This window comes from Actinoplanes sp. NPDC049668 (assembly GCF_044465445.1).
GTDB lineage: Bacteria > Actinomycetota > Actinomycetes > Mycobacteriales > Micromonosporaceae > Actinoplanes.
Genome location: NZ_JBITLR010000002.1, coordinates 826,127 through 883,797, shown reverse-complemented (window position 1 = coordinate 883,797; position 57,671 = coordinate 826,127). Strand labels below are relative to the sequence as shown.

Sequence of the window (57,671 nt, the reverse complement as noted above, 5' to 3'; positions counted from 1 at the left end):
GGCCTGCCTCGACCGCTTTAGAAAGATTTATCGTTAAAAACGGTGATTGGCCAGATTGCCGGAAACATGACAACGTTCATATGAATTTCCTGGGAACGTTGACATAGACGTAACCGTTCATCTTTGATTGCCGATGTCTCGGCTTTTCGGCCTGATGTTCACTTCTTGCGGACGGGCGTCACTGCTCTTGCGGTGACGTCTACCCCGGCGCGGTGCGGATCTCCCCGGCATCCCCGCGCCTTCCCCCACATCCCCGAAGGAAGCCTCATGGGCACAAGATCCAGGCGCCTGCTCACGGGCGCCGCAGCCGTGTTACTCGGACTGGGCGCGGCGGTCGGAATCGCGGACAGCGCCGCCGCCGCGTCCCCGGCCTCGTCCAGCATCGCGGTCCTGATGAAGTCCTACGACGCCGGCACCGGCCGGATCGGCGGCGGCTGGTGGACCGGCGCGGTCGCGCTGAGCACGGTCATGACCTACCGCCAGGCGACCGGCGACACCCAGTACGACTACGCCATCTCGGAGGCCTTCGCCAAGAACACCGACTTCACCAACGAGTACATCGACGACACCGGGTGGTGGGCGCTGGTCTGGCTGCAGGCCTACGACATCACCGGCAACCGGAACTACCTCAGCATGGCCGAGACCACCACCAGGTACATGCACGACTACTGGGACACGACGTGCGGCGGCGGCGTCTACTGGCGGACCGACAAGCAGTACAAGGCGTCGATCGCCAACGAGCTGTTTCTGGCGGCGACGGCCGGGCTGCACAACCGGATCCCCGGCGACACCACCTACCTCGGCTGGGCGAACGCCGAGTGGAACTGGCTGAGAGGCACCGGCCTGATCGGCGCCGACCTGGTCCGCGACGGGCTCAACGTGGGCAACTGCTCGTTCAACAACGCCACCTACACCTACAACCAGGGCGTCGTCCTGCAAGGACTGGTCGAGCTGTCGCGGGCCACCGGCGACACCGGCCTGCTCACCACGGCCCGCTCGATCGCGACGGCGGCGACCCGGCACTTCAACCGCACCGGCGTGCTCTTCGAGGGCTGCGATCCGAACTGCACCGGCGACGGCCAGTCGTTCAAGGGCATCTTCGCCCGCTACCTGCGCGCGCTGGCCACCGCGGCCCGCACCACCGAGTACGACGGGTTCCTCAACACCACCGCCGACTCCATCCTGGCCAACAACACCGACGGCGCGGGACAGCAGGGCAACTCCTTCGTCGGCCCGTTCGCGCTGTGGACCTACAACACCCAGGCCAGCGCCGCGGCCGCCCTGGTCGCGGCGATCGGCGCCACCGGCGCCGGTGTACTGCGCGGGCAGGAGTCGGGCCGATGCGCCGATGTGCCCGGCGCCGGCCGCGCCAACGGCACGGTGGTCACGCTCTGGGACTGCAACGGCGGCCTCAACCAGCACTGGGTGGCGACCGGCGGTCTCCTGCGCGTGTACGGGATCAAGTGCCTCGACGTGAACGCCGGTGGCACGGCCGACGGCACGTCCGTACTGATCTATGACTGCCACGGCGGCACGAACCAGCAATGGACGGTGAACGCCGACGGCACGGTCGTCGGGGTGGCCTCGGGCAAGTGCCTCGACGCCACCGGGCACGGCACGGCAAACGGCACCGCGCTGGCGATCTGGACCTGCAACGGCGGCGCCAACCAGAAATGGTCCCGCAGCTGACCTCGGAAGGACGAAGCAATGAGAACAGTCGCGTTTCGCAGAACCGCCGCGTGGATAGCCGCCGCGGCGATCGGCTCGGCCGCCCTGACGCCAGTGATGGATCATTCCCGAGCCGCCGCCGCCCCGCCCGGGGCCAAGGACGTCACGGCCACCCTCTTCCAGTGGAACTTCGCCTCGATCGCGAGTGCGTGCACCACCACCCTGGGCCCCTCCGGCTACGGCTATGTGGAGACCTCGCCGCCGCAGGAGCACATCCAGGGGCCGCAGTGGTGGACCTCGTACCAGCCGGTGAGTTACCGGGTCATCGGCCGGCTCGGCGACGTCAACTCCTTCAGGAGCATGGTGAACACCTGCCACGCCGCCGGCGTCAGGGTGATCGTGGACGCGGTCATCAATCACATGACGATGGGTTCCGGCGTCGGGTCGGGCGGTACCGCCTACACCAAATACAACTACCCCGGCCTTTACCAGGACCAGGACTTCCATTCGTGCCGTGCGAACATCACCAACTGGGCCGACCGGAACAACGTGCAGCAGTGCGAGCTCGTCGGCCTGGCCGATCTCAACACCGGCAGTGACTACGTGCGCTCGGCGATCGCCGGCTACCTGAACAGCCTGATCGCGCTGGGCGTCGACGGCTTCAGGATCGACGCGGCCGAGTTGATGGCCGCCTCCGACCTGGCGGCCGTCAAGTCACGGCTCAGCAACCCCGGCATCTTCTGGGTGCAGGAGGTCGCCGGCGGCGCGGGCCACGTCGTGCAGGCGAGCGAGTACCTCGGCACCGGCGACGCGGACATCTTCCAGGGCGCCTACGACCTCAAGCGGATCTTCACCGCGGAGCGGCTGGCCTACCTGCAGAACTGGGGCACCGCGTGGGGCGCCGGCTACCTGGCCGGCGACAGATCCCGCACCTTCGTCGACAACTGGGACACCGAGCGCAACGGAAGCACCCTCAACTACACCTGGGGGTCCACCTACACCCTGGCCAACGTCTTCCTGCTCGCCTGGCCGTACGGGTCGCCGAACGTCTTCTCGGGTTACGAGTTCTCCTCCTTCGATCAGGGGCCGCCCAACGCCGGCGTGGTGAACGCCTGTTACACGCAGGGCTGGAAGTGCCAGCACGCCTGGCCGGAGATCGCGGGAATGGTGGGCTTCCGCAACGCCGTCCGGGGCACCGCCGTGACCAACTGGTGGAGCAACGGCAACAACGCCATCGCCTTCGGCCGGGCTAACCGGGGCTACGTCGTCATCAACCACGAGGGTGCCGCCATCACGCAGACGTTCGGCACCGGGCTGGCGGCCGGGTCGTACTGCGACGTGCAGCATCGCGGCACCAGGTACACCGTCGGCAGCGACGGCCGCTTCACCGCGACGGTCGCCGCCGGCAACGCCCTCGCCCTCTACGTCGGCGCGACCTGCTGATCTGTCGGCTCGGCACGGCTCGTGACCTCCGATCTCCAGAGGTCTCGAGCCGTGGATCGCCCCGTCATCGGATGAATTGGAAGATTCTGCCGTTCGCGGCCAGGGGCAGCGGTGCGCCGGTGAAGCGGTGAACTCCCACGGAGAACAACACGCCGGCTGGTGCGGTGAAGGCCTCTTCGGTGAAGCCTGCGTCGGCGAACCAGGTTCGAATCGTCGGAGTCAGGTCGGGCGCCCGCCGTGTCCTGGTCCAGATCACCGTGGCGCCGGCGGCGCAGAGCCGCGGCAGCGCGTGGATGGTGGCGCGGGCGTCGGCGTTGCCGATATTGCCGAGGACTCCTGCCATGATCACCAAGTCGGCGGGCACCGCATTCGAGTATGAGGCAAGGTCACCGGCGTCGGCCTCCAGGACGGTGACCTTGCCGAGGTCCTCGACGACCACTCTGGCGCGGGCCACGGCGACGTTACGCGGGTCGTACTCGATCAGCGTCGCGCTGACTCGTCCCGCGTCCCGGCGCGAGGACAGCACGGTCAGAATGTCGTGGCCTTGACCGGCGCACATGCTCACCACGGACAGAGGTTCGCCCGACCGCTCGTCAAGCCACTCGGCGATGTGCTGCTGGACCAGCCCCAGCCGTTGGGCCAGCGGCGAGCCGGAATCGGTGTAGGGGATGTGCCAGGCGTACCAGTCCTTGCCGTCGTGCATGGAGCTGAGCCTGCCATTCGGCGAGGTTGCCCGCCGCCCGGACCGGACCGGCGGGCAACCATCCCCGGAAGGCGAACCTCAGGAGGCGTAGAGATGGACCTCCGCGAGCTGTGCCGCGTTCCAGCCGGTGTTGGCGCTGATGACGAGCCGGAACCAGCGGACGGTGGCCGGGGCGAACGTGACGGTCGCTGTGTTGTGGGCGTTGACCGCGTCCAGGAGCACCGGGGTGGGCGGCAGCAGGGTCTCGAACGTGCTGCCGTCCGTGCTGCCCTGGAGCTCGATCGTCTCGGTGCGCGAGCCCCAGGCCGGGTTGTCCGGGAGCTGGAGCACCGCCCGGCCGACGCTGACCGCGCTCTCGATGTCGATGGTGGCGGCGGCCGGGAAGACGCCCGGCTTGGCCTCCCAGAACGTGTCGGCGTTGCCGTCGGTCAGCGAGTTCGGGTTCCAGCCGTCGATGATGCTGGTGACCGTCACCGGCCGGCCCTCGGCGAAGTCGCCCGTGGCGGACAGGCCGTCGCCGGTCAGCGCGACCAGTTGCTGCGAGGCGCTTGCCGCCCCGGTGACGGTCAAGGTGCCCGGTCGTGAGCCGGCCCGGGTGGGCGCGAAGGTGATGCTCGCCGTGCACGAGGCGCGCGGGGCCAGGCGGGCCGGGCAGGTCGTCGTGCGGGTGTAGTCGCCGGTGACGGTGACCGACCGGATGGTCACCGGCCTGCGCGTCGGGTTGACGATCCTCACGATCCTCGGCTCCCCGGTGCTGCCGGCCGTGACCTGCCCGAAGTCGACGGACGCCGGGTCGAGCAGCAGCGGTCCGGGCGGCGGGAAGCCGCAGCTCGCGTCCTGCCAGCCGAAATTGCCCGGTCCCTGGGTGATGGTGAAGCCGGAGCCGGAGCCGCAGTCGTAGGTGCCGCCGGCGCCGAGGCCGGCCGCGCGCACCCTGGTGAAGGTGGCGCTGCCGGGCGACTCCAGTTGCACGGCGAACGTGCCGGCGCCGGCTATGTCGACGTTCGTCAGCGACAACCCGGTGATGCTCAGGCCATGGGTCTGCACGGCCTCGTAGGCGCTGTCGATCAGGTTCGTGTCGGAGACGGCGATCGCGCCGGTGATCGGCGAGTCGGCCGCCCAGAACCAGAGCGCGCCGAGCCCGGTCTTCCAGAACTGATCCAGGACGCCGGCCCGGATCGCCGTGTTCCTGGAGATCGTCGTCGTCCCGGCCAGCGGCACCGAGTTGAACCGGTTGCCGACGTGCAGGCCGCCGCCCTGGGTCACCGTGTCGGCCACCACGTTTCGGGTGACGGTGTTGTCCCGGCCGCCGTAGATCGCGATGTTGTTCGCCAGGATCGGGCTGATCACGGTGTTGTCGCGGAACGCGTTGCCGGCGTCGGCGTCGGTGTCCGACCACATCGCCAGCCCGTCGTCGCCGGTGTTGCGGACGAAGCTGTTCTCCACCACGGAGTCGACGACACCCCGGTGGAAGTTCACGCCGTCCGCGGTCTGGTCGAGGATCCGCAGGCGGCTCAGGGTGAGGCCGCGCATCGGCCCGTCCAGCCAGGCGCCGACCTTGGAGTGCTGGATCCACAGGTCCGACACGGTCGACGAGTTCAGCGCGCCGCCGATGCCGTTGACCTGCGCGTTGTCGTTCCGCTCGGTGACCTCGCCGAGGATCGCGAAGTGCGACAGGACGACGCCGGAGCTGCCGCCGTCCGCCGGCGCCCTGCCGTAGACGCCGACGTTGTCGCCGGTCAGCACGGAGTACCACTGGCCGGCGCCGGTCATCGTCACCTTGTCGACGATGAGGTGCCGGCTGACCTTGAACGTGCCTTCCGGAATCCACACCGGACGGCCCGCCGCGGACGCCGCGGCGATCGCGGCGTCGAAGGCGTCCGAGGAGTCGGCGGCGCCGGTCGGGTCGGCGCCGTAGGCGGTCACCGGCAGCGAGCCGGCCGGCCGGGCCCGCGGCGGCGCAACGGTCTCGAAGTCCGCCAGGTCGATGACGTACCAGGCGGCGGCGTCGGCCGCGCCGACCTGGAGCCGGACGCGGGATCCGGCCGGCAGGGTCCGGCCGAGCCGCACCCGGGCCTCGTCGAAGAAGTGATGCGGGGTGCCCTGCGCGGGGACGTTGGTGAACGGATAGGAGCCGTAGTACCAGCCGTACCGCGACGTGGTCGCCAGCGAGGCCAGCCGGCGGCCGCCGGAGTAGACGCCGAGCGTGGAGTCCGCGCCCCTGCCGTCCGCGCTGTCCGGCACCGAGTACCGCACGGTGACGGCGTCGGCCGGCTTGGCCAGGGTGAACTCGACGTACTCGTGCTTGGCGGCGAGCCTGACCGCGCGCCGGCCGGAGGCCTCGGCGGCGATCGTCGTGTACGTGTGGTCGGAGAGCACCGGGCTGCCGTTGGTGGCGGCGTTCTCGGCCTCGTATTCGGTGAAACCGACGGTGGCGCCCCGGCCGGCGGTCGCGGGTGCGGGTAGCCCGGCGACCGTCGCCGGCGTGGGCGGGGGCGCGGCGTTCGCCGGGGCGGCCAGGCAGAGGCCGGCGGCACATAACGCGAGTGACGTGGACAGGGCAGTACCGCGGGACGTTTTCATCGACTGCCTTTCCGAGAATGGGGAAGGTCAGCTCGCCCGTTGACTGGGAACGCATGAAATCGCCGAAGAATGAGCTCGGCATCGGGTGACATCGCAGCGGCGGATAAGCACGTTGCGGCACGGCAAGGAGCGAGCGGATTCAACGTAGACCGTCCGAGAGGACGGTGCAAGAGTTAGTTTATCGGTATAGCAGGCGGCGGCCCGACGGAGCCGCGTTCGATGAGCGTGACGCCCAGCACGCGTCGCTCGGACCGCACCGTCGGCCACTGCGCGAGCTGGGCCAGCAGGACCTCGACCGCCGCGCGGGCCTTGCCCGGGATGTCCTGGTGCAGCGTGGTGATCTCGGGAGTGACGTGCCGGGCGACCTCCAGGTCGTCGAACCCGATGATCGACATCTGGTCCGGCACCGGGCATCCGGCCCGCACGAAGCCCTTGAGCAGGCCCGCGGCGATGATGTCCGCGGTGGCGAAGACCGCCGTCGGCCGCTGGGGCGCCGCCAGCACCTGCCGCGCCGCGTCGACGGCCGCGTCGAAGCTCGCGTTGCACCGCACCACGTGCTCCGGCCGCAGCTCCAGCCCGGCCTCCGCCAGCGCCTGCGCGAAGCCGGCGTGCCGCTCGCGGACGACGCCGGGCTCGTCGAACGCCGGGCCGACGAAGCCGATCCGGCGGTGCCCGGCCTCGACCAGGCGGCGGCCGGCGAGGCGCCCGCCGAGCCGGTCCTCGATGCCGACGTTGCTGATCTGCGGCGAGGTGCCGTGGTTGTCGATGAAGACCATCGGCGCCTCGTAGGCCCGGTGCAGCGCGGCGACCTCGTCCGCCCGGGTGCCCAGGAAGATCGCCCCGTCGACGTTCCAGGAGCGCAGGCTGTTGGCGGTGGACTCCACGCTGTTCACCGAGTGCGCCATCAGGTAGAGGCCGGCCTCGGTGACGTGCGCCTCGACCTCGCCGAGGAACAGCGAGTCGTGCGGGTTCATCAGGGGTTCGATCCCGCCGGTGTCGCGTCCGGGGAAGGCGAGGGCGACGAGGTTCGAGCGCCGCGCGCTCAGTGACCGGGCCGTGGCGTTGCGCACGTAGCCGAGCCGGCCGACGACCTCCATCACCCGGGCGATGGTGGCGGGGGAGACCCGGTCCCGGTGCCCGTTGAGCACGTTGGAGACCGTCATCTTCGAGACCCCCGCCTCGCGGGCGACGTCCTGGAGCGTCGGCATCTCTCGTCCTTCCTGCGCCCGGGCGGCGGCGGCCCTCTCAGACATCGAACACCATCTTGACGTCGGCCTGCGACCGGGCTAGCGTGCCCGAGTATACCGGTAAACCTTAATCGCAATTCGAATGCCCATCGGGCAATTCCTGCGGAGGTTCCATGAAGACCACGCGCACATTGACAGCCGTCCTGGCGGCGAGCGTCCTTATGTTGGCAGCCTGCTCCGGTGACTCCTCCGACGGCGACGGGGTGAAGGACACCACGCCGGACAAGGGGCTGCCGGTCGTCGGCGTGAATCTGAAGTACGACCCGAACACCTTGGTCAACGACGGGAAACCGATCCATCTCGACTGGTGGGCCTGGGGGAACATCCCGCAGATGCAGGCGTTCGCCGACGCGTACCAAAAGATCCACCCGAACGTCGACATCACGCTGGTCAACCAGCCGTGGGAGGACTACTGGACGAAGCTGCCGCTGCAGCTACAGGGCACGAAGGGGCCCGCGATCTTCAACGTCCACAACAGCGAGCACGACAACATCATCAAGTACATGGCGCCGTACGACGTGCCCGTCGAGGCGCTGGCGGCGGATTACACCAACGCCAAGTCGCACGTGATCGACGGGAAGGTCCACTACATCGATCTGGGCCTGATGAGCGGGGCCATCTACTACAACAAGGACATGTGGTCCAAGGCGGGCCTGACCGACGCCGACATCCCGGAGACCTGGGACCAGTTCAGCGCGGTGGCGAAGAAGCTCACCGTGCGCGAGGGCGCGAAGCTCAAGCAGGCGGGATTCAACTTCAACGCCTCGTTCAGCGCCTTCCAGTCCGGCATGGCCTATCAGCTCGGTCAGAACATGTTCGCCGCCGACGGCAAGACGCCGACCGTCGACAATCCCGCGAACCTGCAGGTCATCCAGCGCTTCCTGCAGCTGTACGCGGACGGCAGCGGCTCGAAGGACTTCGGCACCGAGGCCACCACCAGCTTCGGGCAGGGGCAGACCGCCATGGTCTACGCCTGGGGCTGGTACGAGGGCACCCTGCGGTCCGACTTCCCGAAGATCAAGTTCGGGGTCTTCCGCACCCCGGTGCCCACCGCCGGCACGACGCCGTACGCCTTCGACCGCTACAACGGCGAGTCGACCCTGGGCATCAACCGGAACGCCCCGGCCGACCAGCAGGCCGCCGCGCAGGACTTCCTGAAGTTCTACCTCACCGACAAGGCCGGCATGAAGGCGCTCGCCCTGAGCTACGGCGTCTTCCCGGCGTACAAGCCGCTGGCCGGCGACGCCGACATCGAGGCCGACCCCGCGCTGCGGGCCTACGGCGACATCAACCGCTACATCTGGCCGGGGACCATCCCGTCCACGTTCGAGGACAACTTCACCAAGATGTGGCAGGACATCCTCTACAACAAGGTCGATCCGGCCAAGGCGCTCACCGCGGCGCAGCAGAAGATCACCACCGATCTGGCGGGCAAGGACTTCCAGTCCGCCGAGCGGCTGTACCCCGCGTACGTGCCCGGGCCCTGATGGCCACCACCGTCGAATCCGCGCCGCCGCCGCTCCGCTCCGCGCCGGGGCGGCGGCGCGGAACCCCGGTCACCCGCGGGGAGCGCCCGCTGCGCCTGGTCGTCGTCACCACGATCATCGTGGCGATCCTCGCCCTGGTGGCCTGGCCGATCGTGGCCGCGCTGCTGGGCAGCCTGCACGACTGGAACCCGCTCAACGGCACCTACGAATGGGTCGGCACGGCGAACTACCGGCGGCTGTTCGACGATCCGGTGTTCTGGACCTCGTCGGCCAACACCGTCGTCTTCATGGTGGGCGCGATCCTCGGCCGGGTAGTCCTCGGCATGGCGCTCGCCTACGCGATCTACTCGCGGCTGACCCGCACCAAGACCCTGTTCCGCACCCTCTACTACCTGCCGACGGTGACGCCGCTGGTCGCGGTGGCGTACGTCTGGCGGCTGATGTACCACCCGCAGTTCGGCGCGGTGAACTCGATCCTCGGGCTCGACGTCAACTGGCTCTACGACAGCCGCTTCGCGCTGCTCGCCGTCATGGTGATGACGATCTGGAAGGACTTCGGGTTCGCGGTGATCCTCTACCTCGCCGGGCTGTACTCGCTGCGCACGGACGTGCTGCAGGCGGCGGAGGTGGACGGCGCCGGCGCCTGGGCGCGGTTCCGCCGGGTGATCTGGCCGATGCTGCGCCCGACGACCCTGCTGGTCGTCGTAACCTCGATGATCGGGTACCTGCAGGCCTTCGTGCAGGTCCTGGTCCTGACCGACGGCGGCCCGGGCGACTCGACCAGCCTGATCTCGTACCTGATCTATCAGCAGGCGTTCGAGAGGTACGACTTCGGCTACGCGTCGGCCGCCGCGTTCGTGCTCTTCGTCGGCACCGCCGTGCTGACCCTGCTGCTGTTCCGGGCACAGAGCGGCCCGCTGCGCGGAAAGGCCCGCTGATGCAACGCCGGATCGCCGCCCTCTGCCTGCACGGTGCCCTGCTGGCCGTCGCGGCCGTAACGATCTTTCCGTTCGTGTGGATGCTGCTGTCCAGCTTCAAGAGCGCCGACGAGATCTCCGCGGTCGATCAGCACCTGCTGCCGCACGTCTGGACGCTGGAGAACTACCGGTCGATCCAGGAGAACTTCGACGCGGTGCGGCTGCTCGGCAACTCGCTGATGCTCTCGATAGTGATCACCGCGATCGCCGTGTACACCAGCCTGCTCGGCGGGTACGTCTTCGCCAAGTACCGCTTCCGGGGCCGCGGCGCGCTGTTCGCGGTGGTCCTGGCGACCATGATGATCCCCTGGGCCGTCGTCCTGATCCCGCGCTACACGATGTTCACCGGCGCCGGACTGCAGGACAGCTACGCGTCGATCGTCATCCCGGCGGCGATCAGCTCCTTCGGCATCTTCATGATGCGCCAGAGCATGGACAACGTGCCGGACGAGATCCTCGAGGCCGCCCGGATCGACGGCGCCTCCGAGCTGTACATCTTCCACCGCATCGTGGCCCCGATGAGCGTCAACGCGATCTCGGCGCTGGCCATCTTCCAGTTCCTCTGGGTCTGGGAGGACTACCTGTGGCCGTACCTCATGCTCAGCACCCCGTCCAAGCAGGTGCTCGCGGTGGGCCTGACCACGTTCAGCGGGCAGTACAGCACCGACTACGGCGGCCTGTTCGCGGCGACGACGGTGTCGATCGTCCCCGTCGTCATCGTCTACGTGATCTTCCAGAAGCGCTTCATCGCCGGGGCGGCCAGCGCCGCCGTCAAGGGCTGAAACCCACCGTCAAAGGAAGGCCAGGCGTGTCCGACGCTCAGTATTTCCGCACCTTCACCCGTGTCGACGCAGTGGAGGTGAGCGCACAGGGGCTGTCGGCCCGGCTGCACGGCGAGCGGCTCAGCGTCGACGTCGTCCGCCCGGATGTCGTGCGGTTCGCGATCAGCCGGGGCGGTGTCTTCGAGGAGCAGCCGTCACACGCGGTGTGCGTGGACCCGTTGGCCGCGGAGGTGCCGTTCACGGTGGAGGAGTCGGACGGCGGGAACGTCGTGCGGCTGCGGACCTCGCGGCTGGTGGTCACCCTGGGCCTGGCCCCGTTCCGGCTGGACGTGCACCGCCCGGACGGCTCGCCGGTCGCGGTCGGCGCGGACGACGCCGGGGCGTACGCGACGTTGAACGACGCGTTCGTGATCCGCCGCCGGTGCCGCGGCGCCGACGCGATCTACGGCCTGGGTGAGAAGACCGGCCGGCTGAACCGGCGCGGGCGCGATTTCGCGCTGTGGAACGTCGACGTCCTGGACCCGCGCGCCTCGGGCGAGTTCGCCGCCGTGCGGGCGGAGGCGGATCCGCGGGCGGACCCGAGGGGTACGGAGTTCGATCCGTACTACGTCTCCATTCCGTTCTTCTATCACCTGGACGCCGCCTCGGGGGCGACGGCCGGCTCGTTCGTCGACAATCCCTACCGGTCCCACTACGACTTCTCCGTGCCGGGGGAGTACTCGATCCGGTTCGACGGCGGCCAGTACGTGGAGTACGTCTTCGCCGGTCCCCGGATGCCGGACATCCTGGCCGCGTACACGTGGCTGACCGGAAGGATCGCGGTCCCGCCGGTGTGGTCGCTGGGATATCAGCAGTGCCGGTGGTTCGCGTACACCCAGGCCGACGTCGAGGCGCTGGCCCGCCGGCACCGCCGGGAGGAGATCCCCTGCGACGGCCTGTGGCTCGACATCGAGCACATGGACGGCTATCGGGTGTTCACCTGGGACCCGGAGCGGTTCCCCGACCCGGCGGCGATGCTGTGCCGGCTGGCGGACGCGGGGTACCGGCTGGTGACGATCGTGGATCCGGGCGTCAAGCACGAACCCGGGTACCGGGTGTTCGACGAGGCGGAGAAGGCCGACCTGCTGTGCCGTACCGAAGGGGGCGGGGTGTTCCTGGGCCAGGTCTGGCCCGGCGACACGGCGTTCCCCGACTTCACGCTTCCGGAGACCCGGACATGGTGGGGCCGGCTGAACGCCGAGCACGTGCGCTCCGGGGTGTCCGGGATCTGGAACGACATGAACGAGCCGGCCACGGGGGCGGTCGACCCGCGGGCCATGCGGTTCGATCGCGGCCGGCACTCACACGAGCGGTTCCACAACCAGTACGCGCTGCTGATGGCGATGGCGACCGTGGAGGGCATGCGCGCGGAGCACCCGGACCGGCGCCCGTTCGTGCTGTCGCGGGCCGGGTCGGCGGGGATCCAGCGGTACGCCGCGAACTGGATGGGCGACAACGTGTCCCGCTGGGATCACCTGGCGATGAGCATGCCGATGGCCGCGGGCCTCGGGCTGAGCGGGCAGGCGTTCGTCGGGGCCGACGTCGGCGGGTTCATGGGCGACGCGAACGCCGAACTGTTCCTGCGCTGGATGCAGTACGGGGTGCTGACGCCGTTCTGCCGCAACCACTCGGCGATCATGCATGTCGACCAGTACGCCTGGTCCTTCGGACCGCTGGTGGCGAACCTGGTCGGCGAGGCGGTCCGGCTGCGCTACCGGCTGATCCCGTACCTGTACGCGGCGTTCGTGGAGGCGAGCCGGACGGGCGCGCCGGTGCAGCGGCCCCTGGTCTTCGACCATCAGGACGACCCGCTGGCCCGGGACGTGGACGACGAGTATCTGTTCGGCCCGGACCTGCTGGTCGCGCCGGTCATGGCCGCGGGGACGACCGAGCGGCGGGTGTACCTGCCGGCGGGCACCTGGGTCGACTGGTACGACGGGACGGTCCTGACCGGGCCGGGCTTCGTGACCGCGGCGACACCGATGGACCGGATCCCGCTGTACGCCCGGGGCGGCGCGGTGATCCCGATGTGGCCGCACGCGCCCGAGCACGCCGACGGGTACCAGCCCCGCGCCACGGAGCTGCACGTGGTGGTGCCGGCCGGCGACGGCACCCACGAATCGCTGCTGGTCGAGGACGACGGCGTCACCACCGCCGCCGAGGACGGCGCGTTGCTGCGTACCGTCTTCACCCTGACCCGCGCCGGGCGCACGGTGACCGTGGCGGCGCGCACCAGCGGCGACGGCTATCCCGAGTTCGTCCGCGAGGAATTCGTCCTGGTGATCCGCGGCGCGCACCCGCGCGAGGTCCGGGTCGACGGCGCCGACCACCCGGTGACCGGCGCGCGCGTGCGGTTCGGCAACGACGGCGGTGACTTCGACGCGAGCTTCACCCTCTGATCGCTGTACAGATTGCCCAACGTTCACCGCCACGAACCGGCATCCCTGCGCATACTGCTCGCTCCCGACTGGGCGTGTTGTGCACCATGGCCTCGTTCCTCAAAGCTGGTCACCGCAGCCGTGACAGGCTCACCGGGGGCGACGATCGGAGGTTCGGATGGCGCACTACCAGCGGGCCGGCAGCATCCCGGCCAAACGGCACACCCAGCATCGCGATCCCGGCGGCAGGCTCTACTACGAGGAGCTGATGGGCGAGGAGGGCTTCTCCTCCGACTCGTCGCTGCTCTACCACCGGCATGTGCCCTCGGCCGTCGTCGACGCGCGCGCCTGGGACCTGCCCGACCTGGCGACCGTGCCGAACCAGCCGCTGCTGCCCCGGCACCTGCGGCTGCACGAGCTCTTCGCCGACCAGGACTGGAAGGCGCGGGACGCGGTACGCGACCGGCGGCTGGTCCTGGGCAACGCCGACGTCCGGATCGCCTACGTCGTGGCCGGCGAGGCCTCGCCGCTGTACCGCAACGCCACCGGCGACGAGTGCGTCTACGTCGAGTCCGGCGGCGGCACCGTTGAGACGATCTTCGGTGACCTCGAGGTGGGCTTCGGCGACTACGTGATCATTCCGCGGGCGACCACCCACCGCTGGGTGCCGGCCGGCAACGAGCCGCTGCGCCTGTACGTCATCGAGGCCAACAGCCACATCGCCCCGCCCAAGCGGTACCTGTCGCGCTACGGCCAGTTCCTGGAGCACTCGCCGTACTGCGAGCGCGACCTGCGCGTACCGGGCGAGCCGCGCACGGTGGACGCGCAGGACGTCGAGGTGTTCATCAAGCACCGCGGCGACGGCCCGGCCGGGCTCGCCGGCACCGTGCACGTGCTGCCCGAGCACCCCTTCGACGTGGTCGGCTGGGACGGCTGCCTGTACCCGTACGCGTTCAACGTCGCCGACTTCGAGCCGATCACCGGCCGGGTGCACCAGCCGCCGCCGGTGCACCAGGTCTTCGAGGGCACCAACTTCGTCATCTGCAACTTCGTGCCGCGCAAGGTCGACTACCACCCCCTGGCCGTGCCGGTGCCCTACTACCACTCCAACGTGGACAGCGACGAGGTCATGTTCTACGTCGGCGGCGACTACGAGGCCCGCAAGGGCTCCGGGATCAACGTCGGCTCGATCTCGCTGCACCCCGGCGGCCACTCGCACGGCCCGCAGCCGAGCGCCATCGAGGCCAGCCTCGGCGCGGAACGCTTCGACGAGCTCGCCGTCATGGTCGACACCTTCCGGCCGCTCGGCCTCGGCGAGGCCGGCCGGGCCTGCGACGACGGCAAGTACGCCTGGACCTGGGCGGGGCGGGGGCCGAGCCGGTGACCGCGACCCGGACCGCGCCGGCCCGGCTGTTCCTCGGCCTGCTCGACGACGCCGCCATCTTCCCGCCCGGCAACGTGCCCGTGCCGGACGCCGTGCCGGCACACCAGCAGCGCCGGTCGACGCCGCTGGCGCCGCTGCTCGGGCCGTTCGTCTGCTCGCTGCCGCGCTGGGCGGAGCTGACGGCGGCGCTGCCGGCCGGTACCACGCTGCCGGTCTCGCTCACCCTCCCCGGCGGCACCGAGGACGTGCCCGCCGCGATGGCGCTGGCGCGCGCGGAGCCCCGGGTGATCCTGGCGGCGCTCGAAGTGCCGGCGACCGCCGGCGCGCTCGACGACCTGGTGTACACCCTCGACCGGCAGGTGCCGCCCGAGGTGCACACCTACGTCGAGCTGCCCTGGGCCGACGTCACGGCGGCCACCGTCGCCACGCTCTCCGGCGCCGGCCTGCGCCTGAAGATCCGCACCGGCGGTGTGGTCGCGACGTCGTTCCCCGACGAGCGGGAGCTGGCCGGCGTTCTCGAGGCGGCCGTGGGTGGCGGGCTCGCGTACAAGCTCACCGCCGGCCTGCACGACCCGATCCGGCACCGGGATCCCGCCACCGGCTTCGAACACCACGGATACCTCAACGTGCTCCTCGCGACCGCCCGCGCCCTGTCGGGCGGCGATGTCGCCGCCGCGCTGGGCGACCAGGACGGCGCGCGGGTGGCGGACGCGGTCGCCGCGATCGACGACCCGCTGGCCGAGCGGGTACGCCACCACTTCGTCAGCTTCGGCACGTGCAGCATCACCGAGCCGGTCGACGGCCTGCTGCACCACGGACTTCTCCCGGAGGACCCGCGTTGACCACCGTTCCGGCGGACCACCCGTTCGGCATCGCCACCCTGCCCTACGGGGTCTTCAGCACGGCGTCCGATCCGGCCCCCAGGGTGGGAGTCGCGATCGGCGACTTGATCCTGGACCTGGCGGCGGCCGCGCGGGCGCTGGCGCCGCAACTCGCACCCGCGGTGGCGGGACCGTCGCTGGACACCCTGCTGGCCGCCGGGCCGCGGACCTGGTCGCAGGTGCGCGCCCAGGTGACCACCTGGCTCACCGACGCCGACCACGGCGACCGGCTCGCACCGCACCTGGTGCCCGCGCGGGACGCCGTCATGCACCTGCCGTTCACGGTCGCCGACTACGTCGACTTCTACGCCTCCGAGCAGCACGCGACCAACCTCGGCCGGATGTTCCGCCCCGGACAGGACCCGCTCACCCCGAACTGGAAGCACCTCCCGATCGGCTACCACGGCCGCGCCGGCACCGTCGTCGGCTCCGGCACCGACGTCGTGCGCCCCCGCGGCCAGCGCCGCGGCGCCGACGGCGAGATCACCTTCGGCCCGTCGGCGCGCCTGGACATCGAGGCCGAGCTGGGCTTCGTCGTCGGCACCCCGTCCCGGCTGGGCGAGCCCGTCGACCTCGCCCGGTTCGACGAGCACGTCTTCGGGGTCTGCCTGGTCAACGACTGGTCCGCCCGCGACATCCAGGCCTGGGAGTACGTTCCCCTCGGCCCGTTCCTCGGCAAGTCCTTCGCCACCAGCGTCTCGCCCTGGATCGTGCCGCTGGCCGCGCTCGGACCGGCCCGGGTGGCGCCGCCGGAGCGCACCGTGCCCCTGCTGCCGTACCTCGACGACGCGGCGACGCCGCCGTGCGGCCTGGACGTGCGGCTCGAGGTGCGGCTCAACGGCCACGTCGTCTCCCGCCCGAGGTTCGACGGCATGTACTGGACCGGCGCGCAGATGCTGGCGCACCTGACCGCCAACGGCGCGTCGCTGCGCACCGGCGACCTCTACGCCTCCGGCACGATCAGCGGCGAACGCCCCGACCAGCGGGGCTCGCTCATCGAGCTGTCGTGGGGCGGCACGGAGCCGCTGCGGCTGCCGGACGGGACCACCCGGACCTTCCTCGAGGACGGCGACGAGGTCGTGATCAGCGCGAGCGCGCCCGGCGCGGACGGCGCCGTCATCGGCTTCGGCGAGGTCCGCGGCCGCATCCTGCCGGCGAACCAGGCGCCTCGTTAGGTCAGTTTCGGAACGCCCACGGCGGCCGGTGCGCCGCGGTGTCGATGGGTGCGCAGGTCGAACAGCGCGTACGCCGCCACCAGTGCCAGGCAGGCCCCCGGTACGAGGTAGGCGACGGCCGCACCGAACGCGTCCATGACCCGGCCGTGCACGAGCGGCATCAAGGCGCCGCCGAGGATCGCCATCACCAGGCCCGCGGCGCCGAACTTGGTGTCCTCGCCGAGCCCCTGCAACGCCACCCCGTAGATCGTGGGGAACATCAGCGACAGCGACAGCGAGATGCCCACCACCGCGATGAGGCCGATCATGTTGGGCGAGAGCACGGCGACGAGCGCCAGGATCACACCCAGCGCGCCCATCGTGAACAGCAGCAGGGTGGGCCGGAAGATGCCGAGCAGGTACGTCATGACGAACCGCGTGATCAGGAACAGGATGAGGCTCGCCTGCAGGTACCACCCGGAGTGTGCGGTGGGCACGCCCACCACGTCCTGTGCGTACTGGATGGTGAACGTCCAGGTGCAGACCTGCGCCGCGACGTTGAAGAACTGGGCGGCCACGCCGTACCGGTAGTGGCGGTTGTGCCAGAGCCGCCCGAGCACGCCGCGCTGCACCTCCATCTCGAACTGGTTCTGCTCGGCGGGCGTCTCCATCCGCCGGAATGCGATGACCAGCCAGATGATCAGCAGCACGGCGGCGATGCCGAGGTACGGGCCGAGCACCAGCGACAGGTCGCGCTCCTGCGCGCTGCGCAGTTGGTCGGCGGTCATCGCCGCCTTGTCGGGCTCGGGGGTGATGTTGGGCAGGATGACGACCGCGCCGAGCAGGACGCCGATGTTCGCACCCACGGGGTTGAAGGCCTGTGCCAGGTTGAGCCGCTGGGTGGCGCTCGGCTCCGGCCCCATCGCGATCACGAACGGGTTGGCCGAGGTCTCCAGGATCGACAGCCCGGCGGCGAGTACGAACAGCGCGAGCAGGAAGAGGCCGTACGCGAGCACCTGGCTTGCCGGGTAGAACAGCGCCCCGCCCACGGTGGCGAGCCCGAGTCCGGTCAGCACGCCGGCCTTGTATCCGAAGCGCCTGTTGATCAGGGCCGCCGGGATGGCCAGGGAGAAGTAGGCGCCGTAATAGGCGAACTGGACCAGCGCCGACTGGAAGTTCGACATCGTGAAGATGTGCCGGAAGACGCCGACGAGCACGTCGGTCAGGTTCGCGGCCGACCCCCACGCGGCGAAGCAGAGAATGAGCAGGACGAACGACACGCGGAATCCGGGAAACACCAGTCTGGCCCGGGTCGGCTGTTCGTTCTCCAGCGGCTGTGCCTGGACGATCAGGTCCCGTGGCATCCGAATCGCCCCTTCCGGTTCCTCTGGTATGCAGAATTCCCGGCGCAGCCGTACATTAACCACAAATCGGTGGAGGAAACGCTATTGCCGCTTCACGTGGTTCGCGTACGCGTCGAGTACCAGCCCGTGGAAGTGGTGCACGCCGTGCTCGGACAGTCCCGAGCCCTCCGGGTCGTACACGATGCGGCCCTGATCGAAGGCGGGCGTCGCCATCCCGCGCTGCACGCTCTCCACGATCGCGATGTCCTGCGGCTGCAGGACATCGTCGATGTACCGGACCGCCTCGGCCTCGGCGTCCTCGAGCCGGTCGGTCTCGAAGAAGAAGTCCCAGGTCTCCAAGGTCCGGTCCGGGCCGGCGGGAATGACCTGGAAGACCATGAAGTTGCCGCGTCCCGGATAGCGCAGCAGGCACGTGTTCGGCCACAGCCACCACACGGCGTGCTTGGTGACCGACGCGGCCGACACGTCGTACGCGGGGTTCTCCCGCCTGCCCGCGTCGGCGAAGTGGCTGGACCAGATCCCGTGCGTGCGTACCTCGTAGGTGTCCATGTCGACCAGCGCGACGAACTCCCGGTGCGCGATGTGGCAGTGGTAGCACTCCAGGAAGTTGTCGATGACGTTCTTCCAGTTGGACCGGACGTCGTAGGTCAGCCGCCGGGCGAACGTGAGGTCCGCGACGTCGGGCGCCCAGAACGCGATCTCGGCGGCCAGGTCGGGTGCCTGCGCCGCCAGCGGCGCCGCGGCCGGGTCGAGGTTGACGTAGACGAACCCGCCGAACTCCTCCACCTGAACCTGGTCCAGGCGGATCTCCGTCTTGTCGAAGGTCGGCATATCGGTGCGCCGGGCGCCGCGCAGCGAGCCGTCGAGGTCGTACACCCAGGCGTGGTACGGGCAGACGATGGTGCCGGTGGTCCCCGAGCCGGACAGCAGCTCGTGTGCCCGGTGCTTGCAGACGTTGTAGAAGCCGCGCAGCCGCCCGGCCCGGTCCCGCACCAGCGCGACCGGCATGCCCGCCACCGTCGCCGAGACGTAGCTGCCCGGTGCCCGCAGCCGCTCGACGTGGCAGACCCATTGCCAGGTCCGGCCGATGACCGCCCGCAGATCCAGATCCCACCACTTCGGATCCGTGTACGCCGCCGCGCGCAGCGACATCGACCGCGCCGGATCCGCGTCGTACCCGGCGGCGATGTCCCGCACGTCCCGCTCGTTCGCCGCCGCCATGCCCGAACGCTATCCACCGCCGGCCGGCTGTTCAAACGGCTGACGTCGCTGTCCGATTCTGCGAGACTCGGTCACCACGACAGGGGGTTGGAGATGTCCGACGAGTTCGCCGCCGCGGTCGCCGGCGTCGCCGCGCTCGGCGAACCCGTGCGCCGCTCCCTGTACCGCTACGTCGTCGCGCAGGACCGGCCGGTCGGCCGGGAGGACGCGGCCGCCGGCGTCGGGGTGGCGCACCACGTCGCGAAGTTCCACCTCGACAAGCTGGCCGCCGACGGGCTGCTCGACGTCGAGTACCGCCGGCCCCCCGGCCGCTCCGGGCCCGGCGCCGGCCGCCCCACCAAGCTGTACCGCCGCGGCGCCCGCGAGATCACGGTCAGCCTGCCCGAGCGCCGCTACGACCTGGCCGGCCAGGTGATGGCCGAGGCGCTGACCATCGCCGCCCGCGACGCGCTGCCCGTCGCCGACGCCGTCCGCGTCGCGGCCCGGGCGGCCGGGCGGCGACTGGCCGACGCGGCCGAGCCGGGCGCGGATCCGCCGCAGCGTGTGGTCGGCGACCTGCTGGCCCGGTACGGCTACGAGCCGCGGGTCACCGAGGACGGCGTGGCCCTGGCGAACTGCCCGTTCCACCACCTCGCGCAGACGCACACCGAACTGGTCTGCGGCATCAACCTCGACCTCATCGACGGCGTCCTCGACCGACTCTGCCCCGGCCGCCTGTCGGCCCGCCTCGACCCGGGACCCGACCACTGCTGCGTCGCCATCGGCACGACGCCCTGAGATCGCCGTCAGCCAGGACGGATGTTCTGGTTGAGGTGGAACAGGTTCGTCGGGTCGTAGCGGGTCTTGATCGCCGCGAGTCGTTCGTAGGTGTCCTTCGGGTAGGCGGCGCGGACGCGGTCCTCGCCGCCCTCGCCGGTGAAGTTCACGTACGTCGCGGCGTCCGGGCCGAGGGTCTCGGTCGCCGCGCGCGCCCAGTCCCTCGCGGCGGGGAAGCCGTCCGCGTCCGTCGAGCGGGCCACCACGTTCAGGATGAAGTCGCGGTCCCGGGTGGCGAACGCGCTCGCGTCGGCCGGTACCCGGCCCATCGCGCCGCCGAGGTGGTGCACGTGCAGCTCGGAGACGGGGTTCGGCACGTTCGCGTAGGAGCCGAGGAGCGCGCCGGTCGTCGCGTCGTCGAGGTCGGTGAAGAACGCCGAGCGGAAGTAGTTCCACATGCCGCGCGGCCAGAGCGGGTCGAGGATGGTCTGCATCGCGGTGTAGGGCATCGGGGCGAACAGGTCGACCACGACGGGGGCCAGCTCCCGGAACGGGCGGGTCGCGGCGTCGCCGTCCTCGGGGCGGCCCGACCAGAGCCCGGCCACGGCGACGATCGGCTTGCCGTGCACCTCCGCGGGCAGGAACGGCGCCGGCGGGGCGGTGGTCAGGTTGACCACCGTGGTGAGCTCGTCCGGCGCACCGGAGGTGGCCGCGCGGAAGCCGCGCAGCACCTGTTCCGCGTCCTCGCCGCGGTAGAAGACGAGGCCGGCGAAGACGGTCGGGCCGACCTCGTGCAGGCGGAACTCGAACGAGGTGACCACGCCGAAGTTGCCGCCGCCGCCGCGTAGTGCCCACAGCAGGTCGGGGTGCTCGTCCTCGCTGGCGTGCAGGTACCGGCCGTCCGCGGTCACGACGTCCGCGCCGACGAGGTTGTCGCAGGTCAGGCCGCAGCGGCGGACCAGCCAGCCGACGCCGCCGCCGAGGGTGAAGCCCGCGATGCCGGTGCTGGACACCAGGCCGCCGGTCACCGCCAGGCCGAACGCCTGGGTCTCCGCGTCGACGTCGCCCCACAGGCAGCCGCCCTGCGCGGTGACGGTGCGCCGGCCGGGGTCGACGCGGATGCCGTTCATCGGGGCCAGATCCAGCACCAGGCCGTCGTCGACCGTCGAGAAGCCGGGGATGCTGTGCCCGCCGCCGCGGACCGCGAGCGGCAGGCCCTCGTCGCGGGCGAACTCGACCGCCTTGAGGACGTCCGCGACGCCGTGGCAGCGGACGATGAGGGCGGGCCGGCGGTCGTGTGCGCCGTTCCAGATCGACCGCGCCTCGTCGTAGCCCGGGTCGTCCGGGCTGATCAGCTCGCCGCGTAGGGCCTGCGCCAGTGCCGTGGTCATGGTGACTCCTTCGCCACCTCCACGCTATGCGCCCGCGGCGCCGGAAATCCGCGCTTTGCGCAGGCTCAGGTGCGCGCCGCCCTGGGCAGCCGCGGTGTCAGGTCGGCCGGGTCGGCCGGCCTGCCGATCAGGTAGCCCTGGCCGTACTGGCAGCCGAGGCGGAACAGCTCGTCGAGCTGCTCCTGGTGCTCGATGCCCTCGGCGATGGTCTGCAGGTGCAGCGCGTTGCCGAGGTTGACCACGGCGGCGGCCAGCTCCCGGCCGCGCGGCGTGTCGAGCCGCCGGGTGAAGGACTGGTCGATCTTCAGTACGTCGATCGGGAGCTGCTCCAGGTAGGTCAGCGACGAGTATCCGGTGCCGAAGTCGTCCAGCGCGATCTTCACGCCGAGCGCCCGGAGCGCGTCGATCACCGCCACCGAGGCGGCGATGTCCTGGACCAGGAGGGTCTCGGTGAGCTCCAGGGTCAGCGTCCGCGGCGGCAGGCCGGTGTCCTCGAGGACCTGCTGCACCTGGGCCACCAGGCCGGGGTGTTCGAGCTGCCGCGCGGACAGGTTCACGCTCAGGTGCAGCAGTTCGAGGCCGGGCAGCCGCTGCCACTGCGCGGCCTGCCGGCAGGCCTGCCGCAGCACCGTGGCGCCGATGGGCACGATCAGGCCGGTCTCCTCGGCCAGCGGGATGAACCGGCCCGGTTCGAGCAGGCCCTTGGCCGGATGCTGCCAGCGCACCAGGGCCTCGACGCCGGACAGCTGCCCGGAGCTCAGTTCGATGATGGGCTGGTAGTACACGATCATCTCGTCCTGGGCGAGGGCCGTGTGCAGCTCGTTCTCCGCCTCCAGCCGGGCCAGCGCGGCGGCGTGCATGCCCACCTCGTACAGCTCGTATCCGTGGCTGCCGCGCCGCTTGGCGCGGTACATCGCGGTGTCGGCGTTGCGCAGCAGGTCGCTGGGGCCGGTCACCTCGGCGTCGGACAGGGCGACCCCGATCGACGTGCGGATGCGTACCTCGTGGCCGCGTACCTTGCAGGGCTCGCGCAGCGCTTCGATGATCCGTTCGGCCACCCGGACGGCCGCCGCGGCGTCCTGGTTGTCCTCCACGACGACGGCGAACTCGTCGCCGCCGAGGCGGCCGAACAGTTCGGACGCGCGCAGGCAGGTGCGCAGGCGCTCGGCGACCACGATCAGCACGTCGTCGCCGGCCTCGTGGCCCAGCGAGTCGTTGATCTGCTTGAAGCCGTCCAGGTCCAGCAGGAGCAGCGCCGCCGGCCGGCCGGTGCGCTTGGTGCGCTGCAGCGCCCGGGTCAGGCTGGCCTGGATGAGCGTGCGGTTGGGCAGGCCGGTCAGCGAGTCCTGGTACGCCAGGTCGGTGAGCTCCTCGGTCAGCGCGGCGCTGGACAGGCGCAGCGCCGTCTGGCCGGCGAGGGTGGTCAGGGCCGCGCGCGCCGAGTCGGAGATGGGCCGTTCGCAGTGCACGGCGAGCATGCCCAGCATCTGACCGTGCACGGTCAGCGGCAGCGACAGCGCGGTCGCGGTGCTGTGCCGGGCCGCCGACTCGGCGCCGGCGTCGGCGACGGTCTCCAGCGCCCCGCCGGGGCGCAGCAGCGCGACCGACGCCCGTACCGGACCCTTCCCGGCCAGCAGCTCGACGGCGACCTGCGCGGCAACGGAGTGGATCTCCGCCCGGCCGGTGGCCGCCTGCAGCCGGCCGCTGGCGGCGGTGAGCAGCCGTTCCTGGCGGATCGTGCGGTCCTGCCGGGCGAGGCTGATGGCGAAGAGGTGGCTGACCATCGCCAGGCTCGCGGCGCCGACCATCACGCCGAGCGCCTGCGGTACCGCCTGCGTCATCCCGAGGGCCAGGGCGGTGCCGCCCGCCAGCACCAGGTACCCGCCGGTGCGGGTGATGACCAGCCACCAGGCGCCGTACAGGGAACGGAAGCCGAGGGCGAAGAAGAAGATGGAGTAGACGCCGTTGAGGTCGAGCGCCGTCACGAGCAGCGGGATGAGGAGCAGCTCCACCGGCTCACCGGCGAGGGGGAAGGCGCCACGCCGCTCACCACGGATCCACCAGGCGCAGGCCCCGGCCAGGGCGGCGATGGTGAGGAGCCGGAGCGGCACCGGCGCCGGCGTGGTGGCCACCTGCAACCCCGCCAGCGCGGCCAGCGCCAGCGTCACCAGCAGCAACGCCCGACTCACCGGGCGCAGCGATCCCTGGTCCCGGGGGAAGAAGAACCGTCGCGGGTTCATGCACCCCATATCGACCCGGAAGCGCGGCGACTGAGCGGCGGGGCCGGGGTCGTACGCTCGGAGCCGTACCCGGCCCCGACGAAAGCCGACCAGCGTTGAGCGCAAAAGACCGGCGCGGCGAGACCTCGCCCCGAATCCGGGACGTCGCCGCCGCCGCGGGCGTCTCGTACCAGACCGTGTCCCGGGTCATCAACGATTCGCCGAACGTGCGGGCCGAGACCCGGCAGCTGGTCGTCGACGTGATGGAGCGGCTGCGCTACCGGCCGAACCGGGCGGCCCGCGCCCTGGGCCTGGGCCGGGCCCGGGCGGTCACCGTGGTCACCTCGAACACGACCCTCTACGGGTACGCGAGTGTCCTGCAGGGCATCGAGGAGGCGGGGCGCCTGCTCGGCCTGGCGGTGGGCGTACGCGTGGTCGAGTCGGAGTCGGCGGCCGACGTGCGCCACGCCGTCGACTACGTGAGCGACCCGACCGCCGGCGGCGTCGTGGTCGTCGCGTTCGATCCGGCGGGCGCGGGCGTGCTGCGCATGCTGCCGCCGGAGGTGCCGGTGGTGGCGGCGACCGAGGCCGGCGGCCTGCCCGGCGCCGGCTGCCGGATGATCTTCCTGGACGAGCGGCAGGCCGCCGCGGCCGCGACCCGGCACCTGCTCGGGCTGGGCCACCGCACGGTGCACCACGTGGCGATTCCGTCCGAGGTGCCGGCCGGCGCCCGGCAGGCCGGCTGGCGTGACGCGCTCGACGCCGCGGGCCGGCCGGCGCCCGAGGTGGTCGCGGCCGGGTGGGACTCGCGCTCGGCGTACCTGGCCGGGCGGCGGCTGGCCGCGGACCCGGAGGTGACCGCGATCCTCTGCGGCAACGACGACACGGCGCTGGCCGTGCGCCGCGCGCTCTACGAGGCCGGCCGGGACGTGCCGGGCGACGTGAGCATCGTCGGCTTCGACGACGTGCCGGGCGCGGCGTACTGGACGCCGGCGCTGACCACGGTGCGGATGGACTTCGCGGCGCTGGGCCGGCAGTGCGTGTCGGTGCTGGCCGGCGGGCCCGAGGTCGACCTCGAGCCGCCCCGGCTGGTGATCCGGGAGTCGACCGCAACGCCCAGGTAACGAAACCGTAACGGGCCCTTCCCTGCTCAAATGTGACCGGTCACACTCATGCGTGAGAATGTGACCGGTCACATCTCGGCAGGGAAGAGGGAGGGCCATGAGATCGAGGACAGTAGCCATGATCGGCGTCATCGCGCTGGCGGCCACGACGATCGCCACCCCGGCGCGCGCGGCGGCGTCGCAGCTCACCGTCGACCTGGCGGCGAGCACGGGAGCCCTGCGCTACGGCGCGACCGGCTTCCTGTACGGGCTGGGCGACGAGGGCATACCCAACGAGACCATGCTGGCCGCGCTCAGGCCGCAGGTGACCGCGCAGAAGGCACCCGACGGCCTGCAGCACCCCAACGGCGACGCGCTGCGGATCGCCCCGATGTTCAAGCGCGCCGGCGGCCGCGACATCCAGATCTACCTGCAGGACGTCTACAAGCAGTGGCCGTACGAGAACCTCGGGATCGCCGACTACCTGGCCAAGGTGGACACGATCGCCCGCAAGGTGGTCGCCGAGGAGTACCGCGGCTCCTACGTCTACGTGCCGTTCAACGAGCCCGACCTCATCTGGTACTCGGGCAACCTCGCCGGCCTGCTCGCCGACTGGCGCACGGTGTTCCGGCGGATCCGCTCGATCGACCCGGGCGCCCGGATCGCCGGGCCGAACTTCGCCTCCTACCGCTCGGCCGACCTGCGCGCCTTCCTCACCTTCGCCCGCGACAACGGCGTGCTCCCGGACGTGATGACCTGGCACGAACTCGGCAACGACTTCTTCACCAGCTGGCAGAGCCACTACAACGACTACCGCGCGATCGAGGCCGGCCTCGGCCTGAGCGCGCGGCCGATCACCATCAACGAGTACGGCCGGTCGTCCGGCGACCTCGGCGTGCCCGGCAACCTCGTGCAGTTCGTCGCGAAGTTCGAGGCCAGCAAGGTGGACGGCTGCCTCGCGTACTGGACCACCGCGGGCGGGCTCAACGACCTGGTCACCCGCAACAACCAGGCGACCGGCGGCTGGTGGCTCTACAAGTGGTACGGCGAGCTGACCGGCAACACGGTCGCCGTGACACCGCCCAGCGCCGGGGGCTCGCTGCAGGGCCTCGCCGCGCTCGACGCCGCCAAGAAGCAGGCCCGGGTGATCTTCGGCGGCAACAACCCCGGTACCGGAACGTACGACACGAACGTCGTGGTCAAGGGCGTCCCGTCGTACCTCGGCACGACCGTGCACGCGACCGTCTGGGGCGTGGACACCTCCGGCCTCAACCCGTCGGCCGGGCCGTACGTGGTCAAGGAGGGCGACTTCGCGGTGGGCGGCGGGCAGGCCACGATCCCGCTCACCGGCCTCAAGGGACAGTCCGCCTACCAGGTCATCGTGACCCCGAACGGCGACGTGGCGCCGGCCCGTCGCTACGAGGCCGAGTACGCCGCGATCGCCGGCACCGCGCGGATCGCCGGTACCTACTTCGTCGAGGGCTACGGCGCGAGCGGCACGGCGAGCACCCGGTTCGTCGTCTCGGTGCCCTCCGACGGCTACTACAACCTGGGCCTGCGCTACTCGGCCGGGCCGTACACCGGCGCGCCGGCCGACCGGTCGATCCGCGTACGGCTGAACGGCGCCGACCTGACCACCGTCGCCCTGACCGGCACCGCCGACTGGAACACCTGGAACACCGCCACCACGAAGGTCTTCCTGCCGGCCGGGATCAGCCGGGTCGAGTACAACGCGTACGCGAGCGACGACCGGGACGCGGTCAACCTGGACTACCTGGACGTCGCGGCGGCCACCGGCGTGGTCACCGCGTACGAGGCGGAGGGGGCGGCCAACACGCTCGGCGGGACCGCCGTGGTGACCGCCGACGCGGCCGCCTCGGGCGGCCGGTACGTCGGCTGGCTGGGCGCCGGCGGCGCGAACACGCTGCGCTTCAACGGCGTGACCGTGCCGAGCGCGGGCCGCTACCGCCTGGTGGTCGGCTACGCGAACGGCGAGCTCGGCGACGGCGCGACCAACTACAACAGCAACATCGTCGACCGGTACGCCGAGATCAGCGCCAACGGCGGCGCGGCGAAGAAGGTCTACTTCCGCAACACGCTCGGCTGGTCCACCTACCGGACCACGGTGGTCGACGTCGACCTGGCCGCGGGCGCCAACACCATCACGTTCGGCAACGCCTCCACCGGCTACGCGCCGAACATCGACCGCGTCCAGCTCGCCGCGCCGGTCGGCTGAGGGATGAGGGTCACCTGGGGGCATCGCGCGCTCCGGATCGTCATCGAGGCGCCGGACGACGGGCCCGCGGTCCTCGGCGAATCGACCACGCAACCGCTGGTCGAGGTGCTCGCCGCCGGCTACGGCCGGGCGCACGTCTCGCAGCGCTTCGCCGGCACCGAGATCGGCCGGGGCATGCGGTGGCGCGGCAGCGAGCAGCGGCGCGACGGCCGCTGGCACGAGCTGCGCGTCGACCAGCGCGACGAGCGGAGCGGGCTGGCCGCCCGGGTGACCCTGCGCTCGGCGGACGGCGTCGCCGCCTGCCAGGCGCGGACCACCGTGACCAACGAGGGCGCCGAGCCGATCCTGCTGCTCGGCGTCACCTCGCTCGCCCTCGGCCTGTCCGGCCGTGTCGCGGGCCTCGACCTGCTGTCGGGGCGCGGCGAATGGCTCGGCGAGGGCCGCTGGACCCGGCGCCCACTGCGCGACGGGCTCGTACCCGACCTGGGCCTGCCGCTGCACGCCCAGCACGGGCGCGGCCGGTACGCCCAGGTCAGCACCGGCACCTGGTCGACCGGCACGTACCTGCCGGTCGGCGGGCTCATCGACCGCGACGGCGGCGGGGCCTGGCTGTGGCAGGTCGAGCACAACGGGCCGTGGAGGTGGGAGACCGGCGAGCGGCTCGACGGTGCCTACGTCGCGCTGCTCGGCCCGACCGACCTGGACCACCAGTGGCAGCGGCGGCTCGAGCCGGGCGAGTCGTTCACCACCGTGCCCGTCTCGCTCGCGCTGGCCGGCGGCCGTCTGGAGGACGCGGTCGCCCAGCTCACCGCGCACCGGCGGGCGCTGGCCCGGCCGCACCCCGACCGGGCCGCGCTGCCGGTGGTCTTCAACGACTACATGAACACGCTGATGGGCGACCCCACCACAGCCAAGCTGCTGCCGCTCATCGACGCGGCGGCCGCGGCCGGCGCCGAGGTGTTCTGCGTGGACGCCGGCTGGTACGACAACGACACCACCTGGTGGGACAGCGTCGGCGAGTGGCAGCCGTCGCAGACCCGCTTCCCGGGCGGCATCGAGGAGGTCATCGCCCGGATCCGCGACCGGGGGATGACCGCCGGCCTCTGGCTCGAGCCCGAGGTGATCGGGGTGCGCAGCCCGATGCAGGACAAGCTGCCCGCCGAGGCGTTCCTGCAACGCGGCGGGGTCCGGCTGGTCGAGCACGGCCGGTACCACCTCGACCTGCGGCACCCGGCCGCGGTCGCGCACCTAGACGAGGTGGTCGACCGGCTCGTCGAGCAGCTCGGCGTCGGGTACCTGAAGCTCGACTACAACATCGACCCGGGCGCGGGCACCGACCTGTTCGCGGACAGCGCCGGTGCCGGGCTGCTCGGGCACAACCGGGCGCACCTCGACTGGCTCGACGCTCTGCACGCCCGGCACCCCGCGCTGATCCTGGAGAACTGCGCCTCCGGCGGGATGCGGGCCGACTACGCGCTGCTCAGCCGGATGCAGCTGCAGTCGACGAGCGACCAGCAGGACTGGCGGCGCTACCCGCCGATCGCGGTTTCCGCGCCGCTCTCGGTGCTGCCCGAGCAGGCCGCGAGCTGGGCATATCCGCAACCCACCATGGGCGAGGAGCAGATCGCGTACGCGATGGTCACCGGGCTTGCCGGCCGGCTCTACCTGTCGGGGCGCCTCGACGCGATGAGCGAGGCGCAGCGGCGGTCCGTGCGTGACGGCGTCGCGGCGTACCGGATGATCCGCACCGACCTCGCGGCGACGGCACCCGGCTGGCCGCTCGGTCTGCCCGGCTGGGACGACACCTGGCTGGCGCTCGCGCTGCGCGCGCCGGCCGTCACCTACCTCGCGCTGTGGCGGCGGCCCGGCGCACCGCCGAGCGTCACGCTCCCGCTGGCCGGCCCCGTCGTGGCCGACGTGCTCTACCCGCGGCACCTGCCCGCGTGGACCTGCGACTGGTCGCCGGTCGACGGGACGCTCACCGTCACCGCGCCCGGCGACGAACCCTTCTCCGCCCGCCTGCTCCGACTTACCCCGACCGAAGGACAGCTATGAAACGCCTGATCAGCGCCGTCGCCGGCGCCACACTTCTGATCGGTATCGCCGCCTGCTCCGACCCCGGCGCGACCGGCACCGCCACCGACGGCGGCGCCGTCACCTGGCCCGAGCCGACGGCCCGGCTCGACGGCGTCAAGCTCACCATCTGGGCCGCGCAGAACAGCAACACCGTGCCGACCAAGGTGATCGACGGCTTTCAGAAGGCGACCGGCGCGACCGTCTCGGTGGTGACCATCCCCGACCCGTACGAGCAGGGCGTGCAGACCAAGGTCGCCACGGGGGACAAGCCGGACCTCGCGTTCTGGCAGCCGACCGCGTCGATGCTGACCGCGATCAACGCCAAGGCGAACCTCCAGCCGCTCGACGGCGCGCCGTGGCTGTCCACGCTGAACCCGGCGCTGCGCGACATCACCGGTCTGCTCGGCGACGCCCGCTACGCCGCGCTGGTCACCAGCCCGGCGGTCGAGGGCGTCTACTACAACAAGGAGGTCTTCGCGGCCAACGGGATCACCGCCGCGCCGAAGAGCTTCGACGAGATGGTGACCCTGGCCCGCAAGCTGAAGGGCAAGGGCGTCACGCCGTTCTACGAGATGGGCGCCGACCGCTGGGCGACACAGTGGTGGGTGCAGGTGCAGCTCGCGGACGCGGCCAGGAAGGGGCTCTGGGACCGCATCAACAACGGCTCCGAGAAGTTCACCGACCCGACCGTGCTCGGCGCCATCGAGAAGTACCAGGCGCTGATCGGCGAGGGCCTGTTCAACTCCGACATCAGGACGGCCAAGTTCGAGGACCAGGGCGCGGCGCTGCTCGACGGCAAGGCCGCCATGGTGGTGCAGGTCAACTCGTTCTTCGGGCAGCTGCAGGCCAAGGCGGACACCGCGGCGCTGAACAAGAAGATCGGCTTCTTCCCGATCTCGCCGTCCGGCAACGTCGGCACGTTCATCCCGGACCAGTCCAACGCGCTGGTGGCGTTCCGGACCGGGGACGCGAAGCGGGAGGCGGCGGCGCGGCAGCTGCTCGCGTACTGGATGGGCCCGGGCTACGCCGACTTCGTGGCCGACCGGAACACCGTCTCGCTGCAGACCGCGGTCGCCGACCCGGCCGGTGTGCCGCAGGCACTGCTGGACGTGCACGCCTCGCTCGCCGACTCGGTCGGCTCGATGCAGGCGCTGGCCGTCGCCAACCCCGACCTCTACCTCAACCTGGCCGACATGATCGCCGGGACCATGACGCCCGACCAGGTCGCCGAGGCCACCCAGGCCCAGTTCGCCCAGCTCGCCAAGGCGGCCGGGGCCACCGGCTTCTGATGGCGACCGCAACCCTCGTACCCGATCCGGTGCTGCCGGCCGCGGCCCCGCGCCGCGGCCGCCGGCCCATCGTCCGCGGCACGCATCCGCTGTGGTTCCTCATCCCCGCGTACGCGGTCCTGGTCGTCTTCTTCGTGCTGCCGACCGCCTTCAACTTCGTGTACGCGTTCACCGACTGGTCCGGCTTCAAGAGCGAGATCAACCCGGTCGGCCTCGACAACTTCGCCTCGCTGGCGTCCGACGGCACGCTCTGGCGCTCGCTGCGGATCACCCTGGTCTACGCCGTCCTCGTGGCGATCTTCCAGAACGTGTCCGGGTTCGGCCTGGCCGTACTCCTGGAACGCGACACCCGGGTCAACCGCGTCGCCCGGACGCTGCTTCTGCTGCCGGTCCTGATGTCGGCGCTCGCCGTCGGCTACCTCTTCCAGGCGCTGCTCAAGCCGACCGGCGTGCTCGGCGACACCACCTGGATGATCGTCGTGGTCGCGCTCATCCACGCCTGGAAGTGGATGGGCCTGTCCATGCTGATCTACCTGGCCGGCCTCAAGTCCATTCCGCTGGACCTGGTGGAGGCCGCCGGCATCGACGGCGCCTCGCGGTGGCGGGCGTTCTGGACCATCCGGGTGCCGCTGCTCGCGCCGGCGATCACCTTCAACGTCGCGACCGCGCTGCTCGGCTCGATGAACGGCTTCGACATCGTGCAGGCCACCACCGGCGGCGGCCCGGCCCGCACCACCGAGATCCTCAACATCTTCATCTACCGGACGTTCGGGCAGGGGCTGTTCGCGCAGGCCACCACGATGAGCCTGATGCTGTTCCTGATGGTGGCGCTGCTCGCGTTCCCGGTCATCTATGTGCTGCGCAAGCGGGAGGAGATCCTGTGAGTGACTACTCGCGGCTGCTGCGCCGGCTCCAGCCGTTCGCCGCGCTGCTCCTGGTGGTGGTGCTGATCGGGATCCCGCTGTGGCTCGTCGTGGCCACCGCGGGCAAGTCGCAGGCCGAGGCGATCGACCCCGACCTGTCGCCGCCGTCGCGCTGGCACCTGCTCGACAACGTGCGCACGGTGTGGACCGAGGCCGACGTGCCGGCCGCCCTGTTCGGCAGCCTGATCGTCGTGGTGCCCACCGTCGCGCTGGTCCTGGTCCTCGGCTCGATGGCCGCGTGGGTGCTGGCCCGCCGCTCGTCCCGGCTCATCGCCGCGCTGTACGCCCTGGGCATCAGCGGCGTCATCCTGCCGCCGGCCGTCGTCACCGTGGTGCTGCTGCTGCGCCAGCTCGGCCTGGCCGGCACGGTGATCGGAATGATCTGCGTCTACCTCGGCATCTACCTCTCCACGGTGATCTTCTTCGTGACCGGCTTCGTCCGGACCATCCCCGTCGCGCTCGAGGAGGCCGCCCAGATCGACGGCGCCGGCCCGCTGCTGGTCTTCCGCCGGGTGGTGCTGCCGCTGCTGCGCCCGGTGCTGGCCACCGCGACGATCCTGATCTGCCTGTACGTCTGGAACGACGTGTTCTACGCGTTCTTCGTGGTCGGCGGCCGGCTGGACACGCTGCCGCTCAACCTGTTCCGGGTGGCGAGCGCCGGCCTCTACCTCAACAACTGGCACCTGATCTTCGCGTACGTGATCCTGATGAGCCTGCCGCTCGTGGTGGTCTTCGCGGTCGCCCAGCGGCGGATCATCTCCGGTATCACCGGCGGGGCGGTCAAATAGTCAGGCCGCGACCAGGTCGCGGATCCGTTCGACCGCGCGGCGGAAGTAGCGATGGTCGACCGGGCGGGTCAGCAGGTCGGCCAGCGAGTACAGGTCGAGGGCCCGGCTGAGCCGCCGCCAGTCCGCGGGAAGCCGCCCGCCGCCGTCGCGGAAGCCGTCCACGAAGCCCGCCTCGAAGGCGGCCGGCCGCGGGTCGCGCAGCATGTTGCCGACGTCGAACAGCGGCGCGCTGCTGAACGCGAACTCCCAGTCCAGCACCGCGGTGACCCGCCAACTGCCGTCCTCGTCCCGGTCGACCAGCAGGTTCTTGGGGTTGAAGTCGGCGTGCACCAGGCGCCGGGAGCCGCGCAGCACCTCGAGGCCGGGCGCGCTGAGCTCCGCGAAGCGCAGCAGCTCGCGCTGCTCGGCGTCGCTGAGGTGCCCGGCCGCGTTGCCCTCGGCGAGGCAGCGCCGCACGAACGCGTCGAGGCCCTCGGTCGGCTCGATGCCGGCCGGGCCCGGCTCGAGCGCACCGCCGGAGAAGAAGCCGGGCGCGGCGAACGACACCGACCCGATGCCGGCCAGCACCCGCCCGGTCGAGCGCCCCAGCTCGGCGGCCGCCGGGTCGGGCAGCCCGGCCAGCACGTCGCCGAGCAGCCGGCCGGGCACGAACGCCGACAGCAGCACCGGCTCGCCGGCCGTCGCGGAGTCCGGATCGGCGGCGATCACCTCGGCCACCGGGACCACGCCGGCCAGCCGCCCGGCCAGCGCCGCCTCGACCGCGCAGGAGTTCGTGCGCAGGTAGCGGCGCAGCACGTACCGGTCCCCGTCCGCGGTGGCGACCAGCACGTTGTCGTTGCTGTACCCGCCGGTCAGCGGGCGGGCGCCGGTGACCTTGCGGCCGGGCAGCGCGACGTCCTCGATCCACCTGTGTATCCGTGGTTCCAGCTGCATCCTCGAGCCTTTCGTAGCACGAGATCCACAAGATACCGATCGACGGCGGTCTCGGTGTGCCCGTTCGGCAACCATGCGACAACCAGTTCGAAGCTTGACGGTTAGAACTCTAACAGTTAGCGTTCTAAGCATGGACGCACCGAAGCTCACCGGCACCCTCGAACTGCTCCGCTGGATCGGCTGGGCTCAGCGCAAGGCCGGCGAGGACTGGATCCGGGCCCGCGAGCTCAGCCACGAGCAGGCCTTCGTGCTCGGCTACCTGGCGCAGAACCCCGGGGCGATCCAGCGGGACATCGCGCAGATCAGCCGCACGAGCGCGGCGAGCGTCTCGAGCCTGCTGCAGGGCCTCGAGCGCCGCGGTCTCGTCGAGCGCCGCACCGAGGGCGGCGACGAGCGCAGGAAACGCGTCTACGCGACGCCGCCCGGCGCCGAGCTGATCGCCGGATTCGAGGCCGCGATGGCCGAGGCCGACGAGACGATTCTCGCCCCGCTGGACCGCTCCGAGCGGTCGGCGCTGCACGCCCTCCTCACGAAGATCACCGCGGAGCTGCCGCAACCGACCCGGTAACGCCTCGGCGCAGCCCCGGCCGCGCAAACCAGAACATCGCCGTGACGGCTTCCCGCCGCCGCGCGCTCGACGCTGCCCGGAACAGGAGCTTGTCATGAGCATCACGACCCTCGAGCCGCCGGCGAAGGCCGCCGCCGCCGGCACCAACCGCTGGTACCTCTCGGCCGCGCCGATCACCCGCGCCCTCGTGCACCTCTGCGTGCCGATGGCCGCCGCGATGATCGTCGGCGCCGTCTACAACGTCATCAACGCCGGCTTCATCGGCTCGCTGCACGACACCTCGCTGCTCGCCGCGATCATGTTCGGCTCGCCGCTGCTCGGCCTGGTCATGGCGGTCGGCGGCGTGTTCGGTACCGGCGGCGGCGCGCTGATCTCGCGGCTGCTCGGTGCGGCCGAGCACGAGCCGGCGAAGGCGGGCGAGATCAAGCACGTCTCGTCGTTCGCCGTCTGGGGCTCGGTGCTCGCCGGGATCGTGTTCGGCGGGGCCGGGCTGCTCCTGCTGCACCCGCTCGTGTCGCTGCTCGGCGCGGACGCCGCCGCGGTGCCCGCGACGACCGCCTTCGTCGCCGTCCTGCTCGTGTTCGTGCCCGTACTCGCCGCGGCGTTCTGCCTCGAGCAGCTCCTGCGGGCCGAGGGCGCCGCGCGCCAGGTGATGATCGGGCTCATCGCGTCGACGGTGGCGAACGTCGCGTTCGACGTCCTGTTCATCCTGGTGCTGCGCTGGGGCGTCGCCGGTGCGGCCCTGTCGGTCGGCCTCTCGAGCCTCGTCGTCGTCGGCTACTTCGCCACCTGGCTGCGGCGGCACAGCGAGCAACTGAGCCTCGCGCCGCGCTGGTTCACCCTCCGCCGGACCGTCGTCGGGCCCGTCTTCGGCGTCGGCGTCGGCGAGCTGCTCCAGTCCGCCTTCCTGATCGTCACCTCGCTGGTGCTCAACAACCTCGCGGCGGCCTACGGCGACGGCCCGCTCGCGGCCATGGGCGTCGCGGTCCGCATCGCGCAGGTGCCGGAGTTCCTGGTGATGGGCGTGACGCTCGGCGTGCTGCCGCTGCTCGCCTACTCGTACGGCAAGGGGGACCGGGGCCGCCTCGCCGCGGCGCTGCGCGGATCCGCGATCGCCGTGGGCGCCATCACCCTGGTCTTCGCGACGGCGGTGTTCGTCTTCCGCGAGCAGGTGCTCTCCGCGTTCTCCGCCGACGACTCGGTCCTCGCGATCGGCGTCACCATCCTCACGGCGCAGCTGGTGGCGATGGTCGCGAACGGGTTCGCGGGCCTCATCACGTCGCTGTTCCAGGCCACCGGCCGGGCGGTGGCGGCGACCGTGATGTCGGTGACCCAGGGCGTCCTGTTCGTCCCGATCGTGCTGCTCGGCAACCACTGGTTCGGGCTTGCCGGCATCGTCTGGGCGCTGACCGTCACCGAGGGCATCGTGTTCGTGGTCGGCGTCGCGATGTGGCTCGCCTCCCGCCGCGCGATCGACCGCGGCCTCGCCACGGGCAGCCCGGAACGCGCCGAGGAGATCCTGTCCGCCGCCGGCTAGGCACCCGGCACACCAACGGCTGGTTCCGGTGTCCTGAACGTGACACTGCGCTGGCACCGGGCGGCGGGACACCCCAGCTTGAGTTGTGCTTTCTCGGCCCTCCGCCCGGCTCCTCGCGTTGATCACGGGCGCCGTCCTCATCACCCTCGTCCCGTCCGCGGCGGGACACCGGCGGGTCGGCGCGCCCGCCGAGCCGCCGGCCGCCGGCGTCGTCACCCGGTGGGAGCGCGCGGTCGGCGACGCCGACGTGGCCCTGGACGCGGGGTCGGAGAGCCTCGCGCTGCTCGACCTCGTCGCCGGGCCGCGCGGGCGGCACCGCGTCGAGGTCGTCGACGCGCGCCGGGGAACGGTCCGGTGGACCGGCACGACGTCCGGCCGGTGGGTGACCGGCCGGCACCACCGGAGCCTCGCCACCACGCCGGGCGGGCTGGCCTTCCTCGCCGGAGACGAGGGCGTGGACGCCGTCAGCCTCGCCACCGGCCGCGTGGCCTGGCGTGCCGGACCGGGTGAGGGCGGCGACCCCGTCCTCGCCGGCGACCTGATCCTGCTGAAGGACGGCGGCGTCCGTGCCCTTGACGCCGAGTCCGGCGTGCCGCGGTGGCGGTGGGCGGCCCGGGCCTGTGCCGACCGGGTGATCGAGATCGACGCCGGCACCGCGGACGGGCCGACGGTTCGCTGCGGCGACGCCGTCACGCGACTCGGGCCCGGCGACGGTCGGCCGCGTTGGTCCCGGGCGGCGCCGGGCGGCTGCTACCTGATGAACGCGGTCGCCGGGGCCGGGTTCGTCGCGGTGGCCGACGCGTGCGGGGACGTCGGGCGGATCCGGGTCCTCGACGGCGGGACGGGCCGGGAGCGGTGGTCCCGGGCGGTTGCGCGGGAGCCCGGGGACTTCGACGGCACCGACGGCGTCGAGATGTTCACCGCGGGCGGCACGCAGCTGATTCGCGCCGCCGATCAGACGGACATCCTCTACCGCGTCGCGGACGGCCGGCCCGTGCTGCTCCCGGCCGGCTCCGAGCCCGTCGAGCCGACGGGGTCGCCGACCAACGGGCTGCTCGCGCGGCGCGACGACGGGCGCACGATGACGCTGACCATGGTCGACCCGGCCACGGGCGAACCCCGGTGGGAACGGGTGGTGCCGCTGCCCGCGGCCGACCACCCGTTCCGTACGCGGAAAGGGTTCCTGTATCTCGTCGGCAGCGCACCGCCGCTCTGGCCCGGCATCCTCGCCGCCGTGGACGAGCGCAGCGGCGACGTGACCCTGTCCGGCACCGGCCTCGCCGACACCGAGGTGATCGGGGCGGACGCGGACGGATCCGTCCTGCTGCAATCCGGTCCGCAGCAGCGGGGCCGGATCTCCCGGCTGGGCACGGGCGGCGGCCCGACCGGTTTCCTCGGCACCTCGGTCGCCGCCGGACGGTGGCCCGACGCCTGCCGGCTGCTGACCGCCGCGGATTACGAGGCCGCCTACCCGGGCGTGCGGCCGGAGCTCCGGCCGGAACCGGTGATGGACGCGCCCGCGCCCGGCTGCCGCCTGCTGCCGCCTTCGATCGACGGCACCACGGTGGTGGTGGCGGTGGTCTGGCTGGCGAGCGACGACGCCAGTGCGTCCTCGGCCGCGCGAGTGCAGGCCGAGTACGCCCGGGGTCCGGTGCCGGCCCGGGCCGGCGGGCGGGCGGCGTGGGTCTGGACCGGCGACGAGCTCGAACCCGACGACGACAGCCGGCACCTGCTGTCGCTCGCGGTCGGCCGGTGCGTGGCGACCGTGCGGGCGTACGGCGACGGCGGGCCGCTGCGCCGGCTGGGCGGCGCGGTCGCGGACCGGCTCGCCGCCAGCCCGAGCTGTTCGGCGGTCTGAGGCATGGGCAGACGACAGAAGCCGCCCGGCCGCGCCGCGACCCGGCCACCCGCTGCCGCCGATGCCGCGCCGGAACCGAAGGCGCCGTGGTGGCAGCGGCTGTCGGCGAAGATCATCGCCCTGGTCGTCGCGGTGGTCACGGCCGTGCTCGTCGCCGCCGCCACCGCGTACGTCAACCGGGTGGTGCCGCCGCCGGAGCCGGTGCCGACGCCCGGCAGCGGGTTCCAGCCCGCGGTGGGGACCATCCCTGCCTGCGGCCAGGTATACGCGCTCGACCGGGTCGTCGACCCGCGGACCGGCGCCGCGCCGCTGCTGGCCGTCGACGGCTCCGATACGCCGGCGTTCGACGCCCTCCTCGACCGGGAGCGGGCCGCGCCGGTCGGCGCCATCACCGTCGAGATCGTCATCACCGGCCGGCTCCAGCGGCCCACCCGCATCCTGGACGTGCGCGCGGACGGCGTGCGGGCGGAACCCAGCGCCGCCGGCACCGAGCTGACGACCGACTGCGCGGGCGACTCGCAGACCCGGCTGGTCACGCTGGACATGGACCGGCCGCCGAGGTCCCTGATGCACTCCGGCAAGCCGTTCTTCGCCGAACACGACCTGGACGTCACGGTGACGGAGCGCGAGACGCTGCGGGTGTCGGTCACCGCGCAGCGCCGCAGCTACCGGTGGGTCTTCCGGATCGACCACATCGACGGCGCCGGCGCGCGCACCACCAGCTATCTCGACGCGCGTGGGCGGCTGCACCGCGACCGGGCCCGGGTGCCCGAGGACGCCTACTTCCGGATCACCGGCGCGGCGAAGGCGTACGGGGCGCGGTATATCGAGGAGGGTGGCCGGTTCCGGCTCGGCTAGATCCAGCCTTGTTCCCAGGCGTGGTGTGCGGCGGCGTGGCGGGTGGCGGCGCCCAGCTTGGCCATGGCCGTGGAGAGGTAGTTGCGCACCGTGCCCGGCGCCAGGTGCACCGCCGCGGCGATGTCCGCGATCGGCGCGCCGCCGCGGACGACGCGCAGGATCTCCAGCTCGCGGGCGGTCAGCGGGCAGTCGTCCTCGGTCAGCGCGCTCGCCGCGATCTCCGGGTCGACGTAGCGCCGGCCGGCGTGGACGGCCCGGATGATCTCGGCGAGCCGGGTCGCCGGCGTCGTCTTGGGCACGAAGCCGCCGACCCCGGCGGCGAGGGCCCGGCGCAGCACGGCCGGGCGGGCGTGCCGGGTCACGAGCACGACCGGGATGCCCAGCCGGGCCCGGATGTCCGTGGCGGCCTGCAGCCCGTCGCCCGGCGGCATCTCGAGGTCCAGCACCGCCAGGTCGGGGCGGACCCGCAGGGCGACCTGGACCGCGGCCAGGCTGTCGGCGGCCTCGCCGGCCACGCAGAGGTCCGGCTCCAGGGTCAGCAGCGTGCCGAGCGCGCCGCGCAGCAGGTCCTCGTCGTCGGCGAGCAGCAGCCGGATCACTGAGCCTCCGCGGGCAGGTGGGCGCTCACCGCGAACTCGGTGTCGGTCCGGCTCCGGTCCAGCCGGCCGCCGGCCGCCGCGAGGCGGTCCGCCAGCACGGCGAGGCCGCCCGGCGCCGCCGTCTCACCGAGCGGCCCGTCGTTGCTGAAGCGCAGCCGCACCCCGTCCGGGCCGGATCCGAGCGACACCGCGCAGTGCCGGGCCGCGCTGTGCCGCAGGACGTTGGTGGTGCACTCGCGTACGACGAGCCCGAGCAGGTTCTCGGTGGCCGGCGACAGCTGCGGCGCGCCGGAACGCTCGCAGGTGGACTCGATGCCGGCGGCGTTGAGCACCCGGACGGCGTTCGCGATCTCGGTGTCGAGCGAGACGGCGCGGTAGCCGCGCACCACCTCGCGGGTGTCGCCGAGCGCCTGGCGGGCCAGCGCCTGTACGTCGCGCATCTCCGCGACCGCGCGCGCCGGATCGGCGCCCGCCAGCCGCTCGGCGAGTTCGCTCTTGAGCGCGATGACCTGCAGGCTGTGGCCCTGGATGTCGTGCAGGTCGGCGGCGAACCGCAGCCGCTCCTCGGCCAGCGCCGCGGCCCGCTCCAGGTGGTGCGCCCGGTCCAGGCGCTGCACCACCCGCAGCACCCAGACCTGGGAGTAGAGCCCCAGCGCGCACACCACCGCGAGGGCGGCGTTGGTCGCCGGCACGGTCCAGGAACCTTCGGCCGACCCGATCGCCGACGCCACGCCCGTCATGGCGGCGCCGGCGGGCAGGACCCACCGCCAGGACCGGTCGACGCCGGCGCAGACCGCCGCGATGAGTGCCGCGACCGGCAGCACCCAGGGAAACCCGCCCTCCGCCGCGACCCGGGACAGCGCCAGCATGCCGGCGCCGGCCAGCGCCGCGCCGGCCGCGAGCCACCAACCCGGCGGGCGCGCGTCCTGCACCGCGACGGCGAAGTAACGGGCCGCCACCGCGCACACCCCGAGCACGGTGGCGACCAGCAGCAGCCGGACGGCGGCCGGCCGGACGGACAGCGACTCGGCAACGGCCAGCGCGACGATGAACGCCAGGCAGACGAGCGTGCCCCACCAGGTCAGCCGGCGCAGCGCGACCAGGCCGGTCGACGTCCGCGCGGTGGGCTTCACGCACCCATGATGAGGCCCGCGAGCCCGGCGGCGGAAACTCCGGAACAGGTTCATGACGTTTGTCATCGGGGCCGGTGCCACGACGTCACTACCCGGCCGCCGCGGGCGCGCCGAGACTCGGCACATGACCACAGAGAGCATCATCGACTGCGCCGGCCTGCGCTTCGCGTACGGCCCGGCCGAGGTGATACACGGCATCGACCTCACCGTCGGCCGCGGCGACCTCTTCGCCCTGCTCGGCACCAACGGCGCGGGCAAGACGACCGCGCTGGAGCTGCTGCTGGGGGAGCGCCGGCCCGGTGCCGGCACCGTGCGGATACTCGGGCGCGATCCCTGGCTCGCGCGGCGGGCCGTGGCCGGCGAGGTCGGGGTGGTGCCGCAGGAGGGCGGCTGCGCCCCCGATCTGCGGGTGCGCGAGACCGTCCGGCTGTGGCTGCGCCTGCGCGGCCACCGCGACGTCGCCGGGCCCGCCGACGCGCTGATCGACGAGCTGCGGCTCACCCGGCAGGCCACCCGGCGGGTGCGGCAGCTCTCCGGCGGCGAGCGCCGCCGGCTGGATCTCGCGGTCGCGCTCTGCGGCGACCCGCGGCTGCTGATCCTCGACGAGCCGACGTCGGGCCTGGATCCGCAGTCGCGCCGGCACACCTGGCAGGTGCTGCGGGAGCGCTCGCGGCGCGGCACCACGATCCTGTTCACCACCCACTACCTGGAGGAGGCCGAGCAGCTGGCGGACCGGGTGGCCATCATGGACGCGGGCCGGCTGGCGCTGTGCGCCACGGTCGCCGAGGTGCGCCGCTCCGGGTCGCTGACCGAGGTCTTCCACCGGATCGCCGGCCCGGAGGTGAACTCGTGATCGCCCGGTCGGTGCTGCTCATCGCCGGCGCGGAGCTGCGCATGCTGACCCGCAGCGTGCCGGCGATGGTGCTGGCGGGTGCGCTGCCGACGGCGCTCGGCGCGCTGATCGTGTGGGCCGAGTCCGACACCGGCAAGGCCGGCGACGGCGCGACCGCCGCGCTGGTGGTGGTGACCCTGATGGCGTTGACGGCGTACACGGCCGGTACCACGGCGCTGGCGTCGCGGCGCCAGCAGTTCGTGCTCAAGCGGCTGCGGCTGTCGGGCGCCCGCGACACCGCCATCCTCGCGGGCGTGCTCGCGCCGGCGGTGGTGCTGACGCTGCTGCAGGCGGCGCTGCTGTTCGCGATCGTGGCGGTGGCGGGCGCACCCGGGCCGTCCCGGCCGCTCGCGCCCGTGCTGGCGCTCGCCGCCGGTACGGCGCTGGCGGGTGTGCTCGCGGTCGGCACCGCCGCGTTCACCTCCGCACCCGAGTACGCCCAGTTCACCACCGTCCCGATCGCCCTGGCCATCATGGGCGGCGGCTACCGGGTGGCGGTGGCGCCGCCGGGCGACGTCTCCGCGGCGCTGCTCGCCCTGCCCGGCTCGGCCGTCGCACAGCTGACCAGGTCGGGCTGGGAGGCCGTGCCGACGCTGCCCGCGCTGGTGGCGCTGGCCCTGGCGTTCGTGCTGGCCGCGCCGCTCGCCCTGCGCCTGTTCGGCTGGCAGCCGCGCGGCTGACCCGGCTCAGCCGAGCCGGCCCCGGGTGAAGCCGACCGCGTCGCCGAAGAACTTCGAGTAGTCCAGGTGCGCCGCCAGGCTGGTCCCGCCCTGGCAGAACCGGTCGTTGCGGTTGCAGAAGGACCGGGTGCGCGCGGCGAACGCGTCGAGCCGGCCGTCACCGCGGGCGAGGATCCCGGACCGGGCGCCGTCGGTGACGTTGAAGGACTCGCCCGCGGTGAACGTCGGGTCGCCGAAGAGCAGCACGGCCGCGACCCGGCCGGACAGCGCGGCCGGCACCGCGGGCTGGCCGGCGGCGGCCCGGCCGCCGGCCGACCGTCCGACGAGGGCGTCGCCGACGACGTTCGCGCCCTGCGAGTAGCCGGCCAGGACGAATCGGGTACGCGGGCAGGCCGCCGCCGTGCGCTCGAGGTCGGCGGCCAGGGCGGTGACACCCTGGCGCACGCTCGCCTGGTAGTTGAACGACGCGGGATAGTCGACGGCGGTCGCCCGTACGGTCTGTGACAGGCCCCGGGTGAGCTGCTGGGCGAGCGGTCCGATCAGGACGCCGAGCCCGGGTCGTTCGGTGGTGCCGCGGGCGCCGATGATCTCCACGTCGGGGCAGGCGCCGGCGGGTGCCTGCGCCGCGAACGTCAGCGGTGCCACCACCAGGCCGGAGACACCGACCACCGTCATCGCGCCGATCGTCAGCAGTGTGCGCATGCGCATTGCGTCGTCCCTTCGTCGTCAGCCGGCAACTTCATGCACTTGTTACGCAGAAATTGCCGCGACGGGACGGTCGCTGAGGAATTATTCACAAACGATGCACAATTGATCCGCAGGTCACGGCGGTGCGTACCAATACCGGGCCGGGAGCCGCGGCGCCGCGGCCATCCGGCGGATTGCCGCGGGGATCTGGGGGTAGACGTTCTCTGTGGGCAGGCCCGCCCGGAGGAGGACATCGTGCTGGACACTCTGCGCGCCAGAATGACGCATGCCGCCCACGGTTACGCGGGGAACGAGCGGCGGCCGCTGGGCGGATATCTCGCGGCGATGGCCGCGTTCGGCGGCCTGGCGGCCGCCCTGTCGGCGGCCGGCCGCGCCACCGGGCGCCGCGCACCCGAGCGGCCCGCCCTCGCCGACGTCGTACTGGTCTCGATCGCCACGCACAAGCTCAGTCGCCTGCTCGCCAAGGACGCGGTGACGAGCCCGCTGCGCGCGCCGTTCGTCCGGTACGTCGAGCCGGCCGGCGACGGGGAACTGAACGAGGAGGTGCGCGCCGAGGGCGGCAGCGTGCGGCACGGCATCGCGGAGCTGGTCACCTGCCCGTTCTGCCTCGCGGTGTGGGTGGCCACCGGCCTGACCGGCGGCCTGGTGCTGGCGCCGCGGCTGACCCGGCTGGGCGCCACCGTCCTGACCGCCACGACGGTCTCGGACTTCCTGCAACTCGCTTACGACGCCGCCAAGCGCGGCGCCCAGGGCTGAGCGCCGCACCGGTACGTCCATCCGGCCGGCGGCGGGTTTGCCACGGCGCCGCGGCGGGTAGCGGTTCATCCAGGGAGGTCGTGACCATGGCAGTCGACTGTTCGGTGACTACCCATGCGGACGGCCTGACCGCCACCTTGACCGGACAGCTGAGCCTGGTCGACGCGGCTTCGGTGCGGACCAGCCTGTTCAAGTGCCTGGCCGAGCAGCCGGACACCCTCTTCGTGGACCTGGCGGGTCTGTCGGTCGAGGAGCCGCTCGCCCTGACCGTATTCTCGGCGGTCGGCCGCCAGGCGGCGCGCTGGCCGGGCGTCCCGGTGCTGTTCTGCGCGCCGACCGACCCGGTTCGGTTCATGTTCGGCGGCGCCGCCTACCAGCGCCTTCCGCTCAGGGCGACCGTCGAGTCGGCACGCGAACGGGCCCGCGCCGACGGGCGCAGCCTCCCCTCGGTGGTCGACGACCTGCTTCCGGTCGTCGGTGCGCCCCGGCATGCCCGGGTGATCGCCACCGAGGCCTGCCTGCGCTGGGACCTGCCCGACCTGGTCGCGCCGGCCTCCGTGATCGCCAGCGAGCTGATCACCAACGTGGTGGACCACGTGGGCACGATGGCGAGGTTGCGGATCTCGCTCCGGCCACGGTTCGTGACGATAGCCGTGCGGGACGGCTCGGTCGTCGAACCGCGGCGCCGCCGCCCCGACGAGTCCGGCGGCCGTGGGCTGCTACTGGTCGAGGCGACGGCGCGCAGCTGGGGATGGCTCCCGGTCGACGGCGGCAAGGTGGTGTGGGCATCCCTCGGCCGGGTCAGCCGCGGTTCAGGTCGGCGAGCCCGCAGAGCTTGAGCGTCGGCCGCACGTGCGGTCCCGCGTTCGCCAGCCTCAGCTCGACGCCGGCCGCGGCGGCGGCCGAGGCCGCGTCCATCAGGACGGTCACGCCGGCGGCGTCCAGCAGGGCGACCCCGGACAGATCCACGACCATCCGGTCCACCCCGGCGGTCGTGACCGCGTGGCGCAGGCAGCCGCGCATGCGGGAAGCGCAGTCGCGGTCGACCTCGCCCTGCACCCGCACGGTCAGCAGGCCGCCGTCACGGTCCACCGCCAGGTGCAGCCCCTGCCTGCCGGCGGCGGCGTTCCACCGCGGCGGCGTGTCGCTGAGCATCGCCTCGCGCAGCCAGGACAGGGCGCGGTTGAGCAGCCGGGATACGTGCATCTGCGAGATGCCCAGCTCGGCGGCGATCTCGGTCTGTGTCTGGTTGCCGTAGAAGCGCATCGCCAGCATCTGGCGCTCCCGGGCCGGCAGGCCCAGTAGCAGCCCCGCCACCGTGACCTTGTCGTCGACGAACTCCAGGTCGCCGTCGCTCGCACCAAGCCGGTCGCCGAGCGTACGGGCCGACGCGCCGTCGCCGGCGACCGGTGACGCGTCCAACGAGGCGGGGGAGTATCCGCCGTTCGCCACCAGCGTCTCGTTGACCGCGCCCTCGGTGACCCCGACGCGCTCGGCCAGCTCGGCAACGGTCGGTGTCCGGCACAGCTCGCCGGTCAACTGGGTCCGGGACTGCCGTACCTCGAGGAGGAGCTCCCGGACCGGTCGCGGCACGTGCACCGCCCACGCGGTGTCCCGGAAGTGGCGCTTCAGCTCACCGGAGATCGTGCTGATCGCGTACGCGGTGAACGAGCCGCGCGAGGGCTTGTACCGGTCGACGGCCTTGATCAGGCCGAGCCGGGCGACCTGCTCCAGGTCCTCCAGAGGTTCGCCGCGGCCGCGGAACCGGCCCGCGAGGCGGCGGGCCAGCGGTAGACACTCCACAGTGAAGCGTTTCCGCTCCACCGCGAAGTCGGTGGCGGACATGCCCGCCGCCCGGCCCGCGTAGGCGACGGCGGCGATATCGAGGTCCTCGAGTTTTCGGGAGCTTTGCGCTGACATGGCCGTCCCTCGCTGGGCACCGGTTCAACATGCCATTCGGGTGGCACGTCCCCGAACGCAGCTACTTCCCACCCGCTTGCCACGGCAAACTCCCGGCACCGCGGAAGCGGCGTATCGCTGCCGTCCACCGTTGTCTGATCGCTCCGACAACGGGAGGGGACGGTGCGGCAGGACGTCGGCACGTCCGCGTAGGAGTATCGCGGCGAGGTCGGGGTACGCGGTGGGTATCTACGAGAGAGACGGAGCGCCTATGACCACCGCGCGCGAGATCATGAGCCCCGACGTCACCTGCGTGGGGGAGAAGGAGACCCTGACGGACGCGAGCCGCAAGATGGTCGACCTGGATGTCGGGTCGCTGCCCATCTGCGGTGCCGACGACCGGCTCAGGGGCATGCTCACCGACCGCGACATCGTCACCAAGGCGGTCGCGCAGGGCCGGGACCCGGCGCAGGTGACCGCGGGCGAGCTGGCCCAGGGAAAGCTGGTCACGATCGGCGCGGACGACGACGTCGCCGATGTGCTCGACACCATGGCAGGCCACCAGGTACGCCGGCTGCCGGTGATCGACGGGCACCGGCTCGTCGGCATGGTCGCCCTCGCCGACGTGGCCAGGGCGCTTCCCGACCGGCCGGTCGGCGATCTGATCGACGCCATCACCCGCTAGCCGAACCGGCGCCCGTCGCGTGTCCGCGGCGGGCGCCGCCGGTTCACGCGGAGCGCGGATGCCCCGTGGCCCCAGCCCTGATCGCCGGTTCCCGTCCTGCCCGGAGCGGTTCGATCCGGCCGTGCCGGGGGTACGTTGCGAGGATGGAGGACCGGTTCGCGAAGGTGGTGCCTCTGGTAGTCGTCGGCGCGTCCGCCGGTGGGGTCGAGGCGCTGCGCACGATGGTCGGCGCCTTCGCCCCCGATCTCGCCGCCGCGGTCCTGGTGGTGCTGCACATGCCCCGCGCGGGGCCCAGCGCCCTGCCGATGATTCTGGATCGCGTCGGGCCGCTGCCGGTGACCGGCGCGGTCGACGGGCAGCCGCTGCGGCCCGGCCAGATCATCATCGCGCCGCCGGACCATCACCTGCTCGTCATCGACGGCCGGGCGCGGCTGTCCCGCGGGCCGGCCTGGAACGGCCACCGGCCCGCGGTGGATCCGCTGTTCCGGTCCGCGGCGCGGGCGGCGGGTCCCCGCACCGTCGCGGTCGTGCTGTCCGGTTCCCGCGACGACGGGACGGCCGGCGCCGCCGTGGTCGCGGAGCATGGCGGCACGGTCGTCATTCAGGACCCGGACGACGCCCTGCACGCCTCCATGCCCCGTAGCGTGCTCGACCACGTCGGCCGGGCACAGGTCTGCCGCACCGAGATGCTGGGTTCATTGATCTCCGAGATCGTGGCCAAGCTGGTGGACGGTGATCACCATGGTGCGGTTCTCGGCGACAGCGCACGTCAGGAGGCGGTGATGGACGATCTGATCGGCTTCACCAGGGAGGATCCTCCCGGCCGGCCGGCCGGGCTGGCCTGCCCCACCTGCCACGGTGGCCTCTTCGAGGTGGTCGGCGAGCCCACGCCGCGGTACCAGTGCCGGGTCGGGCACGCCTGGTCGCCGGGGAGCCTGCTCGAGGAGCAGGCGGCGGCGTTCGAGGGCGCGCTGTGGATGGCCCTGCGCAGCCTCGAGGAGAAGGCCGCCCTCGCCCGGCGCATGGGCCGGGACGCACACCTACGCAGGCATCAGGCCACCGCCGAGAGGTACGAGGAGACGGCGCGGGAGGCGACCCAGGCCGGTGAGCTGATCCGCGAATTGATCCGGCGACTGGACCAGGCTCCCGCGGAGGCGTGATGCCCGCGCACGGCGACGAGGCGGCACGCGTGCCGGCCGGTACGGTAAGGACCGTGACGCAGCCGGATCTCCAGTTCGAGCAGCTCCTGCTGTACCTGAAGGAGTCGCGAGGCTTCGACTGCACCGGGTACAAGCGTTCCAGCCTGATGCGGCGCGTCGGCCGGCGGATGACGCAGGTCTCGGCGCCGGACTACGCCGACTATCTGGACTACCTCCAGGTGCACCCGGAGGAGCTCACCGCGCTCTTCAACACCATCCTGATCAACGTCACCAGCTTCTTCCGCGACGCGGAGGCCTGGGATTACCTGCGTGCCGAGGTGATGCCGGCGCTGCTGGCGGCCAACGAGACCGGGGTGCCGCTGCGGGTGTGGAGCGCCGGCTGCGCCTCGGGCGAGGAGGCGTACAGCCTGGCGATCATGCTGTCGGAGCTCCTCGGGATCGAGGAGTTCCGGCGCCGGGTCAAGATCTACGCCACCGACGTCGACGAGGAGGGGCTCGCGGTGGCGCGGCACGCCTCGTACTCCGAGCGTGACGTCGCCGGGATGCCGCCCGAGCTGCTGGAGCGCTACTTCGAGGCGTCGGCGAGCAGGTACGTCTTCCGCAAGGACCTGCGCCGGTCGGTGATCTTCGGCCGTAACGACCTCGTGCAGGACGCGCCGATCTCCCGGATCGATCTGCTGGTGTGCCGCAACGCCCTGATGTACTTCAACGCGGAGACCCAGTCGCGGATCCTCTCGCGGTTCCACTTCGCCCTCGGCCGCGACGGGGTCCTCTTCCTCGGCAAGGCGGAGATGCTGCTGAGCCACGCCGAGCTGTTCGCCCCGATCGACCTCAAGCGACGGATCTTCCGCAAGGTGCTGCCGCCGAACGCCACGACCGGCGGCTACCTGAGCGAGATGCCGCCGGCCCCGTCGCGCGACGCGCTGGTCGGGCTGGACCGGCTGCGTGGCGAGGCGTTCACCGCAAGCCCGGTGGCCCAGGTCGTGGTGACCTCGGACGGGCTGGTGGCGCTCTCCAACCGGCAGGCCGAGGCGATGTTCGGTGTGTCGACCAAGGACATCGGCCGGCCGTTCCGCGATCTCGACCTGTCGTATCGGCCGGTGGAACTGCGCGGGCTGATCGAGCAGGCGCAGGTGGAACGGCGGATGCACCGGCTCACCGACGTGGAGTTCCTCCGCGCGAAGGACGACAAGGTGCACCTCGAGGTGCAGATCAACCCGCTGGTGAACGATGCCAACCTGCTCGGGGTTTCGCTGATCTTCCTCGACATGACGGCGGCGCACCGCCTGCAGGAGGACCTGGAGCACGCCAACCGGCAGTTGGAGACCGCGTACGAGGAGTTGCAGTCGACCAACGAGGAGCTGGAGACGACGAACGAGGAGCTTCAGTCGACCAACGAGGAGCTGGAGACCATGAACGAGGAGCTCCAGTCGACCAACGACGAGCTCCAGACGATCAACGACGAGCTGCGTGACCGCACCGGCGAGCTGGACGCGGCCAACGCGTTCCTCGAGGCCGTCCTCACCGGCATGCGGGCCGGTGTCGCGGTCATCGATCAGGACATGCGGGTGCAGGCGTGGAACCGGCGCGCCGAGGATCTGTGGGGGCTGCGCCACGAGGAGGCCGTCGGCCAGCACTTCCTGAGCCTGGACATCGGTCTGCCGAGCGATCAGCTGCGGCCCGCCATCAAGCTGATCCTCTCCGGTGAGCCGCACCCGCAGGAGCTGACGCTGCCGGCGGTGAACCGGCGGGGCAGGGCCATCGACGTTCGCGTCGTCTGTTCGGCCCTGGCCCGCGACAACGGCTCGGCGCTCGGCGTCCTCCTCGTCATGGACCCCACCGGGGACGACGGGCAGCCTCTCACGGCACCGTGACGGACGACGTGTAAGGCTCGCGGATCGGCACGCCGCCCGGCCCGGTGCTGCTCACCTGCGCCACCGTGAGCGTGTACGACCCGGGCGCCAGCGTCGCCGCCGGCGTCCACACCAGCGTCCCCGGCGCGGGCTCGGCGACCGTGCCCGGCACCGCGCCGGCCGGCCCGGTGACGGTGACCGAGCCGCCGTAGTCGGCGCCGGTGGGCTGGACGTCGCGCTGGAACACGACGGTGGCCGCGGTCGCCGTCGCGGTGACGGAGACGACCAGCGGGTCGCGCCAGTACTGGATGGCCAGGTGGGTGTCCGGCACGCCGGGCTCGCCCCACTCGGTGGAGGTGTCGTCGACCAGCATGGTGCGGGTGATGCCGCCGTCCACCGTGACGCTGCGGTTGTTGGTGCCGACGATCGAGCCCCAGTCCTCGACGGTCTCCCAGGTGCCGCGGGTGTACTTGTACTGGATGTCGGTGCCGTCCAGCACGGTGATGGTGGCCTCCCACACGCCGTCGCCGCGCTCGGTCATCGCCTGCTTGCCGGGATCCCACGGTCCCAGCTCGGTGATGTTGCCGGGCAGGTAGAGAGTCGCCCCGGCCGGGGTGCCCGGCGGCGCCAGCACCCGGAACGTGACATCGACCGGCCGTACCGGCACGCTCAGCGCGGCGGGCAGGCTCGCCGCGCCGCCGTCGGGATTGCGGTACGCCAGGTGGGCGACCACGTCGGCGGTACGCGGTGACGGGCCGGCCGGCGTGACGTCGTAGGTGACGGTGAACGTGTCGCCGGGCGCCAGCGACGCGGCGGTGGCCGGCGACCGCGGGGTGATCACCCAGCCGGCCGGCGCGGCGACCGTCGCCGACAGCGCCCGGATCGCGCCGGGTCCGTCGTTGCGCGCGGTCGTCACCAGGCGGCTGGTCGCGCCGGACTGCAGCCCGTCCGGTGCGGTGAAGGTCAGGTCGACGGCCGGCTGCCGCGCCACGGTCAGCGGCCGGCCGTCGTGCGTGACGGTCACCGCCCGGGTGCCCGCCGTGGCCGGCACCTCCACGACGAGCAGGCGCCTGCCGGCGTCGTAGGCGAACGGCGCGGTGCGCCCGGCGACGGTGACGACGCGCGGGCGGGAGACCCCGGCGAACTCGACCGTGTACCGGCGGGCCGCCGGTGCGCCCGGGTAGGCGCCGGCGACCGGGCCGACGGTGAGCGTCTGGCGCCGGCCCTCGTCGTAGCGCACCGGGATCCGGGCGTACCGGCCGTCGCGGTAGCCGAGGCCGTCGCCGGCGTCGTCGTACACCGTGGTGCGGCCCGGGGCGTGCGGGTAGACGGTGAGCCGGAGCCGGTCGCGCGCCTGCGCGGCGACGTTGGCGGCCGGGTGCGCGCGAGCGACGATGCCGCCGGCGCGGACGTACACCGGCAGGCGGTCCGGGGTCGCGGCGACCGTGCGGGTGCCCGGGCCGCGCAGCGTCTCGCCGGTGAAGAAGTCGGTCCAGGTGCCCGGCGGGAACCACACCGGCGTGGTGGTGCTCAGCCCCGGCTTGGTCACCGGCGCGACCAGCAGCGAGTCGCCCAGCAGGTACTGGGTGTCGTGCCGGTACGCCTCGTCGAGCTCGGGCCATTCCAGGTACAGCGCCCGGGCCATCGGCAGCCCGGTGTCGTAGGTCTGCCGCGCCGCCGTGTACAGGTACGGCACCAGCGACTCGCGCAGGCGCAGGAAGTCCGCGGCCGGCTCGCCGACCGTGTCGGCGTACTCCCACGGCAGGCGGTCGCCGTGGTCGGAGTGCAGCCGCAGGATCGGCTGGAACGCGCCGAGCTGCACCCAGCGCAGGTAGAGGTCGCCGGGCAGGTGCTTGCCCGCGAAGCTGCCGATGTCGTGGCTGACGTAGGACACCCCGATGCTCGCCTCGGCCGGCGTCATCGCGGCGGCGAACCGCAGGCTCTCCCAGTCCGGCCGGGTGTCGCCGGTGAAGTGCACCGTGCTGCGGTGCTCGGCCCACGGCCCGGAGGGGCCGGGCGTGGTGTACGCCGGGAACGACGCGCCGATCCGCGACAGCGAGAAGCCGCGCTGCCCGCGCCGCTCGCCGCCCAGCCGGTACAGCTCGTTGACCCAGCTGTCCGCGGTCACGCCCGGCGTGCCGGCGACGCTGTCGTCGCAGCAGTAGTCCAGCCACCACTGCCGCACGCCCTGCTCCTCGAACGGCCGGTGCAGCTCGTCGTACGCCGCGGCCTGGTCCGGGTCGGTCCAGTCGAAGCGGTAGGGGTTCGGCGCGAAGCTGCTCGCCGCCCGGGTCAGCTTGCCCTTCGCGGTGGCCTGCGCCTGCGCGAAGCGCGGGTCGTCGCCGGAGATCGCGGCGTGCACGTTGAGCGTCGCGGCGATGCCCTGGCGGTTCAGGCCGTCGAGGAACTCCTCCGGCTCCGGGAACAGGTCGTCGTTCCAGTTCCAGCCGGCCCACTGGTTCGGCGCCTTCCAGTCCGTGTCGATCACCAGCGAGTCGAGCGGCACCTGGTGCTCGCGGAAGGCGGGCAGCAGCGAATCCTCGTATTCCGCGGCGCTGTACGCCTGGTACTTGGAGAACCAGGTGCCGAGGGTCCACTTCGGCGGGAGCAGCGACGGCCCGGTGAGCGTGCGCAGGTCGGCCAGGCCGCGCCGGAAGTCGTGGCCGTAGCCGAACAGGTAGCCGTCCTGGTAGGCGCCGGCGTGCGCAGGCCGCGCCGCGACCCGGTCGCCGGCCCGCACCGCGGTGGCGGTGTCGTCGAGCAGGTGCCAGCCGCCGCGGTTGAGCATGCCGGGGTGCAGCTTGATCTGCTCGGCCGGGCCGGCCTGCCCCGCGTAGTAGTCCAGGCCGCGGTACCAGCCGCCGAGCGCGTCGTCGCGCGCGGGCGAGCCGAACTCCGGGTGCACGCTGACCGCCCGGCCGCCGACGCGCAGCTCCAGTGTGGTGTTCGCGGGCGTCACCGGCCCGCTGTCCAGCCGGTATCGCAGCGTCAGCGCGCTGGTGCGCACCCGCAGTTCGCCGCCGCGCGTCGAGGCGGCGAACCAGGTGCGCCCGGGGTCGCGGTCGACGGCGTTGAACGTCGGCCGGTTCTCGAACGCGTCGTCCTGCGCGTACTCCAGGCGCAGCAGCGTCGCGGTGAGCACCTGCACCCGCAGGTGGCCCGCCCGGACGGTCTGGCCGTGGATCTCCGGCGCCCGCGGTGCGGCGATCGCCGCGCCGGGCGCCGCGGTCAGCAGCAGCAGGGCGCAGACCAGGCCCGCCAAGCGGGCGCCACCGATATGCCTCGACACGACGACCCCCTGAGCGCGTAACAGGAACGTCACAGAGTGAAGCGAGCGTGGCCCCGCCGCACGCACCGTGTCAATAGGACGGTGGCTGTTCGGGCAAGAAGGCCCGGCCCCGGGTGCACCGGGGCCGGGCCGTGGCCTGCGTGGTTCGGGTCAGCCGGCGAGGGTGGCGGTGTAGAGCAGCCGGTTCGGCGAGCCGCTGCCCGGGCTGGTGACCAGGCCGGTGGTGGCGGCGGCGACGATCGCGCCGTTGGTGGCCGCCACCGACGCGCCGGGGTGCGCGGCGAGGTAGAGCGCGGCCGCGCCGGCGATGTGCGGCGAGGAGAACGAGGTGCCGCTGCCGGTGTAGGTGGCGGTGTTGCCGGTGCGCCAGGCCGAGGTGATGTCGACGCCGGGCGCGAACAGGTCGAGCACGGCGCCGTAGTTGGACCAGGACGCCCGGGCGTCGGTGCGGCCGGTGGCGCCGACCGTCAGCGCCTCGGTGACCCGGGCGGGCGAGGTGTTGGCGGCGTTCACCCCGGAGTTGCCGGCCGCGATCGCGTACGGGATGCCGGCGCTGATGGATCGCCGGACCGCGGCGTCCAGGGTGGAGCTCGCGCCGCCGCCGAGGCTGAGGTTCGCGACCGACCGGCCGGGCACCGCGTTGGCGGTGACCCAGTCGATGCCGGCGATGACCCCGGCGGTGGTGCCCGATCCGTTGTTGTCCAGGACGCGGACGCCGACGACGTTCGCGCCCTTGGCCACGCCGTAGGTCCGGCCGACGGCGACGCCCGCGACGAACGTGCCGTGCCCGTTGCCGTCCTGCGCCACGTTGTCGCCGTCGACCGCGTCGTAGCCGTAGCTCGCCCGGCCGCCGAAGTCCTGGTGCGCGACGGTGATGCCGGTGTCGACGACGTAGACGGTGACGCCGGCGCTCGGTCCGTAGGTGTACGTCTGGCTCAGCGGCAGGTTCCGCTGGTCGGCGCGGTCCAGGCCCCAGGGCGCCGAGGTCTGCGTGTCGCTGATCCGCACGACCTGGTCGGCCTCGACGGAGGCGACCGCGGGGTCGGCGGCCAGCCGCGCGGCCTGCCGGGGGCTCAGCCGCGCGGTGTATCCCTCGACCGCGTGGCCGAAGACGCGGCCGACGGTGCCGCCGTAGCGCTGGGCGAGCCGGCCGGCGCGGGCCGCGTCGACCTGCGTGCCGTCCTTGAGCACGACGAGGTAGCTGCCGGCGACCGCGGACGGGCTGTCGGCGTGCAGGACCGTGCCGGTCGGCTCGGCGGCGATCGCGGGCGCCGCGCCGGCGGCGGCGATCGCGATGCCGGCGAGCGCGGCGGCGAGGGTGGCGGTGTGACGCATCTGTTCCTCCTGGCCTTCGGCGTCCGGATGACGCCTGGTGAAGACGCTAGGCAGAAACCATTAATTGATGATCAACGATACGTCAGGGCTTTGCGAAGGGTCAGGCCGTGCGGGCCGGCAGGGGCCGCCCGGCCCGCTCGCGCAGGTGTGCCAGCAGCTGGAGCACGGCCGGCTGCACCCGGGTCTGGCGCCGGTGCAGCGCCGTCATGGTGATGACCGTGGTGTCGCCGACCAGCGGCCGGGTCACGATCAGCCCGGCCCGCTCGAGCGGATCGCCGAGCACGCTGTAGTCGGGCAGGACGGTGAGGCCGATGCCCTCGGCGACCATCATCTTGCCCATCTCGGCGCCGTCGGTGGAGTGCCAGGCGGCCGGCAGGTCGGAGCCGAAGAGCCGGTGCGCGAACCGGTACATCAGATAACCGGAGCGCATCGCGACGAAGCGCTCCCCGCGCAGGTCGTCGGCCGAGACCTCGGCCCGCGCTGCGAGGGGGTGCCCGGCCGGCAGGACCGCCGCGGGGCGGCCGACGAGCAGGGCGGTCGCCTCGAGGTCGGGCGGCACGTCGTCGCCGTCGAGCAGGTTTACCAGGCCGAGGTCCAGGTTGCCCTCGGACAGCGAGACGTGGATCTCGTCCTGCTGCAGGTTGCGCACCTCGACGGCGGCGCGGCCGTTCTCCGCCTGGAAGGCGCGCAGGGCGGGCAGGACCAGCGAGGCCGTGCCCGCGTTCACGGTGCCGATCCGCAGCAGGCGCCGGGTGGCCAGCTGATCGCCGGCGGCGGCCTTGAGCCGCTCGACCGACTCCAGTACGTCGACGATCGGCTGGAGCAGTTCGCGGCCGGCCAGGCTGATCCGCGCGCCGGAGCGGTGCCGGTCCAGCAGGGTGACGCCGAGCTCGCGCTCGAGCTTGCGGATGGCCTCGCTGATCGCCGGCTGGGAGACGTGCAGCTGGTCGCTGGCGCGGCGCAGCGAGCCGTAGCGGGTGACGGCGGCGAGGTACTCGAGCTGCTCTATGCGCATTGCTGGCTCCGGAGGGTGATCGGGGGTGGCGTGGGGGCGATCGGTAACGCCTTCCATCCGACGTCTTGCGCTGCCATAACCCACAAAGCCTATATTCCCCGTAGGGATTACGTCGATCCGGAGACTTGCATGCCTGATAAACCACTGCATTTCGCTGCTTTCGTGATGAACACGGCGAGTCATATCATCCAGGGGACCTGGCGCCGCCCGACGGCCCGCCAGGCCGACTTCAACCGGCTCGACCTCTGGGTCGACCTGGCGAAGACCCTCGAGCGCGGCGGGTTCGACGCGATCTTCTTCGCCGACGTCGTCGGGCTGTACGCGCCCTACCGCGGCGACGAGCGCAAGTACGTCGAGGTCGGCCTGCAGGTGCCGAGCAACGATCCGTCGGTCCTGGCCAGCGCCATCGCGTACGCCACCGAGCCCCTCGGCATCGCGTTCACGGCCTCCATCCTGCAGGAGCACCCGTTCAACTTCGCCCGCCGGATCTCCACCCTCGACCACGCCAGCGACGGCCGGGTGGCGTGGAACATCGTCACCAACTACCTGCCCAACGCCTCGCGCAACTTCGGGCACGACGGCCTGACCAAGCACGACGAGCGCTACGCCTGGGCCGACGAGTACGTCGACGTCGGGTACAAGCTGTGGGAAGGATCGTGGGAGGACGACGCGCTGCTCCAGGACCGGGAGACCGGGGTGCACGCGGACTACGACAAGATCCACCGGATCGATCACGTCGGGCCGCGCTACCGGGTCGAGGGCCCGCACCTGGTGAGCCCGTCGCCGCAGCGCACGCCGCTGCTCTTCCAGGCCGGCGCCTCCGAGGCGGGCCGCACCTTCGCCGCGAAGAACGCCGAGGCGGTCTTCATCGTGGCGCCGAACGTCGAGGCCGCGGCCCGGGACACCGCCGACATCCGGGCCCGCGCCGTCGCGCACGGCCGCGCGCCGGACGACCTCAAGTTCTTCCAGGGGCTGCACTTCGTCGTCGGCTCCACCGAGGAGGAGGCGCGGCGCAAGAGCGACGAGCTCGATCAATGGATCGACTACGACGCGCAGCTCTCGCACATGTCGGGCGCGGTCGGCATCGACTTCGGCCACGAGGACCTCGACCGGCCCGTCGGTGAGCTGAAGACCGAGGGCGTCCAGTCGATCCTCGGCTGGATCAAGGACCTGGTGACCGACCGGGAGCCGACCCTGCGCGACGTCGCGCACTACACCTCGCACAACGGCCGGATCACCGGTACACCGGAGCAGATCGCCGACCGGCTGGCGCAGTGGCGCGACGCCGGGGTCGACGGGATCAACGTGGTCAACGCCGAGATCCCTGGCAGCTACGTGGAGTTCGTCGACCACGTCATCCCGGTGCTGCGCGAGCGCGGCCTGGCCCGGCGCGAGTACGTACCGGGCACGCTGCGGCACAAGCTCTTCGGCCGCGGCGACCGGCTGCCCGACACCCATCCCGCGGCCCGCTACCGCGGCGCGTTCGCGCCCGTCGCGACCGGGGGAGACCGGCCGTGAGCGCGAAGAAGCGCCTCATCCTCAATCTCTTCGAGATGAACTGCGTCAGCCACATCACCCACGGCCTGTGGCGGCTGCCCGGCAACAACCGCGAGCGGTTCAACGACATCGAGTACTGGACCGAGCTGGCCGTGCTGCTCGACGAGGGCGGCTTCGACGCGGTCTTCCTGGCCGACGTCGTCGGCACCTACGACGTGTTCCGCGGCTCGGCGGCCACCGCGATCCGCGAGGGCCTGCAGATACCCAACAACGACCCCGCGTCGGTGGTGCCGGCCATGGCGGCGGTGACCCGGCACCTCGGCTTCGGGATCACGTTCTCCACCACCTACGAGCCGCCGTTCGCGTGGGCCCGCCGGGCCAGCACCCTCGACCACCTCACCAAGGGCCGGGTCGGCTGGAACATCGTCACGTCGTATCTGCCCAACGCCGCCCGCAACTTCGGCCACGACGGCGAGGTCGAGCACGACCAGCGGTTCGAGATCGCCGACGAGTACCTCGACGTCCTCTACAAGCTCTGGGAGGGCTCGTGGGACGACGACGCGATCGTCGCCGACCGGGAGGGCAACGTCTTCGCCGACGCCACCCGGATCCGCCCGATCCACCACGAGGGCCGGTGGTTCAAGGTGGAGGGGCCGCACCTGCCCTCGCCCAGCCGGCAGCGGACCCCGGTCCTGTTCACGGCGACCGCCAGCGCGGCGGGCACGAGGTTCGCCGGCAAGCACGCCGAGGTCGTCTTCACCGGCGGGCCGACCGAGCAGAGCCTGCGCAAGACGATCGCGGGCATCCGGGAGGCGGCCGTCGCGGCCGGCCGGCGGGCCGACGACGTCCGCTTCATCAGCATCGCCGGGGTGATCGTGGCGCCGACGGAGGCCGAGGCCAAGGCGAAGCTCGCGCACTACCAGGAGCTGGCCAGCCGGGACGGCTACCTGGCGCACACCAGCCTGCCCTGGGATCCGACCGCCCTGCCGCCGGCGGCGAAGCTCAAGGACGTCACCGACACCGAGGGCGGCGTCGGCCGCTGGCGGGTCTTCGACCCCGAGCAGACCGTCGGCGAGTTCCTCGGTGGCTTCGGCGACCTGGGCCGCCAGCCGCTGCTCGCCGTCGGCGACCCCGAACAGGTCGCTGACGAGATCGAGCGCTGGCTCGACGAGGTCGGGCTCGACGGGATCAACCTGCTCCAGTACCACTCGCACGACACCGCCCGCGACTTCATCGAGTTCGTCGTGCCCGTACTGCGGGAGCGCGGCCGCCTGCGCCGCGACTACGACGAGCGCGAGACCCTGCGCGACCGCATCTTCGGCGCCGGGGACCGGCTGCCGGCCCGGCACCACGCCGCCCGCTACCGCGGCGGGGCGAACCTGCCGGTCAGCGGCATCGCCGATCCCGTACTCAGCGCCTGACACCCTGGAAGGAAACACTCACATGACCAGATCGAGACGACGCGTGGCCCTCGCCGTCGCCGCCCTGCTGGCCGGCGGCGCGCTCACCGCGTGCGGCGGCGCCGCCGGCACGTCCGGCGGCGCACCGACGACCGGCGGCACGATCATCTACGGCCACGTGCAGGAGCCGCCGTGCATCTTCGGCGGCTGGATCCAGCAGGCGTACATCTCCCGCCAGGTGCTCGACGGGCTCGTCGCCATGGCCGACGACGGCGCCGTCAAGCCGTGGCTGGCCACCGAGTGGAAGGTGTCGCCGGACGGCACGAAGTACACCTTCACCCTCAAGGACGGCGTGAAGTTCACCGACGGTACGCCGGTCGACGCCGCGGCGGTCGCCTGGAACTTCGACTACTGGGAGAACCACGGCGGCAACAGCACCGCGAAGGTCTCCATCGACCCGTACTACAAGGCCGCCAAGGCGCTGGACGCCACCCACGTCGAGATCAGCCTGAACAAGCCGTACCCGCCGTTCCTGCCGCTCATCACGCAGGGCTACTTCGGCATCCAGTCGCCGACGGCGTTCAAGAGCCGTACCGAGAAGGAGAACTGCGAGAAGCCGATCGGCTCGGGCGGCTTCGTCGTCAAGGAGTGGAAGCACGGCGAGGAGGTCGTGCTCACCAAGAACCCCGGGTACGCGTCCTGGCCGGCCAACGCCAGGCACGAGGGCCCCGCGATCGTCGACGAGGTGCGCTGGAAATTCGTCGCCGACGGCGTGTCCCGCTACGCGTCGCTGAGCACCGGCGAGTCGCACGTCGTCTACGAGGTGCCGACGGTGAACTGGAAGGACGCGCAGGCGCGGTACCAGACCATCCGATACATCACGCCCGGCAAGCCGGTCTCCTTCTACATCAACACCAAGGTCGG

46 protein-coding genes (2 of these 46 running past the window's edge) are annotated in these 57,671 nt (G+C 72.1%); 31 read left to right on the top strand and 15 right to left on the bottom strand.

What is annotated here, in order from left to right; translation table 11 throughout:
• The 3 genes from ACIBSW_RS10890 to ACIBSW_RS10880 all read left to right on the top strand — a co-directional run.
• Window positions 1-21, top strand: the final stretch of a protein-coding gene (locus tag ACIBSW_RS10890) for a LacI family DNA-binding transcriptional regulator (protein WP_354725683.1). Its footprint begins 990 nt before the window's first position; the window shows 21 of its 1,011 coding nt (coding positions 991-1,011); the start codon falls outside the window, past its left edge; the stop codon is at window positions 19-21.
• A 246-nt stretch (window positions 22-267) separates the two neighbouring features.
• Complete coding sequence (locus ACIBSW_RS10885; RefSeq protein WP_354725682.1) at window positions 268-1,689, top strand: glycoside hydrolase family 76 protein; 1,422 nt, start codon at window positions 268-270, stop codon at window positions 1,687-1,689.
• 18 nt (window positions 1,690-1,707) lie between these two features.
• The gene (locus tag ACIBSW_RS10880) at window positions 1,708-3,111 is read left to right on the top strand and encodes an alpha-amylase family protein (RefSeq protein ID WP_354725681.1); all 1,404 of its coding nucleotides are present in this window, start codon (window positions 1,708-1,710) and stop codon (window positions 3,109-3,111) included.
• A gap of 64 nt (window positions 3,112-3,175) precedes the next feature.
• Here the strand turns inward: ACIBSW_RS10880 and ACIBSW_RS10875 are convergent, their stop codons facing one another.
• From ACIBSW_RS10875 to ACIBSW_RS10865, 3 genes are all read right to left on the bottom strand, one after another.
• The gene (locus ACIBSW_RS10875) at window positions 3,176-3,814 is read right to left on the bottom strand and encodes a class I SAM-dependent methyltransferase family protein (RefSeq protein WP_354725679.1); all 639 of its coding nucleotides are present in this window, start codon (window positions 3,812-3,814) and stop codon (window positions 3,176-3,178) included.
• 78 nt (window positions 3,815-3,892) lie between these two features.
• On the bottom strand, window positions 3,893-6,397 hold the full coding sequence (locus ACIBSW_RS10870; RefSeq protein ID WP_354725677.1) for a choice-of-anchor D domain-containing protein: 2,505 nt from the start codon (window positions 6,395-6,397) through the stop codon (window positions 3,893-3,895).
• 173 nt (window positions 6,398-6,570) lie between these two features.
• Window positions 6,571-7,650: a LacI family DNA-binding transcriptional regulator gene (locus ACIBSW_RS10865; protein WP_354725675.1), complete on the bottom strand. Its 1,080-nt coding sequence runs from the start codon at window positions 7,648-7,650 to the stop codon at window positions 6,571-6,573.
• A 107-nt stretch (window positions 7,651-7,757) separates the two neighbouring features.
• Between ACIBSW_RS10865 and ACIBSW_RS10860 the strand changes: the two genes are divergently transcribed.
• The 7 genes from ACIBSW_RS10860 (at window position 7,758) to fahA (ending at window position 16,747) form a co-directional block, all read left to right on the top strand.
• On the top strand, window positions 7,758-9,131 hold the full coding sequence (locus tag ACIBSW_RS10860) for an extracellular solute-binding protein (protein ID WP_354725673.1): 1,374 nt from the start codon (window positions 7,758-7,760) through the stop codon (window positions 9,129-9,131).
• On the top strand, window positions 9,131-10,069 hold the full coding sequence (locus ACIBSW_RS10855) for a carbohydrate ABC transporter permease (protein WP_404799297.1): 939 nt from the start codon (window positions 9,131-9,133) through the stop codon (window positions 10,067-10,069). Before ACIBSW_RS10860 ends, ACIBSW_RS10855 begins: the two co-directional genes overlap by 1 nt.
• Window positions 10,069-10,890 (top strand): carbohydrate ABC transporter permease, encoded by an 822-nt coding sequence (locus ACIBSW_RS10850; protein WP_354726196.1) that lies wholly within the window; start codon window positions 10,069-10,071, stop codon window positions 10,888-10,890. Before ACIBSW_RS10855 ends, ACIBSW_RS10850 begins: the two co-directional genes overlap by 1 nt.
• 26 nt (window positions 10,891-10,916) lie before the next feature.
• On the top strand, window positions 10,917-13,328 hold the full coding sequence (locus tag ACIBSW_RS10845; RefSeq protein ID WP_354726198.1) for a TIM-barrel domain-containing protein: 2,412 nt from the start codon (window positions 10,917-10,919) through the stop codon (window positions 13,326-13,328).
• 157 nt (window positions 13,329-13,485) lie between these two features.
• Window positions 13,486-14,691: a cupin domain-containing protein gene (locus ACIBSW_RS10840; protein WP_354726200.1), complete on the top strand. Its 1,206-nt coding sequence runs from the start codon at window positions 13,486-13,488 to the stop codon at window positions 14,689-14,691.
• Window positions 14,688-15,533 (top strand): hypothetical protein, encoded by an 846-nt coding sequence (locus tag ACIBSW_RS10835; RefSeq protein WP_354726202.1) that lies wholly within the window; start codon window positions 14,688-14,690, stop codon window positions 15,531-15,533. The genes ACIBSW_RS10840 and ACIBSW_RS10835 overlap by 4 nt, the downstream gene beginning before the upstream one ends.
• On the top strand, window positions 15,530-16,747 hold the full coding sequence (gene fahA / locus ACIBSW_RS10830; protein ID WP_354726204.1) for a fumarylacetoacetase: 1,218 nt from the start codon (window positions 15,530-15,532) through the stop codon (window positions 16,745-16,747). Before ACIBSW_RS10835 ends, fahA begins: the two co-directional genes overlap by 4 nt.
• Here fahA and fucP read toward each other — a convergent pair.
• Complete coding sequence (gene fucP, locus ACIBSW_RS10825; protein ID WP_354726206.1) at window positions 16,744-18,090, bottom strand: L-fucose:H+ symporter permease; 1,347 nt, start codon at window positions 18,088-18,090, stop codon at window positions 16,744-16,746. The two genes, fahA and fucP, sit on opposite strands and share 4 nt — an antisense overlap.
• A gap of 81 nt (window positions 18,091-18,171) precedes the next feature.
• Window positions 18,172-19,311 (bottom strand): ring-hydroxylating oxygenase subunit alpha, encoded by a 1,140-nt coding sequence (locus ACIBSW_RS10820; protein WP_354726208.1) that lies wholly within the window; start codon window positions 19,309-19,311, stop codon window positions 18,172-18,174.
• Between the two features lie 93 nt (window positions 19,312-19,404).
• Between ACIBSW_RS10820 and ACIBSW_RS10815 the strand changes: the two genes are divergently transcribed.
• A complete protein-coding gene (locus tag ACIBSW_RS10815) occupies window positions 19,405-20,088 on the top strand; it encodes a helix-turn-helix domain-containing protein (protein ID WP_354726210.1) in 684 nt (227 codons plus the stop codon).
• Window positions 20,089-20,096: 8 nt separating this feature from the next.
• Here ACIBSW_RS10815 and ACIBSW_RS10810 read toward each other — a convergent pair whose 3' ends face one another.
• Entirely contained in the window at window positions 20,097-21,458 is a 1,362-nt protein-coding gene (locus tag ACIBSW_RS10810) for an FAD-binding oxidoreductase (protein ID WP_354726211.1), read from the bottom strand.
• 65 nt (window positions 21,459-21,523) lie between these two features.
• Window positions 21,524-23,698, bottom strand: a complete 2,175-nt coding sequence (locus tag ACIBSW_RS10805) for an EAL domain-containing protein (protein ID WP_354726213.1) — start codon at window positions 23,696-23,698, stop codon at window positions 21,524-21,526.
• 95 nt (window positions 23,699-23,793) lie between these two features.
• Here ACIBSW_RS10805 and ACIBSW_RS10800 point away from each other — a divergent pair, with 95 nt between their 5' ends.
• From ACIBSW_RS10800 to ACIBSW_RS10775, 6 genes are all read left to right on the top strand, one after another.
• Entirely contained in the window at window positions 23,794-24,801 is a 1,008-nt protein-coding gene (locus ACIBSW_RS10800) for a LacI family DNA-binding transcriptional regulator (RefSeq protein WP_354726215.1), read from the top strand.
• Between the two features lie 118 nt (window positions 24,802-24,919).
• Window positions 24,920-27,016: a carbohydrate-binding protein gene (locus tag ACIBSW_RS10795; RefSeq protein ID WP_354726217.1), complete on the top strand. Its 2,097-nt coding sequence runs from the start codon at window positions 24,920-24,922 to the stop codon at window positions 27,014-27,016.
• A 3-nt stretch (window positions 27,017-27,019) separates the two neighbouring features.
• Window positions 27,020-29,071, top strand: a complete 2,052-nt coding sequence (locus ACIBSW_RS10790; protein WP_354726219.1) for an alpha-galactosidase — start codon at window positions 27,020-27,022, stop codon at window positions 29,069-29,071.
• Complete coding sequence (locus ACIBSW_RS10785; protein ID WP_354726221.1) at window positions 29,068-30,381, top strand: extracellular solute-binding protein; 1,314 nt, start codon at window positions 29,068-29,070, stop codon at window positions 30,379-30,381. Before ACIBSW_RS10790 ends, ACIBSW_RS10785 begins: the two co-directional genes overlap by 4 nt.
• Window positions 30,381-31,265 carry a sugar ABC transporter permease gene (locus ACIBSW_RS10780; RefSeq protein WP_354726223.1) on the top strand — a complete coding sequence of 295 codons (885 nt, stop codon included), beginning with the start codon at window positions 30,381-30,383 and terminating at the stop codon, window positions 31,263-31,265. Before ACIBSW_RS10785 ends, ACIBSW_RS10780 begins: the two co-directional genes overlap by 1 nt.
• Window positions 31,262-32,092 (top strand): carbohydrate ABC transporter permease, encoded by an 831-nt coding sequence (locus ACIBSW_RS10775; RefSeq protein ID WP_354726225.1) that lies wholly within the window; start codon window positions 31,262-31,264, stop codon window positions 32,090-32,092. The genes ACIBSW_RS10780 and ACIBSW_RS10775 overlap by 4 nt, the downstream gene beginning before the upstream one ends.
• Here the strand turns inward: ACIBSW_RS10775 and ACIBSW_RS10770 are convergent, their stop codons facing one another.
• Window positions 32,093-33,025: a phosphotransferase gene (locus tag ACIBSW_RS10770; RefSeq protein ID WP_354726227.1), complete on the bottom strand. Its 933-nt coding sequence runs from the start codon at window positions 33,023-33,025 to the stop codon at window positions 32,093-32,095. It abuts the gene before it with no gap.
• Window positions 33,026-33,155: 130 nt separating this feature from the next.
• On the opposite strand from ACIBSW_RS10770, the gene ACIBSW_RS10765 reads away from it, so the two are divergent.
• The 4 genes from ACIBSW_RS10765 (at window position 33,156) to ACIBSW_RS10750 (ending at window position 37,846) form a co-directional block, all read left to right on the top strand.
• A complete protein-coding gene (locus tag ACIBSW_RS10765) occupies window positions 33,156-33,593 on the top strand; it encodes a MarR family transcriptional regulator (protein ID WP_354726229.1) in 438 nt (145 codons plus the stop codon).
• A 94-nt stretch (window positions 33,594-33,687) separates the two neighbouring features.
• The gene (locus tag ACIBSW_RS10760) at window positions 33,688-35,130 is read left to right on the top strand and encodes an MATE family efflux transporter (RefSeq protein WP_354726231.1); all 1,443 of its coding nucleotides are present in this window, start codon (window positions 33,688-33,690) and stop codon (window positions 35,128-35,130) included.
• An 85-nt stretch (window positions 35,131-35,215) separates the two neighbouring features.
• A complete protein-coding gene (locus ACIBSW_RS10755) occupies window positions 35,216-36,988 on the top strand; it encodes a PQQ-binding-like beta-propeller repeat protein (RefSeq protein ID WP_354726233.1) in 1,773 nt (590 codons plus the stop codon).
• Between the two features lie 3 nt (window positions 36,989-36,991).
• On the top strand, window positions 36,992-37,846 hold the full coding sequence (locus tag ACIBSW_RS10750; RefSeq protein ID WP_354726235.1) for a hypothetical protein: 855 nt from the start codon (window positions 36,992-36,994) through the stop codon (window positions 37,844-37,846).
• Here ACIBSW_RS10750 and ACIBSW_RS10745 read toward each other — a convergent pair.
• Entirely contained in the window at window positions 37,843-38,445 is a 603-nt protein-coding gene (locus ACIBSW_RS10745; protein WP_354726237.1) for a response regulator transcription factor, read from the bottom strand. The genes ACIBSW_RS10750 and ACIBSW_RS10745 overlap by 4 nt on opposite strands.
• Window positions 38,442-39,578, bottom strand: coding sequence for a histidine kinase (locus ACIBSW_RS10740; protein ID WP_354726239.1), 1,137 nt, complete (start codon window positions 39,576-39,578; stop codon window positions 38,442-38,444). The genes ACIBSW_RS10745 and ACIBSW_RS10740 overlap by 4 nt, the downstream gene beginning before the upstream one ends.
• Before the next feature lie 124 nt (window positions 39,579-39,702).
• On the opposite strand from ACIBSW_RS10740, the gene ACIBSW_RS10735 reads away from it, so the two are divergent.
• Both ACIBSW_RS10735 and ACIBSW_RS10730 read left to right on the top strand, forming a co-directional pair.
• Window positions 39,703-40,431 carry an ABC transporter ATP-binding protein gene (locus tag ACIBSW_RS10735; RefSeq protein WP_354726241.1) on the top strand — a complete coding sequence of 243 codons (729 nt, stop codon included), beginning with the start codon at window positions 39,703-39,705 and terminating at the stop codon, window positions 40,429-40,431.
• The gene (locus tag ACIBSW_RS10730; RefSeq protein WP_354726243.1) at window positions 40,428-41,150 is read left to right on the top strand and encodes a hypothetical protein; all 723 of its coding nucleotides are present in this window, start codon (window positions 40,428-40,430) and stop codon (window positions 41,148-41,150) included. The genes ACIBSW_RS10735 and ACIBSW_RS10730 overlap by 4 nt, the downstream gene beginning before the upstream one ends.
• Before the next feature lie 6 nt (window positions 41,151-41,156).
• On the opposite strand, the gene ACIBSW_RS10725 is transcribed toward ACIBSW_RS10730, so the two are convergent.
• Window positions 41,157-41,858, bottom strand: coding sequence for a cutinase family protein (locus tag ACIBSW_RS10725; protein WP_354726245.1), 702 nt, complete (start codon window positions 41,856-41,858; stop codon window positions 41,157-41,159).
• Between the two features lie 237 nt (window positions 41,859-42,095).
• On the opposite strand from ACIBSW_RS10725, the gene ACIBSW_RS10720 reads away from it, so the two are divergent.
• Window positions 42,096-42,614 carry a DUF1360 domain-containing protein gene (locus ACIBSW_RS10720; RefSeq protein ID WP_404799317.1) on the top strand — a complete coding sequence of 173 codons (519 nt, stop codon included), beginning with the start codon at window positions 42,096-42,098 and terminating at the stop codon, window positions 42,612-42,614.
• An 86-nt stretch (window positions 42,615-42,700) separates the two neighbouring features.
• On the top strand, window positions 42,701-43,453 hold the full coding sequence (locus ACIBSW_RS10715) for an ATP-binding protein (RefSeq protein ID WP_354726247.1): 753 nt from the start codon (window positions 42,701-42,703) through the stop codon (window positions 43,451-43,453).
• Here the strand turns inward: ACIBSW_RS10715 and ACIBSW_RS10710 are convergent.
• Entirely contained in the window at window positions 43,416-44,534 is a 1,119-nt protein-coding gene (locus ACIBSW_RS10710) for a SigB/SigF/SigG family RNA polymerase sigma factor (RefSeq protein WP_354726249.1), read from the bottom strand. The genes ACIBSW_RS10715 and ACIBSW_RS10710 overlap by 38 nt on opposite strands.
• A 250-nt stretch (window positions 44,535-44,784) precedes the next feature.
• Here ACIBSW_RS10710 and ACIBSW_RS10705 point away from each other — a divergent pair, with 250 nt between their 5' ends.
• The 3 genes from ACIBSW_RS10705 (at window position 44,785) to ACIBSW_RS10695 (ending at window position 48,232) form a co-directional block, all read left to right on the top strand.
• Window positions 44,785-45,198, top strand: a complete 414-nt coding sequence (locus tag ACIBSW_RS10705) for a CBS domain-containing protein (RefSeq protein ID WP_354726251.1) — start codon at window positions 44,785-44,787, stop codon at window positions 45,196-45,198.
• A 143-nt stretch (window positions 45,199-45,341) separates the two neighbouring features.
• Window positions 45,342-46,358, top strand: coding sequence for a chemotaxis protein CheB (locus ACIBSW_RS10700; RefSeq protein ID WP_354726253.1), 1,017 nt, complete (start codon window positions 45,342-45,344; stop codon window positions 46,356-46,358).
• Window positions 46,359-46,411: 53 nt separating this feature from the next.
• On the top strand, window positions 46,412-48,232 hold the full coding sequence (locus tag ACIBSW_RS10695) for a CheR family methyltransferase (RefSeq protein ID WP_354726255.1): 1,821 nt from the start codon (window positions 46,412-46,414) through the stop codon (window positions 48,230-48,232).
• Here ACIBSW_RS10695 and ACIBSW_RS10690 read toward each other — a convergent pair.
• From ACIBSW_RS10690 to ACIBSW_RS10680, 3 genes are all read right to left on the bottom strand, one after another.
• A complete protein-coding gene (locus ACIBSW_RS10690; protein ID WP_354726257.1) occupies window positions 48,219-51,500 on the bottom strand; it encodes a TIM-barrel domain-containing protein in 3,282 nt (1,093 codons plus the stop codon). The two genes, ACIBSW_RS10695 and ACIBSW_RS10690, sit on opposite strands and share 14 nt — an antisense overlap.
• A 150-nt stretch (window positions 51,501-51,650) precedes the next feature.
• Window positions 51,651-52,835: a S8 family peptidase gene (locus ACIBSW_RS10685; RefSeq protein ID WP_354728671.1), complete on the bottom strand. Its 1,185-nt coding sequence runs from the start codon at window positions 52,833-52,835 to the stop codon at window positions 51,651-51,653.
• 100 nt (window positions 52,836-52,935) lie between these two features.
• Window positions 52,936-53,850, bottom strand: coding sequence for a LysR family transcriptional regulator (locus ACIBSW_RS10680; protein WP_354728669.1), 915 nt, complete (start codon window positions 53,848-53,850; stop codon window positions 52,936-52,938).
• A gap of 129 nt (window positions 53,851-53,979) precedes the next feature.
• On the opposite strand from ACIBSW_RS10680, the gene ACIBSW_RS10675 reads away from it, so the two are divergent.
• The 3 genes in view from ACIBSW_RS10675 to ACIBSW_RS10665 are tightly spaced (at most 22 nt apart) and all read left to right on the top strand, a layout consistent with a single transcriptional unit that may run on beyond the window.
• Window positions 53,980-55,368: an LLM class flavin-dependent oxidoreductase gene (locus ACIBSW_RS10675; protein ID WP_354728667.1), complete on the top strand. Its 1,389-nt coding sequence runs from the start codon at window positions 53,980-53,982 to the stop codon at window positions 55,366-55,368.
• Window positions 55,365-56,768: an NtaA/DmoA family FMN-dependent monooxygenase gene (locus ACIBSW_RS10670; RefSeq protein WP_354728665.1), complete on the top strand. Its 1,404-nt coding sequence runs from the start codon at window positions 55,365-55,367 to the stop codon at window positions 56,766-56,768. The genes ACIBSW_RS10675 and ACIBSW_RS10670 overlap by 4 nt, the downstream gene beginning before the upstream one ends.
• A 22-nt stretch (window positions 56,769-56,790) precedes the next feature.
• Window positions 56,791-57,671 carry the 5' portion of an ABC transporter substrate-binding protein gene (locus ACIBSW_RS10665; RefSeq protein WP_354728663.1) on the top strand. It continues 751 nt past the right edge of the window, so the window shows 881 of its 1,632 coding nt (coding positions 1-881); the start codon lies at window positions 56,791-56,793; its stop codon lies beyond the right edge, outside the window.

Coding starts and splice junctions, on each gene's coding strand:
- ACIBSW_RS10765 (WP_354726229.1), top strand. CDS start 33,156: ATGGACGCACCGAAGCTCACCGGCACCCTCGAACTGCTCCGCTGGATC.
- ACIBSW_RS10880 (WP_354725681.1), top strand. CDS start 1,708: ATGAGAACAGTCGCGTTTCGCAGAACCGCCGCGTGGATAGCCGCCGCG.
- ACIBSW_RS10810 (WP_354726211.1), bottom strand. CDS start 21,458: ATGACCACGGCACTGGCGCAGGCCCTACGCGGCGAGCTGATCAGCCCG.
- ACIBSW_RS10680 (WP_354728669.1), bottom strand. CDS start 53,850: ATGCGCATAGAGCAGCTCGAGTACCTCGCCGCCGTCACCCGCTACGGC.
- ACIBSW_RS10820 (WP_354726208.1), bottom strand. CDS start 19,311: ATGGCGGCGGCGAACGAGCGGGACGTGCGGGACATCGCCGCCGGGTAC.
- ACIBSW_RS10710 (WP_354726249.1), bottom strand. CDS start 44,534: ATGTCAGCGCAAAGCTCCCGAAAACTCGAGGACCTCGATATCGCCGCC.
- ACIBSW_RS10770 (WP_354726227.1), bottom strand. CDS start 33,025: ATGCAGCTGGAACCACGGATACACAGGTGGATCGAGGACGTCGCGCTG.
- ACIBSW_RS10675 (WP_354728667.1), top strand. CDS start 53,980: ATGCCTGATAAACCACTGCATTTCGCTGCTTTCGTGATGAACACGGCG.
- ACIBSW_RS10815 (WP_354726210.1), top strand. CDS start 19,405: ATGTCCGACGAGTTCGCCGCCGCGGTCGCCGGCGTCGCCGCGCTCGGC.
- ACIBSW_RS10785 (WP_354726221.1), top strand. CDS start 29,068: ATGAAACGCCTGATCAGCGCCGTCGCCGGCGCCACACTTCTGATCGGT.
- ACIBSW_RS10795 (WP_354726217.1), top strand. CDS start 24,920: ATGATCGGCGTCATCGCGCTGGCGGCCACGACGATCGCCACCCCGGCG.
- ACIBSW_RS10805 (WP_354726213.1), bottom strand. CDS start 23,698: ATGAACCCGCGACGGTTCTTCTTCCCCCGGGACCAGGGATCGCTGCGC.
- ACIBSW_RS10685 (WP_354728671.1), bottom strand. CDS start 52,835: ATGCGTCACACCGCCACCCTCGCCGCCGCGCTCGCCGGCATCGCGATC.
- ACIBSW_RS10850 (WP_354726196.1), top strand. CDS start 10,069: ATGCAACGCCGGATCGCCGCCCTCTGCCTGCACGGTGCCCTGCTGGCC.
- ACIBSW_RS10780 (WP_354726223.1), top strand. CDS start 30,381: ATGGCGACCGCAACCCTCGTACCCGATCCGGTGCTGCCGGCCGCGGCC.
- ACIBSW_RS10700 (WP_354726253.1), top strand. CDS start 45,342: ATGGAGGACCGGTTCGCGAAGGTGGTGCCTCTGGTAGTCGTCGGCGCG.
- ACIBSW_RS10750 (WP_354726235.1), top strand. CDS start 36,992: ATGGGCAGACGACAGAAGCCGCCCGGCCGCGCCGCGACCCGGCCACCC.
- ACIBSW_RS10885 (WP_354725682.1), top strand. CDS start 268: ATGGGCACAAGATCCAGGCGCCTGCTCACGGGCGCCGCAGCCGTGTTA.
- fucP (WP_354726206.1), bottom strand. CDS start 18,090: ATGCCACGGGACCTGATCGTCCAGGCACAGCCGCTGGAGAACGAACAG.
- ACIBSW_RS10760 (WP_354726231.1), top strand. CDS start 33,688: ATGAGCATCACGACCCTCGAGCCGCCGGCGAAGGCCGCCGCCGCCGGC.
- ACIBSW_RS10860 (WP_354725673.1), top strand. CDS start 7,758: ATGAAGACCACGCGCACATTGACAGCCGTCCTGGCGGCGAGCGTCCTT.
- ACIBSW_RS10790 (WP_354726219.1), top strand. CDS start 27,020: ATGAGGGTCACCTGGGGGCATCGCGCGCTCCGGATCGTCATCGAGGCG.
- ACIBSW_RS10725 (WP_354726245.1), bottom strand. CDS start 41,858: ATGCGCATGCGCACACTGCTGACGATCGGCGCGATGACGGTGGTCGGT.
- ACIBSW_RS10715 (WP_354726247.1), top strand. CDS start 42,701: ATGGCAGTCGACTGTTCGGTGACTACCCATGCGGACGGCCTGACCGCC.
- ACIBSW_RS10870 (WP_354725677.1), bottom strand. CDS start 6,397: ATGAAAACGTCCCGCGGTACTGCCCTGTCCACGTCACTCGCGTTATGT.
- ACIBSW_RS10875 (WP_354725679.1), bottom strand. CDS start 3,814: ATGCACGACGGCAAGGACTGGTACGCCTGGCACATCCCCTACACCGAT.
- ACIBSW_RS10735 (WP_354726241.1), top strand. CDS start 39,703: ATGACCACAGAGAGCATCATCGACTGCGCCGGCCTGCGCTTCGCGTAC.
- ACIBSW_RS10855 (WP_404799297.1), top strand. CDS start 9,131: ATGGCCACCACCGTCGAATCCGCGCCGCCGCCGCTCCGCTCCGCGCCG.
- ACIBSW_RS10705 (WP_354726251.1), top strand. CDS start 44,785: ATGACCACCGCGCGCGAGATCATGAGCCCCGACGTCACCTGCGTGGGG.
- ACIBSW_RS10840 (WP_354726200.1), top strand. CDS start 13,486: ATGGCGCACTACCAGCGGGCCGGCAGCATCCCGGCCAAACGGCACACC.
- ACIBSW_RS10865 (WP_354725675.1), bottom strand. CDS start 7,650: ATGTCTGAGAGGGCCGCCGCCGCCCGGGCGCAGGAAGGACGAGAGATG.